This is a genomic window from Glutamicibacter sp. Je.9.36 (genome assembly GCF_051129975.1).
Taxonomy (GTDB): domain Bacteria; phylum Actinomycetota; class Actinomycetes; order Actinomycetales; family Micrococcaceae; genus Glutamicibacter.
In genome coordinates this window covers 111,330-168,580 of the sequence record NZ_JBCPSN010000005.1, presented here as the reverse complement: position 1 = coordinate 168,580, position 57,251 = coordinate 111,330, and the positions used below count along the sequence as shown (strand labels likewise).

The window sequence follows — 57,251 nt, the reverse complement described above, 5'->3', positions numbered from 1 at the left end:
GTCGTTACCACCGCCAAGACTGATGACGAAGGCCGTGCCTTGCTTAAGGCTCTGGGCTTCCCATTCAAGACCAACAACTAATCTCACTACGTTACAGGTCCGCTAAGGAAACCGTAACGAGGAAGGGCTGAAGCCCACATGTCTATGACAGATCCAGTCGCAGATATGCTGACTCGTCTGCGCAACGCCAACTCGGCTTACCACGACACTGTGTCGATGCCGTCGAGCAAGCTGAAAGTGCGCATTGCTAACATCCTCAAGGACCAGGGCTACATCGCCTCGTTCGAGGAAGTAGCAGCAGAAGTCGGCAAGACTCTGACTATCACTTTGAAGTACGGCCCATCGCGCGAGCGTTCGATCGCTGGCGTACGCCGTATCTCCAAGCCAGGTCTTCGCGTTTACGCAAAGTCCACCAACCTGCCTCACGTGCTCGGTGGTCTTGGTATCGCTATCCTGTCCACCTCCTCCGGTCTGCTTACTGACCGTCAGGCTGCAAAGAAGGGCGTGGGTGGGGAAGTCCTCGCCTACGTCTGGTAACGGGAAAGGGGAAACATACAATGTCACGTATTGGACGTCTTCCGATTTCCGTACCTGCCAACGTTGAGTTGAACGTCGACGGCCAGCTGGTCGCCGTCAAGGGTCCTAAGGGTGAACTTTCGATCACCGTTAAGGCTCCAATCACCGTTGCCAAGGACGAGAACACTGTTACCGTCAGCCGCCCGAACGACTCCCGCGAGGCTCGTTCGCTGCACGGTCTGACCCGTACCTTGATCAGCAACATGATCACTGGTGTAACCGATGGTTACGAGAAGAAGCTCGAAATCCACGGTACCGGTTACCGCGTACAGGCTAAGGGTGCCGAGCTGGAGCTTGCTCTGGGCTACTCGCACCCAGTGAAGGTTGCTGCCGTTGAAGGCATCACCTTCTCGGTCGAGGGCAACAACAAGATCACCGTTGCCGGTATCGACAAGCAGCACGTCGGTGAAGTTGCCGCTAACATCCGCAAGCTGCGCAAGACCGAGCCTTACAAGGGCAAGGGCATTCGCTACGCTGGCGAGATCATCCGCCGCAAGGTCGGAAAGGCTGGTAAGTAATCATGGCTATCGGAATCAAGGGCAAGAGCAAGTCCGCTCAGCGCGGTCGTCGTCATCAGCGTTTGCGCAAGCACATCGTTGGTACCTCCGTTCGTCCACGCCTGGTTGTCAACCGCTCGGCTCGTCACATCTTCGTACAGATCGTAGACGACTCGCAGGGTATCACCCTGGCCAGCGCATCGACCATGGAAGCAGATCTTCGCGCAAGCGATGCCGACAAGACCGCAAAGTCCAAGCGCATTGGTGAGCTCGTTGCAGAGCGCGCCAAGGCTGCTGGCATCGAAGCAGTTGTCTTCGACCGCGGTGGCAACAAGTACCACGGTCGCGTGGCTGCTGTTGCTGACGGCGCACGTGAAGGTGGGCTGGCACTGTGAGCGAAGCAACTAACAAGAAGGAAACTCAGGTGTCTGAAGCTACTGAAGCAGTCGAGACTGCATCGGCTCCCGCTACCGAGAACGCAGGATCCCGTCGCGGCGAAGGCCGCGGTCGTGGTGAAGGCCGTGGACGTGGCGAAGGCCGCGGTCGTGGTCGCGACCAGAAGGATAGCCGCAACGAAGACAAGGACAAGTTCCTTGAGCGCGTTGTAGCTATCAACCGCGTCTCCAAGGTCGTCAAGGGTGGTCGTCGCTTCAGCTTCACCGCACTTGTGGTCGTTGGCGACGGCAACGGTATGGTCGGCGTTGGCTACGGTAAGGCCAAGGAAGTTCCTGCTGCTATCGCAAAGGGCGTAGAAGAGGCCAAGAAGTCCTTCTTCCGCGTTCCACGCGTTGGCACCACCATTCCACACCTGGTCAAGGGTGAGGCCGCCGCTGGCGTTGTCTTGCTCCGTCCAGCAGCTCCTGGTACCGGTGTTATCGCCGGTGGCCCAGTGCGCGCCGTGTTGGAGTGCGCAGGCATCCACGACATCCTGTCGAAGTCGATGGGTTCGCAGAACCAGATCAACATCGTTCAGGGCACCATTGCTGCACTGAAGGCTCTGGAAGAGCCTGAAGCTGTTGCAGCTCGCCGCGGTCTTCCGCTGGACGAGGTTGCACCAGCAGCAATGCTGCGTCACATCCAGGCCCAGAAGGCAGGTGCTTAATCAATGGCTAAGAACATTGTTCCAAGCGATGCCAAGCTGGCAATCACCCAGGTCAAGTCCATCATTGGTGGAAACCAGAGCCAGCGCGACGTTGTTCGCTCGCTGGGTCTGAAGCGCATCGGTCACACCGTTGTTCGCACCGCCGATCCTGTGACTGTTGGCATGGTCAACAAGGTCCCACACCTGCTGAAGGTCGAGGAGGCGAAGTAGAGATGGCTGAAGAAAAAGCACTTAAGGTTCACCACCTGCGCCCAGCTGAGGGTGCCAAGACCGCTAAGACCCGTGTGGGTCGCGGTGAGGGCTCCAAGGGTAAGACCGCAGGTCGCGGTACCAAGGGTACCAAGGCTCGTTACCAGGTGAAGGCAGGCTTCGCAGGTGGTCAGCTTCCGCTGCACATGCGTCTGCCAAAGCTGCGCGGCTTCAAGAACCCATTCCGCGTCGAGTTCCAGGTTGTAAACCTGGACAAGATCTCGGAACTGTTCCCAGAAGGTGGCGAAGTCACCGTCGAGGCACTGGTTGCCAAGGGCGCCGTTCGCAAGAACCAGCCTGTCAAGGTGCTGGGCACCGGCGACATCACGGTTAAGGTTGACGTGAAGGTTAACGCCTTCTCGACTTCCGCTTCCGAGAAGATCGCTGCTGCTGGCGGCTCGGCAAACACCCTCTAATACAGGGTCAAGCCTTTGAATGGTCCCGGTTCGCGTTGAGCAATCAACGTGAACCGGGACTTTCTTTTTCTCTCGGCGAAACATTCTAAGATTTCTTATAATTGCTTGGCTGATTAGTCGGTTTAGGAACATTCCTGCAAACATTTGTGTGCATTTCGTGTGGCGCATTTGGCAGGATTGCCTAACAGACCGCTAGAATCGTTAGGTCTGGGAAGAATCTCTTCCTCAGGCTCAAGCACTTACTTCAGGAGGACGCTTGTTCAGCGCCATAGCCCGAGTTTTTCGGACGCCTGATCTGCGCAACAAGTTGCTGTTCACGCTTGGGATCATTGCGATCTATCGTGTCGGTGTATTCATTCCCGCTCCGGGCATTGATTACAGCAACGTTCAGCAGTGTCTGGCAATGGGTGAAACCACCGGTGGACTTTATTCATTCGTGAACCTGTTCAGCGGCGGCGCCCTGTTGCAGGTCTCGGTTTTCGCAATGGGAATCATGCCGTACATTACTGCGGCAATTATCGTCCAGTTGCTGCGTGTGGTGATCCCGCACTTCGAGGCCCTGCACAAGGAAGGCCAGGCCGGCCAGGCCAAGATGACGCAGTACACGCGTTACCTGACCATCGCCTTGGCACTGCTTCAGGGAACCACCTTGGTCACCCTGGCCCGTACCGGCAGCCTGTTCCCAAGCTGCACCCTTCCGCTGGTCCCGGATGACTCATTGATTGTCATCCTGCTGATGATCATCACCCTCACCGCAGGCACCGGCCTGATCATGTGGATGGGCGAGTTGATCACCGAGCGCGGCATCGGCAACGGCATGTCCATCCTGATCTTCATCTCCATCGCTTCGGGCTTCCCATCCTCGATGGGCGCCATCTTCCAGGCACAGGGCATCATGACCTTCATTGGCGTGCTGCTGGTGGGCTTGTTGATTGTAGCCCTGGTGGTCTTCGTCGAGCAGTCCCAGCGACGTGTTCCGGTGCAGTACGCCAAGCGCACCGTGGGACGCCGCACCGTGGGCGGCACCTCCACCTATATTCCTTTGAAGCTGAATATGGCGAACGTGATCCCAGTGATCTTCGCCAGCTCCATCCTGGCTTTGCCGCAGATGATCGTTCAGTTCAACCAGAACGATGACGGCACCTTGCCCCAGTGGGCGATGTGGCTGCAGGAGCATTCGGCAACTTCATCGCCGTGGTACATGCTGGTGTACACCCTGCTGATCATCGGCTTCACCTACTTCTATGTTGCGATTACCTTCAACCCTGAAGAGGTCGCCGACAACATGAAGAAGTACGGCGGATTCATTCCGGGCATTCGTGCTGGTCGTCCGACCGCCGATTACTTGCAGTACGTGATTTCCCGTATTACCTTCCCGGGCGCGTTGTACCTTGCGTTCGTTGCGTTGATCCCGCTGATTGCCTTCGTGCTGTTCAACGCTGACCAAAGCTTCCCATTTGGCGGTACATCGATCCTGATTATGGTTGGTGTGGGTTTGGAAACCGTCAAGCAAATCAATGCTCAAATGCAGCAACGGAACTATGAAGGGCTTCTGCGATGAGTCGACTGCTTATTATTGGACCACCCGGTGCCGGCAAAGGCACCCAGGCCGTAAAGATCTCCGAGCGCTTGGACATTGTTGCCATCTCGACCGGTGACATCTTCCGTGCCAACGTCAAGGGCGGCACCCCGCTGGGTCTCGAAGCCAGCAAGTACATTGACAACGGAGACTTTGTACCTGATTCGGTCACCAACAACATGGTTGAAGACCGCCTGAACCAGGACGACGTCGCCAAGGGCTTCCTGCTGGACGGCTACCCGCGCACCAGCGCGCAGGTGGACGCGCTGGATGCGATGCTGGCCAACAAGGGCATCGCCCTGGACGCAGTGCTGCAGCTGACCGCTGATGACGACGAGCTGGTAGCCCGTCTGCTGAAGCGTGCGCAGATCGAAGGCCGCGCCGATGACACCGAAGAGGTCATCCGCCACCGCCTGGGCCTGTACAACGACGAGACCCGCGTCGTTGTGGAGCGCTACGAGGAACGCGGCATCGTGCGCAAGGTCGACGGCCTGGGCGCTATCGACGAAGTCACCGAGCGTGTTCTTGCAGCGTTGAACGTCAACGCCTAGACACAAGCGTTACAACGCGCAGGGACCGTGCGGCAACAATGGATGTTGCAGCCCGGTCCCTGCGCACTTTTTGCATTGATGGACCTTGAGGTTGCCGGCACCGGCACACGGCAAGGACATCACACTTTGAGGCAGGGGAATCACATTGGCTTTAGGACAGCCGAAAATCGAGTACAAATCCAACTCCGAGATCCTGAAGATGCGCCAGGCCGGATTGGTGCTGGCTGAAGCGCTGGACGAAGCCGTTGCGATGGCTCGGCCCGGGGTGCGGACCGAAGAGATCAACCAGGCCTTTGGCAAGGTGCTCGAACGCCACAACGCGACCAGCAACTTCCTTGGCTACCATGGCTTCCCAGCGAACATCTGCGCTTCGGTCAATCACGAGGTAGTCCACGGCTTCCCGTCGGACTACGAGCTGAAGGACGGCGACGTGCTGAAGATCGATGGCGGCGCCATCATCGACGGCTGGCACTCCGACTCGGCACGCACCGTGCTGGTTGGCGAGAACATCGACCCAGCTGACCAGCGCCTGAGCGACATCACCGAGCAGGCCATGTGGGCCGGCATCGCCGCGGCGGCCAACGCACGCTTCATCGGCCAGATCGGCCAGGCCATCGATGACTTCGTCAGCAGCCAGCCAGGCGACGAGCTGGGCATCCTTGAAGACTACTGCGGCCATGGCATCGGCTCGCAGATGCACATGGCACCGGATGTGCTGAACTACAACTCCGGGCACCGCGGCCCACGCATCAAGCCGGGCATGTGCTTGGCCATCGAGCCAATGCTGGTTCGCGGTGGTATCGAAACTTCCGTGCTGGAAGACGACTGGACTGTTGTCACCAACGACAAGTCCAACGCCTCGCAGTGGGAGCACACCGTGGCATTCCATATGGGCGGCATCTGGGTATTGACCGCGCACGATGGGGGAGCGGCAGGGCTGGCCCCATTCGGCGTGACCCCATCGCCGATCCAGGGCTAGCACCAGCCGGCAAATCATCGGATCCAGTACGCCACATGGCTGTGGCGTGCTGGATCTAACATTTTAAATGTCAATGAACGATTGGCACTGTGTGGACTAATGCCGTATCGTTGTTTGTTGGTTCCTGATTTAATTGCGCCTAAAACCCTCGGGTTTTCGGTACAGGGATCAAGGACCAGAACCAATTACTTGTTGGTGGAAATTGCCAACAAAAAAAGTTAGCGGGGAAAATGGGCAAGAAGGAAGGCGTCATCCAGGTAGAGGGCACCGTCTCGGAAGCACTGCCGAACGCGATGTTCCGCGTGGAGCTGCCGAATGGACACGTAGTGCTCGCCACTATCTCGGGTAAGATGCGTCAGCACTACATTCGAATCCTCCCAGAGGACCGAGTGCAGGTTGAAATGAGCCCATACGACCTCAACCGAGGTCGCATCGTTTACCGCTACAAGTAAATCTGCAGAATCCAAGACTTTCCCAGCGTGCGAAGCACAATCTTGTGCTACGGCCGCTGAATGATGTTCTTGGGCAAAGCTTTTTACTGCTCCACATTTAACTGCAACCGCAAAAGGACAAAGCCTTGAAGGTTAACCCTAGCGTGAAGCCGATCTGCGACAAGTGCAAGGTGATCCGTCGTAACGGCGTGGTCATGGTGATCTGCGAGAACCCACGCCACAAGCAGCGTCAGGGCTAATTCCGTTTTTACGGGATTCCCACGCGTAGTCAATTAGGCAGTATCAGCTAGGACGAAAGTCCTGGTGTACCCCCGGATTCGGAGGCCGGGGCCGTGAGCAATCACGGAAGGTACTGCTCCAGACCTCCGTTCGTTGAAAGGTAGCCACTTGGCTCGTTTAGCAGGCGTGGACATTCCACGCGAGAAGCGCGTAATTATCGCGCTGACTTACATCTACGGCGTGGGCAAGACCCGTGCAGAAGAGACCATCGCAGCGACCGGCATCAGCCCGGACACTCGCGTCAAGGATCTCACCGATGACCAGCTCGTGCAGCTGCGCGACTTCGTCGAAGGCACCTACAAGGTTGAAGGTGACCTGCGCCGTGAGGTTCAGGCTGACATTCGCCGCAAGGTTGAGATCGGATCCTACGAAGGTATTCGTCACCGTAAGGGCCTGCCGGTCCGCGGTCAGCGCACCAAGACCAACGCACGTACCCGTAAGGGCCCGAAGCGTACCGTCGCAGGTAAGAAGAAGACTCGCTAAATCTTAGCGATCTAGTTCAAATACTTTTTTCGTAGGAGAAGAAATGCCCCCAAAGACTCGTGGAGCGGTACGTAAGCCGCGTCGCAAGGACAAAAAGAATATTGCGCAGGGACAGGCGCATATCAAGAGCACCTTCAACAACACCATCGTATCGATCACCGATCCGACTGGCGCTGTTATCTCGTGGGCTTCGGCCGGCGAGGTAGGCATGAAGGGTTCGCGCAAGTCGACCCCATACGCTGCCCAGATGGCTGCTGAGTCCGCTGCAAAGCGCGCTCAGGAGCACGGCATGCGCAAGGTTGACGTTTTCGTCAAGGGCCCAGGCTCGGGACGCGAAACCGCGATCCGTTCGCTGCAGGCTGCTGGCCTTGAGGTTGGATCCATCCAGGATGTTTCCCCAAGCGCTCACAACGGTTGCCGCCCATCGAAGCGTCGCCGCGTCTAATTGATTCGCTAGGCTTAGCCTAAGAAGTCACCGAAGCATTCCCTCGTGGGTGCTCCGGTGACTATCTTGGACTTATTAGCCTGCAAAAAGACGAACGGCCACCTCAGGCTACCGTCGTTTCCACCCCCGTGAGGCGTCATATAGCGGACGCTCGCTGAAAGGAAATGTAAGTGCTCATTACGCAGCGCCCAACCCTGACCGAAGAAGTAGTTGCCGAAAACCGCTCCCGGTTCGTTATCGAACCACTGGAGCCAGGCTTTGGCTACACCCTTGGTAACTCGCTCCGCCGTACCCTGCTCTCTTCGATTCCTGGTGCTTCTGTCACCAGTGTTCGAATTGACGGTGTACTGCACGAGTTCACCACCGTAGCCGGTGTCAAGGAAGATGTCACCGAACTGGTCTTGAACATCAAGAACCTGTCGGTATCTTCCGAGCACGACGAGCCAGTCGTTGCCTACCTGCGCAAGCAGGGCCCGGGCATCGTTACTGCAGCGGACATCACCCCTCCAGCAGGTGTGGAGTTCCACAACCCTGATCTGCATATCGCCACCCTCAACGCCAATGGCAAGTTCGACATGGAACTGACCATTGAGCGCGGCCGTGGCTATGTGTCTGCCGCTCAGAACAAGAACATTGATGGCGAGATCGGTCGAATCCCAGTTGATTCGATCTACTCCCCAGTGTTGAAGGTGACCTTCCGCGTGGAAGCAACCCGTGTCGAGCAGCGCACCGACTTCGATCGTTTGATCGTTGACGTGGAGACCAAGGAATCGATCACCCCGCGCGATGCAGTTGCATCCGCAGGTACCACCCTGGTTGAGCTGTTCGGTTTGTTCCGCGAACTGAACACTCAGGCTGAAGGTATCGAAATCGGTCCATCGCCAACCGATGCAGCTATGGCTGCTGACATGGCGCTGCCGATCGAGGATCTGGAACTCACCGTTCGTTCGTACAACTGCTTGAAGCGTGAGGGCATCCACTCTGTGGGTGAACTCGTAACCCGCTCCGAGGCCGACTTGATGGACATCCGCAACTTCGGTGCGAAGTCCATTGACGAAGTCAAGGCCAAGCTGGTTGAACTGGGTCTGGCCCTGAAGGATTCCCCTCCAGGCTTCGATCTGGCCGCTCGTAGCGCCATCGACGATGGCGACGAATACGACGAAGGTCTGTAAGACCCGCGTCTAGCGACACACTACTTCATCCGACTGAACGAAATATTCGTCCAGTACGGGTTATTCATCTAGGAGAACCACAATGCCTACCCCTACCAAGGGTCCGCGTCTCGGCGGCAGTGCAGCACATGAGCGATTGATTTTCGCTAACATGTCGGCACAGCTCTTCGAGAACAAGAAGATCACCACCACCCTGACCCGTGCCAAGCGTCTGCGTCCACACGCAGAGCGCCTGATCACCTTCGCTAAGCGCGGAGACCTGGCTTCGCGTCGCCGCGTCCAGGCCGTCATCGCTTCGCGTTCGCGCACCAACAAGTCGATCGTTCACGAACTGTTCGAGAACATCGCACCAGCAATGGCAAACCGCGAGGGTGGCTACACCCGCATCACCAAGATCGGTAACCGCAAGGGCGACAACGCTCCTATGGCTGTTATCGAGCTCGTGATGGAGCCAGTTTCGCCAAAGCAGGCTGTCGTCAAGGAAGCCACCAAGGCTGCCGAGAAGGCTGCTGAGACCGAAGAGGCCTAAGCCCCTTCGAGCTAATGCTCTCTCGCCTGCGAAGGCGAAAAAGATTCCCGTTGGATCCGCAAGGAACCAACGGGAATCTTTTTTATGCCTGTTTGCTTGAAGACGCGGGTGATCTTGCCCGTCAGGTGGAGGGCAGCAGCATCCGCATCTTGGAATTGCCTAGCTGAATGAATCCATGTCCGGGCAAGCCGTATTCAGGTATTCGGTAGCCTCGGAAGCTTCAGCCGTATCCAGTTCGGCGATCTTCTGCGAAATTTCCATCATGTTGCTGCTGTTGCCCTCAGCCATCAGGCCAGCCATTTTCTTGGTCTGCTCCGATGCCGCATTCAAGGAGGCGGCAAGCTTGTTGTCCTTCGTGTTCTCAGCGGCTTCGCCCAGGATGGAATCGAACTCGTTCATGATCTCGGCATAAGCCGATGTATCGCCAGCCAGGAGCTCTGCGCTGGAGTCCTCCGCCTTCTTCTGCAGTCCGCGTTCAGCTACCTGGTCGTTGATGTAAACGCAGGTTTCCTCGGTGGACAGTTTGCCTGCACTGCAACCAGTGAGCATGACAGATGCAAGGGTGAGCGCAGCGGCAGATGCCGCGAACTTTTTCGACATTGAGATCCTTAGACGATGATGATCCGATGGCCCAGCACGTGAGGCACCGATAAGTACCTGTTTATTCTATAATCAGGAGTTATTGCAGGCAGTGTATGACATGAGGGGATCGGCAAGCAGCGGGTTCCTAAGAAGCGGACGGATCAGGTTCAGAAGCGGAAGCTGGGCACGTTTCACGCACATAGTCGGTGTATTGATCTTGCAGTCCGCCCTCGGCTGCCTCAACGTCTGACGCGAGCGTTGGATCGTCAAAGGAGCGGTTGGCAATGAGGTCAATGAAGTCTTGGTAGTTTTCGATTTCGGACCGCAATGCAGTGCGCAAGTGCCTATTGCCAGTTTGCTCGGAGACTTCCCGGTAGATGCCGATGGCTGTTTCCATAGCCTCAATCGCAGGTTGTGAATTCTGCGCAAGAATTCCCATATATGCCAGGGCCCACTTTTCCTCGATGGAATGCTCTACGGCCAGTTCATTAATGAGGGCGCATGATTGCTTCGTGCTCAGCTGTCCCGAACTGCAACCGCTTAAGCAGAGCGGGACAGCAGCGGATATCGCGATAAAGCTAACTGCATTCCTGAACATGGCGAGTCCTTAGAGCGGTGCTGGTGAACCAGCCGCCTGCGCGGCAGGTCCGTGGAATGCACATAGGCTACTCCAGGCAGCAGCTCTCGTTTTGGCGCCTGTGGATAACGGCGTGAAGGCGGGCACTTGATTCGACGGTTGCGCGTCTGCTTACGCATAATTGAATACATGAGTACTCAGCCAGAAAGCATCGATCCAATGGGCACCACCGCATTGGGGGCCACTGCAGCACCAGCATGGATCCGCATGCGCATGGTGCTCGGATACGACGGTGCCGCCTATAGCGGTTGGGCTCGCCAGCCCAATGTCTTGGGCGTGCAACAGCTGGTTGAAGAGGCCCTGGAAATGATGATCCGGCGCCGCGCGCGCGTGGTTGTTGCCGGACGCACCGATGCAGGTGTGCATGCCCGCCACCAGGTGGTGCACTTCGATTTGACCGAGGAAGAATACGCGGGACTGCCACGCAAGGCGCCCTTGGCTCCCGGTCCTGCGCTCGTACGCCGCATCAACGGCATCCTTGGCCGTCAAGATGGTGCCGTTTGGGTGCATGAAGCCGAACGCGCACCAGAAGGCTTCGACGCCCGCTTCTCCGCGCTGGCCCGCCGCTACTCCTACCGGATTGCCGATGGGCAGCAGCGCTGGGATCCACTGACCCGGCACCTGACCACGTGGCACCGTGAAGAGCTGGATGTCGAGGCGATGAATCGCGAGGCGCAAAGCGTGCTGGGCCGCCACGACTTCTTGACCTACTGCAAGCCCCGTCCGCATGCCACGACCATTCGTACCCTGCAGGAGTTCACCTTCACCCGCGGAGCTGACGGCTTGGTGCTGGCCCATTTGAAGGCCGATGCCTTCTGCCACAACATGGTCCGTGCGCTAATCGGTGCCGCGATGATGGTGGGGGATGGGCGTGAGCAACCGGGGTTCCTGGCCCAGCGGCTGGAACTGATGGTCCGCGACTCCAAGACCAAGCTTTCGCACCCGCGGGCCCTGGTCCTCGAAGAGGTCTACTACCCAGAGGCCGAAGAACTGGCAGAACGAGCACTCCTGACCCGCGCACGGCGAACCGAAGCCGAGGTTGACGAAGCCTGCATGGAAAGCTGACTAGCCGATAATCCCCGGGATCTTAAGGGTGTTGTTGCTCACGACGTACATGCTTTTTTGGCCGGAAACACTTTAATCCGCTAAACTTTTATGAGTTGTGTATGTCCACGTTCGACACTACACGCCCAAGCGTGACGGCTTAGTTGCATAGTCGCTGGTCTGCTGGGTGTGCGAACAATATATGGACGGCCGGTTATCATCAGTCCTCACCTGGCGTACTGGTCTAAACACAAGAACAACACGACAGTGCCTGTCACTGGGGGATCTCACCGCCTTCAGCCAAGCGACTGTTTGACCAGAAACGAATCAACGTAAGGCAATTACTGTGCGTACGTACACCCCAAAGCCGGCTGACCAGACTCGTCAGTGGTTTGTCATTGACGCCACCGACGTAGTACTCGGCCGTCTCGCCGTCCAGGCCGCAACCCTGCTGCGCGGCAAGCACAAGCCAACCTATGCTGCACACATGGACATGGGCGACCATGTCATCATCATCAATGCAGACAAGGTTGCACTGACCGGTAAGAAGCTGCTGAACAAGCGCGCTTACCGCCACTCCGGTTTCCCAGGTGGCCTGAAGAGCATCAACTACGCAGACCTGCTGGAAAAGAACCCAGTACTGGCTGTCGAGAAGGCCATCAAGGGCATGCTGCCTAAGAACAAGCTTTCCGATGCCCAGCTGTCGAAGCTGAAGGTCTACCGCGGCGCCGAGCACCCACACGCTGCTCAGTCGCCAAAGGCACTGGAAATCACCCAGGTCGCTCAGTAGTCCTGGCCCCGAGAAGAAATACTTAATAGGAGATTATCGTGGCTCAGAACGCTGAAGAAACCACTGAATTCGAAGGCGAGACCCCTTCGACTTACACCACCGAGACCTCTGCTTCGGCTGTAGTTGCCGAAACCGAGCGCGCTCCGCTGACCGTTCCAGGTGCAGCAGTTGGCCGTCGCAAGCAGGCTATCGCCCGCGTTCGCCTGGTACCAGGCACCGGCAAGTGGACCGTTAACGGTCGCACCCTGGAGAACTTCTTCCCTAACAAGCTGCACCAGCAGGACGTCAACGAGCCTTTCAAGATCCTTGGTCTTGAGGGTGCTTACGACGTTATCGCTCGTATCAACGGTGGCGGCATTTCCGGCCAGGCCGGTGCACTGCGTTTGGGTATCGCTCGCTCGCTGAACGAGATCGATCGCGATGCAAACCGCGCAACCCTGAAGAAGGCTGGCTACTTGACTCGTGACGCACGCGTCATCGAGCGCAAGAAGGCTGGTCTGAAGAAGGCACGTAAGGCTTCGCAGTTCTCGAAGCGCTAAACCTTGCTTCAAGGTCTTTCCAAAGGCCCTGGCATCCTGCAAAGGACGCCGGGGCCTTTGGCCTTTTAACGCCGAAGACTGCAAGATCCCATTAATCTTTTCTCATCTCACTGCCAATGCGGGACTTTAAGCCGTATAAATCAATGCAGAGGGCATATGATTGAAGGCGATGGCAAGGTTATTTGGGACCGATGGGGTCCGAGGAAAAGCAAACGAACTGTTAACTCCCGAGCTCGCGCTGGAACTGGCGCAGGCGGCATCGGTGGTGCTGGGCTTGAGCCAGCCAGAGGACGGCTACAAGCCGGTCGCTGTGGTTGCCAAGGACCCGCGCATTAGTGGTGACTTCCTGTCTGCCGCAATTGAGGCCGGCCTGGCCGCCTCCGGCGTAGACGTCATGGATGCCGGCACGCTGCCGACTCCTGCGGCGGCATTCCTGGTAGGGGACCTGAACGCCGATTTCGGTGTCATGATCTCCGCCTCGCACAACGCGGCTCCGGATAACGGTATTAAGTTCTTGGCCCGTGGCGGCAAGAAGCTGGACGATGCGCTGGAAGATGCCATCGAAGCCTGCTTGAAGATGCCAAAGCCACGTCCAACCGGCGGTGAGGTAGGTCGAGTCTCGCGTTTCGCCGACGCTGAGGACCGCTACATCATGCACCTGCTGCAGGCACTGCCAAACCGGCTGGATGGCATGAAGGTAGTTCTGGACTGCGCCCACGGCGCTGCTTCGGGCTGCTCCCCAGAGGTGTTCAAGGCTGCCGGCGCAGAGATCGTCGTGATTGGCGCAGATCCAGACGGCATCAACATCAATGACGGCTATGGCTCCACCCACCTGGAGAAGCTGCAGGCCGCTGTGCTGGAGCACGGCGCGGACCTGGGCATCGCGCACGACGGCGACGCTGACCGCTGTCTTGCAGTAGACCATGAAGGCACCGTCGTCGACGGTGACCAGATCATGGCCGTGATGGCACTGGATATGAAGGACCGCGGCGAACTCAAAGACAACACCCTGGTTGCCACCGTGATGAGCAACCTCGGCCTGACCCTGGCCATGGAAGCAGCAGGCATCACTGTTAAGCAGACCGGCGTGGGTGACCGCTACGTGCTCGAAGGCATGCGCGAAGGCGATTACTCCTTGGGTGGCGAGCAATCCGGCCACGTGATCTTCTCCAAGCACGCCACCACCGGCGACGGCGTGCTGACCGGCCTGATGATTGCGGCCCGCGTGAAGGCTACGGGCAAGACCCTGAAAGAACTTGCTGCCGTGCTGACCGTCCTGCCACAGGTGCTGATCAACGTACGCGGCGTAGACAAGGCCAGCGTTCCAGAATGCGAACCGCTGCAGCGGGCAATTGCCGCTGCTGAGGCACGCTTGGGCACCACCGGCCGTGTGCTGCTGCGTCCATCGGGGACCGAGCCAGTAGTTCGCGTCATGGTCGAGGCAGCTACCCACGAGCAGGCCCTGGCCGAAGCCGAAGCCCTGGCAGGATCGGTCAAGGAGCATCTGGCCCTCTAGGCCCAGTAGCTTCCCAGCAACCAACACGTAAATATCAAGAAAACTCACACCCCCGCAGCGCGTTCCACGCCGGAACACGCTGCGGGGGTGTGGCATGCTAACTAATAGAAACTGATATCGGTTCGCGTTCTCGGAGAGAAGGACTTTCGTGACTTTACGCATCAGCGTGATCGGCACCGGCTACCTCGGTGCAACCCATGCCGCCTGCATGGCTGAACTGGGCTATGAAGTCATTGGACTGGATGTAGACAAAGCCAAGCTGGAAGCACTGGCCGCTGGCGTTCTGCCCTTCCACGAGCCAGGCCTGCCAGAACTGCTGCGCAAGCATGTGGCCTCCGGACGCCTGCGCTTCACCGACAGCTACGCAGAAGTCGCTGCCGGCGCGGATATCCACTTCATCACCGTGGGCACCCCGCAGCGCGCCGACTCGCAATCAGCAGACATGTCCTACGTAGACGGTGCCGTGGATTCGCTGCTGGAGCACATCACCGGCGAAGCTCTGATTGTCGGCAAGTCCACCGTGCCGGTAGGCACCGCACGCCGGCTGAGCGAGAAAATTGCCCAGGACGCCAAGAACGGAAGCAGCATCGCGCTGGCATGGAATCCGGAGTTCCTTCGCGAAGGCTTCGCCGTCCAGGACACCCTGCGCCCCGATCGCCTGGTCTACGGCCTGGAGCATGAACGCGGGCTGGAACTGCTGCGCAGAGTCTATGCACCGATCCTTTCCCTGGATACTCCGGAGATCGCCACGGACCTGGAGACTGCAGAACTGGTCAAGGTTGCAGCCAACGCCTTCCTGGCTACCAAGATTTCGTTCATCAACGCCTTTGCCGAGGTGACTGAAACCGTAGGCGGCGACATCAAGGTCCTTGCCGACGCCATTGGCCACGATAAGCGCATTGGACGCCGCTTCCTGAACGCTGGAGTGGGCTTCGGCGGCGGTTGCCTGCCCAAGGACATTCGAGCCCTCCAAGCACGCGTCAGCGAACTTGGCCTGAGCCAGACCATGGGCTTCTTGGCTGAAGTCGACCAGATCAATTTGCGCCGCCGTGACCGCGTGGTCTCGCTGGCCTCGCACATGCTGGGCAATGAGCTGGCAGGCAAGCATGTTTGCGTACTCGGCGTGACCTTCAAGCCGAACAGCGATGATGTGCGGGACTCGCCAGCACTGGATATCGCCGTCCGCCTGTACAACGAGGGCGCTGAAGTCTCGGTCTACGACCCAGAAGGCAACGCCAACGCTGCCGGCCGCTTCCCGCGCTTGAACTACGTTGATTCCTTCAAGGAAGCGGCGAAGGATGCGGACCTGACCTTGGTGCTGACCGAATGGAATGAATTCCGCGAACTGAATCCGTCGGATCTGGCGGACGTAGTGGCTAACAAGCAGCTGATTGACGGGCGCAACGTCCTGGACCGCCCTGAATGGCGGAATCAGGGCTGGACTGTTACCGGCCCGGGTGAGTACTTCGAGCTGGGCAACATGGCTCCGGCAACTACCTCGATTCCGGTACAGGCATCCTGAAGCTAGCTGCGGTACGCGACCGCAACTGCAAGAGAGAGCGAGCCTCATGGCATACACTGTGGTCACCGGCGGTGGTCGTGGGTTAGGAGCCGCGATTGCGGTGCGTCTAGCCACCGACCGCAACTTGATCATCGGCTACAGGCAGGATGAGGAATCGGCGCAGGCAGTGGCAGATAAAGTCCGTGAGCTCGGCGCTATTTGCCATGTCCTGCAGATCGACTGCGCCAATGAAGAATCAGTGGCAAGGTTCTTCGCCCGAGTGAAGGACATTGGTGAACTTGAAGGACTGGTAAACAACGCGGGATCAGCGACGGCCATCGGAAATCTGGCAGACAACGAGTTGACCGATATTGCCGCGGATCTGAACGTGAACCTTCTGGGCCCAATTGCCTGCATTAAATATGCGCTGCCCCTGCTCCAGTCACATGGCGGTGGTGCAATCGTGAACATTTCCTCGGTGGCGGCTGAATCCGGAAGCCCCTTCACGTACGTGCATTACGCTGCAGCCAAGGCCGGAGTAGAAGCCTTGACAGTGGGACTGTCCAAGGAACTGGCTAAGGACGGCATCCGAGTGAATGCGGTTAGCCCGGGAACGCTTTGGACTGAATTCCATAAGGATCCACAGCGCCCTGCGCAAATCGCCGAGACGATCCCGATGGGACGCGCAGGCAAGCCGACAGAAGTAGCCGGTGCGGTGGCTTGGCTATTGTCTAGCGAAGCCGCCTACACCACCGGCAGCGTTATCAAAGTTTCTGGCGGCCTCTAGAGGGACCCAGAGCCTAGAAGCCGAACTGCTTCATGACCTTGGGCAGGTTCTCGATCAGGCGCGAAGCATTGACAGTTCCCTCCGAAGCGGTCACCCGGCCCAGGTGGCCATGAATGTAAGCGGCACACGCGGTCAGTTCCATCATGCGGCGGTTAGGCACGGTTCGCAGGCCTTCGGTGCCCGTGAGCGAGCTGTCGGAGAGCATGTAGCCCAAGATGCCGGTCAGGACATCGCCGCTGCCTGCAGTGGCCAATTCTGGTGCCGAGTGGCTCACCATCAGGCTGTCGCCATTGGGGGCCACAATGTAGCTGGTTGGTCCCTTGAGCAGGACCACTGCGTTGTATGCCAGGGCGGCCCAACGGGTCCAGCGAATCGGGTCCTGGGAAATCTCATCGGGAGTGATCTTCACTCCAGCGCGGCTGAGCAGCATGCGCAGTTCCTTGGCATGGGGCGTCAGAACGCGAGGCTGCTCGCTTGGGCCGGCAGGAACGACTTCCAGTCCGGACGCGTCAATGACGGCCGGCTGCGGGCTGGCAAAGACATCAGCGATGGCGCCAGTCGGGGGAGTGCGTCCATCCAAGCCCGGGCCAATGGCCCAAGCTTTGATCTTGGCGCCCTTGCCGTGAATCTGGCGGCGGGAGGAAGAGAGCGCTTCCTTGATCTGCTCATCATCCAGTGGCACGGACTCCGGCACGGTGACGGCCATGAGCGGCTGAATGGATTCTGGCACATGGGTGCGAAGCAATCCGACGCCGCAGGCTACAGCGGCCTTGGCGGTCAGCTGAGCAGCTCCGGGATAAAGGTCTGAACCGGCAATGAGGCCCAGTACTCCACGCTGGTACTTGTGCCGCCCGGCATCCCGCCAAGAGCGGTGCTGGACCAGCAGCTCGCGAGTGGCCACCTCGTCCACAAGCTGCGTTCCAGCTTGGACGGAAGAAAAGTCGAATTCGAGATCTGCCACGGTAATGTCACCGGTAACCAGCGGTCCGTCTACAGACAGAAGACCGGATTTCATGGCACCGAAAGTTACCGTGCGTTCTGCGCGAAGAACAGAGTCTTGCGCAACGCCCGTTTCAGGATCCAGGCCTGATGGAATGTCGCAGGCCAACACCCGTGCGCCAGCAGGAAGCTTCGGCAAATCAGAGCCGGCACGGTATCCGAGGCCGTAGATGGCGTCAATAATGAGCGAGGCACTAGCTAATTCGAATTGACCGTCAGAGAGGTCCAGCACGGTACCGCCGGCAGCTTGATATGCTGCAGCACCTTCGGCATGGATCTGTTCGTGGCACTGCAGGGCCAGAGTGGAAATCTTCTGCAGTTGGAGCTCTGCCAGTGCATACAAGCCATCGCCACCGTTGTTGCCCGGGCCGATAAGCGCCACCACGAAAGCCGGATCGGCGCTGGAATTTTCGGTCAGCATGGCGACTGCCGTTGAAGCCAAATGGGCGGCCGCCTGCTTCATTAAGCTGGTCTCGCTCCGCTTGGAGTTCTCCTGGGCTTCAACCGCACGAATTTGCGCAACACTGTAGACAGGAATCATAAGACAAACAATACTCAAGGCACCTGTGCGATGCCCTATTTAATGAGATACGTGTCGTTATTCTTTCGTCGTGGCGTTGGTGCCTAGCGCTCGGCAACCACCATGGCGATAGCCATATCTCCATCGTGGGACATGGTCAGATGCCATGATTTGATGCCACGCAGCTCGCTGGCAGCGGCCACTGAACCGGTGTTGTGAACCTGGGGATCACCGGCTTCATCTTTGCGGATAGTGCAGTCCTGCCAGTTCATGCCCGCAGGAGCTCCCAGTGCCTTGGCGATGGCTTCCTTGGCCGCGAAGCGGGCCGCCAGGGATCGCAGGGGCAGGCCCCGCTCTTCTTCGGTGAAGAGCCGTTCACGCAAACGTGGAGTCTTCTCGAGCTGGCGGCCAAAACGCGGCACATCAACGATGTCCACTCCAATTCCTGCAATCATGCCTATCAGTTTATCCAGTGCTTGCAGGGCATAGAAATTGCGGGCATTCCCGGAATGGGAATGCCCGCAATTCTGGTGCTTGGTGGATTACTCCACGGTCACCGACTTGGCCAAGTTGCGTGGCTGGTCGACATCGAAGCCCTTGGCGGATGCCAGTTCGCAAGCGAAGATCTGCAGTGGCACAGTGGCCAGCAGAGGCATCAGCAGGGTTGGGGTTTCTGGCACGTAGAAGACCCACTCGGAGAAGTCCTTGACCGCAGCATCGCCATCTTCGGCAATAACCAGGGTCTTAGCGCCACGGGCGCGCACTTCCTGGATATTGGAGACAACCTTGGAGTGCAGCGAGTCGCGACCACGAGGGGAAGGAACTACGACGAACACTGGCTGGCCATCGTCGATCAGGGCGATAGGGCCGTGCTTCAGCTCGCCAGCGGCGAAGCCTTCAGCATGGATGTAGGCGATTTCCTTGAGCTTCAAGGCGCCTTCCATTGCTACCGGGTAGCCTACGTGGCGGCCCAGGAACAGCACGGAGTTGGCATCTGACATGTTGCGTGCCAGATCCTTGATCTCTTCCGCGCGGTCCAGGACGTCCTGGATCTTGGAAGGGATCTTGCCCAGGTCGGCAAGGATGTCCTTGATCTGGCCCTGGAACAGGTTGCCGCGCAGCTGCGCCAGGTACAGGCCCAGCAGGTAGGTTGCGGTGATCTGTGCCAGGAATGCCTTGGTGGAAGCCACAGCAATTTCCGGACCAGCGTGGGTGTACAGCACCGCATCCGACTCGCGTGGGATGGTCGATCCGTTGGTGTTGCAGATCGACATGGTCTTGGCGCCCTGCTCCTTGGCGTAACGCACAGCCATCAAGGTGTCCATGGTTTCGCCGGACTGGGAGATCGAAACGATCAGGGTCTTTTCGTCCACGATTGGCTCGCGGTAGCGGAACTCGTGGGAGAGCTCAACCTCTACCGGGATACGGCACCAGGACTCGATAGCGTACTTGGCCACGGAGCCGGCATATGCCGAGGTGCCGCAAGCAAGAACAACAATCTTGGAGATTTCGGCCAGTTCCTCTGGAGCGATACGCAGTTCGTCCAGGGTCAGTCGGCCATCAGCGTCCGAGCGGCCCAGCAGGGTGTCGGCAACAGCTGCAGGCTGGTCGAAGATTTCCTTCTCCATGAAGGATGGGAAACCACCCTTTTCAGCGCTGGCTGCATCCCAGTCAACGGTGAATTCCTTGCCTTCGGCCGGGTTGCCGTCGAAGTCGGTGATGGAATGGTTATCCGGGGTGATGGTTACGATCTGGTCCTGGCCCAGTTCTACGGCACGACGGGTGAAGTCGATGAAGCCGGAGACATCCGAACCCAGGAAGTTTTCGCCATCGCCCAGACCGAGAACCAGAGGGGAGTTGCGGCGAGCCGCAACGACAACACCTGGGTGGTCCTGGTGAACTGCCAAGAGGGTGAAAGCACCTTCGAGCTGCTGAACAGCAAGCTGCATGGCGCGGGTCAAATCGCCTTCGGCCTCGGAGCTGTAGAGCTTGCCCAGCAGAGCTGCGGCAACCTCGGTATCGGTATCCGAGAGGAATTCAACGCCCTCGGCTGCCAAGCCGGCCTTGATGCCGGCGAAGTTTTCAATAATTCCGTTGTGGATCATGGCAAGCTTGCCACCATCGGCCAGGTGTGGGTGAGCGTTCTGATCGCTCGGACCACCGTGGGTTGCCCAACGGGTATGCCCAATGCCGGTCATCGACTTAGGCAATGGGGACTCGGCAATTTCATTTTCCAGATTGACCAGCTTGCCGGCCTTCTTACGAGAATGAATGGCGCCATCGGCAACAACAGCGACACCAGCCGAGTCGTAGCCGCGGTATTCCAACCGACGCAAACCTTCAATTAGAACGTCGAGGGCGCCATGATCGGCGACCTGGCTCGAGGTTCCTGCATATCCAACAATTCCGCACATGGGAAAAATCCTACCGGTTCAATGCCCATCGATGGGAATAATCGTGTCGGAGCACTCAAAATTACCTATGTCTTAGATCACCAGTCGGCCGTTTTTTGACTAATCCAATTGCCTTGCCGATGTTGTTAATTGGGATGTGGAGCATATTCTTGGCAGAATTTACCCTCGTGGAACCACACGGAACACTTGAAACGCCTATCTCGCCTTTCGTTGAACTGGAGCGCGAGACATGGGCGCGCCTGTCCAATCAAATGGAACAGCCGCTGAACTACTCGGACATTGAGCGGCTACGCGGCCTCGGCGACCAGCTGGACTTGCAAGAGGTCCGGGACGTCTACCTGCCACTGAGCCGCCTGCTGTCGCTTTATGTCGAGGGTGCTGGCGCGACGCATCAGGCAACCACTACCTTCTTGGGCGAGCAGACCAGCCGCACGCCCTTTGTCATCGGCGTCGCCGGCTCGGTTGCCGTGGGAAAGTCCACAACTGCCCGTGTCCTGCAGGAAATGCTGCGCCGCTGGCCGCAGACTCCTGATGTCCAACTCATAACCACTGATGGCTTCTTGTACCCGAATGCCGAGCTTGAGCGCCGCGGGATCATGCACCGCAAAGGGTTCCCCGAATCCTATGACCGGCGGGCGCTGCTGCGCTTTGTCTCGGCGGTAAAGTCTGGTGCCCCAGAAGTAAGTGCTCCGGTCTACTCGCACCTGACCTACGACATCATCCCGGGGGAGCGCAATGTAATCCGCTCACCGCAGGTATTGATTGTCGAGGGACTGAACGTATTGCAGCCTGCTCGAACCCGTTCCGATGGAACCGTGGGCCTGGCCCTGAGCGACTTCTTCGACTTCTCCGTTTATGTGGATGCGCGTACCGCGGATATCGAAGAGTGGTACATCAAGCGGTTCATGCGTCTGCGCTCCGGTGCTTTCTCCGACCCTGCCAGCTACTTCCACCGCTATGCCCAGCTCACTGATGTCGAGGCACGGGAAACTGCTCACGGTATCTGGAAGCGCATTAACGAGCCGAACCTCAAGGAAAACGTCTTGCCTACGCGCGGGCGGGCGCAATTAGTACTGCGCAAGGCGGCGGATCACTCGGTGCGCAGGATGCTATTGAGGAAAATCTAGGCTTCTTCAGCTGATATTTAAGCAAACGATTTCTGTGAGTTTGCCGAACTATTGCAGATCGGAGCCCAAATTCGTAGTCGTGCTGTGATTTTCCTGTGTATGCTCTAACCATGCTAAAAGGTTTCCGCGATTTTATTATGAAGGGCAACGTTGTCGATCTGGCCGTTGCCGTTGTTATCGGCGCTGCCTTCGGCGCCGTTATCACTGCCCTTGTTGACAATGTGCTGATGCCATTGATCGCTGCGTTGGTTGGTTCGCCAAACTTCGACAGCTTCTTGGTACTGACCATTGAGGGCGTAGACATCAAGTTCGGTGTTTTCCTCACCGCACTTGTCAACTTCCTGTTGATCGCAGCTGCAGTCTACTTCGCACTGGTACTGCCAATGAACAAGCTCAATGAGCGATTGGCTGCGCGCCGCGCTGCCGGTGCAGAAGAGCCAGAGGAAGAAGTAGATCCACAGCTGGAACTGCTCGCCCAGATCCGTGACGAGCTGAAGACTCTGCGCTAAGCCCTGACAAACATCCGTCTCCAAGGGGCGGACCCAGCAACACAGTTGCTTGGGTCCGCCCCTTCCGACTTTAACTCGCACTATGTGCCGAACTGCGCACGGGTGAACAAGGCAAGCGGAACCGAAAAGTGCGAAGATGAATAGGTGAACTCTGAAGCGCTTGAAGAAAGCAACCTGACAAACAGCACCAGCGGTGCACAGGCTATCGGATTTGAACGTCGTGCAGTCATTGACTTGTCGGCCATCCGCAACAACGTCAAGCAGATTTCTGATGTTGTAGCCCCAGCTGCAGTTATGGCCGTCGTCAAAGCAGACGCCTACGGCCACGGAGCTATCCCCGTAGCCAAGGCCGCCTTGGAGGGCGGCGCCCGCTGGATCGGGTGTGCCCATGCCACGGAAGCTCTCGCCCTGCGTGAAGCGGGCATCGATGCTCCCATGATGGCCTGGCTGCACACCGAGGACACCCCATTCGAGGCCGCCATTGATGCCGGTCTTGATCTGGGAGTCTCAGGCTGGGAACTTGAATACGTTGCCGCCGCAGCACGTGCCGTGCAAACACCGGCACGTATCCACATCAAGGTGGACACAGGACTTGGCCGCAATGGTTCCACTATGGATGCCCTGCCTGATCTGTTGAACCGCGCCAGCGACTTCCAAGAAGAAGGACTGCTGCGCGTAGTTGGCATCTTCTCCCACCTCGCGGTCGCTGATGAGCCAGAGCGGCCCGAAACGGACGAGCAGCTGGAAATCTTCAACAAGGCCATAGAACTGGTAGAAGCAGCCGGCTTCGATCTTGAAGTGCGCCATATCGCCAATACGCCGGGTATCCTTTCGCGACCTGATTCACACCACGACATGGTGCGCTTGGGGTTGGGCCTGTATGGCCTGAGCCCCTTTGAAACCGACTCGCCAGAAAGTTTCGGCCTGCGTCCAGCCATGACAGTGAAGACCCGCGTGGCTAACGTCAAGAAGGTCCATCCGGGGCAGGGCGTCTCCTACGGCCTGAATTACAAAACTGAAGCGGAGACCTACCTCGGGCTGATCCCCATGGGCTATGCAGACGGTTTGCCGCGCATCGCAACCGGTGCGCCGGTAACAGTTAACGGACGCACCTACCCGGTACGCGGACGCATCGCCATGGACCAGTGCGTCATTGATCTGGGCGCGGACATCAAGCCTGAGGACTTCCTCGGCGCCGAGGCGATTATCTTCGGTAAGGGCGGGCAGTCGGTGAACACTTGGGCCTATGCGGCGAACACCATCAACTACGAAGTGGTAACCCGCATTTCTCCGCGCGTGCCCCGCTACTACATCGAAGGCAGCTGGGGTGAAGCCGGTGAGTAACCCGGTGCGGGAATTCTCCTGCCAACTAGATGACCTCACTGTTACCGAAGCGCTGGGGGAAGCTCTTGGTACCCAGCTCAAAGCCGGAGACTTGGTGATTCTTACCGGGGCCTTGGGCGCTGGTAAGACGACCCTGACTCAGTCACTGGGCGTGGGACTGAATGTACGCGAGGGAATCATCTCGCCTACATTCGTTTTGGCCCGCCAGCACCCGGCGCTAGGCGATGGCCCCGGACTGATCCACGTGGATGCCTACCGCTTGAAGGGCCACGACGACGTGGACACCTTGGATCTCGAATCAACGCTGGCTGATTCAGTCACCGTTGTGGAGTGGGGGCTGGGCAAGGTGGAACATCTCACGGACTCGCGTCTGGAAATCCAACTGGACCGCGAAGCCTTGGCCGCACCGAGTGCCAACCCGTGGGAAGAATCGGAGGAAGAGCTGGACGAGCCGCGGTTGTTCAGCCTGAAGGGGATCGGCCCGCGCTGGGACGAGGACACCTTTGCCCAGTTGAAAGACACTTTGCTGTCTGCAGTAACTGCGCAGCACACGGAAGAGAAGCATGCCTAACTACTTAGCTATCGACACCTCCGCCAACGCATCCGTGGCACTGGTTGACAAAGCCACCGGTTCAGTTGTCGACCAGCGGGTTTCATCCAAGGGGAATGACCAGACCGAAACCCTGTCGGCATACGTCAAGGAACTCTTGGACGCTCATGGACAGAAAGGTCAAGACCTTGCTGGCATTATCGTTGGCGTAGGGCCGGGCCCGTTCACCGGCCTGCGCGTTGGCTTGGTTGCAGCACGTACCTTCGGCTTCGTATGGCAGGTACCCGTGCATGGTGTGATGTCCTTGCATGCGCTCGCCGAACAGGCGCTGGATGCAGGCGAGGCTCCGGCACAGTTCATTGTGGCTTCCGATGCGCGCCGCAAAGAAGTGTACTGGGCTCGCTACGACCAGGACGGAGCCATGGTTGATGGCCCGCACGTTTCAGCTGCTTCAGCCCTTCCTGCATTGCCGGTCTACGGCATTGGCGCCGGAATCTATGCCGAGCAACTGGAAGAAGCCGGGGCCAAGCCCATGCCTGAGTCCTTTGAATGGATTGCAAACGCTGGCTACCTCGTCCGCCGAGGCATAAGCGATCTGGCTGCGGGCAAGGATCTGTCTGACACTTCGCCGCAGTACCTGCGTGAATCCGATGCACAGGTTCCGGCGTTCATGAAGCAGGCTAATTGATGAACGAGGCGAACCAGGTCATCCTGCGTCCCATGGCTGCCGAGGATCTGCTGGCCGTCCACGAGCTGGAACAGCAGCTGTTTCCCGAGGATGCATGGCCACTGGCTGGTTTCGAATCCGAGCTAGCGCAGCGCGACACCCGCACCTACTGGGTCTATGAAGACGCTGGTCGAGTTGTCGGCTATGCCGGCCTGTGCGTGGTTTTGCCGATTGCCGATGTGCAGACCATCGCCATGCACCCTGATTACCAAGGTCGAGGCCTGGGACGCAAGCTATTGTCCCTGCTGATCAAGACGGCTGGTGAGAAAAATGCACTGGATGTGATGCTCGAAGTCCGCTTTGATAACCCCACTGCTATTGGCCTGTATGAATCCATCGGATTCACTACCATCCACCGCCGCAAGGGGTACTACAAAGGCGGGGTTGATGCACTAATTATGAGACTCCCGCTGGATGCACAGCAAGGACAAGAGGAAGAACGCAACGCATGAGCATCACCGAACCCGTAGTACTAGGCATTGAGTCCTCCTGCGATGAAACCGGCGTGGGCATCGTACGCGGCAACAAGCTTCTGGCTAACGCTGTCTCCAGCTCCATGGATGAGCATGTACGCTTTGGTGGCGTGATTCCCGAGATCGCTGCGCGAGCTCATTTGGAAGCCTTCGTGCCTACCCTGCAGTCCGCCTTGGATACCGCGGAGCTGACTCTTGAGGACATTGATGCCATCGCCGTGACCAGCGGTCCCGGCCTGGCCGGCGCCCTCATGGTTGGCGTATCAGCGGCCAAAGCCTTGGCCCTGGCTACCGGCAAACCGCTGTACGGGATCAACCACTTGGTTGCTCACGTAGGTGTTGGCGTTCTCGAAGGAACCGTATTGCCGCCTACTTTCGGAGCACTGCTGGTCTCAGGCGGGCATACCGAAATCTTGAAGGTCACTTCGCTGACTAACGACGTGCAGCTGTTGGGCTCCACGATTGATGATGCAGCCGGTGAAGCCTATGACAAGACTGCTCGTTTGCTGGGTCTTGGGTATCCAGGCGGTCCGGCTATCGACAAGGCGGCCAGGGATGGAGACCGAAAGGCATTCCGGTTCCCTCGCGGCTTGTCGCTGCCGAAGTTCGTGGGCAGTACCGAGAATCCTGGCAAGCACCGCAACAACTTCTCGTTCTCAGGACTGAAGACTGCTGTAGCCCGTTGCGTCGAGCACTTCGAGGCCAACGGCGGAGAGATCCCAGTTGCTGACATTGCCGCTTCATTCCAGGAAGCTGTCGTAGACGTGATTACGTCCAAGGCTGTGCGCGCAATGCAGGAACAAGGTCTGAAGACCTTGCTGCTAGGCGGGGGAGTTGCAGCTAATACCCGCTTGCGCGAACTGCTGGCGGCTCGTTGCACTTCGGCAGGAATCGAGCTTATGGTTCCACCGTTCAGCCTCTGCACGGATAACGGTGGCATGGTTGCTGCGCTTGGTGCCCAGTTGGTCGCAGATGGCGTGGCCCCATCGGGGTTGGACTTCGCTACGGATTCTTCGCAGCCCGTCACACGGATTACCTTGCGGTAATCGCATAAGTTCCTAACGCTGGGTATGTAATCGGTTTCCCAGCAGGGCCGGAGACTTCGCGCAATCCTGATACACGCGCAATGAGAACTATGCCAATTCCGGAATCACCAGCATCCTTGCGATCTTCGGTTCCATTGGATTGCTGCGCGTCGAGTATTCAGCGCGCAGCAAGCCATGTTGACTATGGCAGCGGAAGCGGCTCGTCGAGCGGCTGCGTCTTAGTGCCCATATCGATTCCCAAATCCTTGGCAAATACCGTGCGGGTTCCGGTGTAGACCCCGTCTTTGTTCTCATCCAGCTCGAAGACGCGAGCGCCACGAAGCTCGTGGTTCTCGGTGCCGCCCAAACCATAAGTGCCGAAACCGGTACCCGGCGCGTAACCCAGCTCGATACCGTAGTAGTTGCCCTTGAAGGTGTTGATGTGGTCGTGGCCGCAGTACACGCCACGAACATCTCCACGTTCCTGCAGAGCAGTGAACATGCCGGAGTTGAATGCACCGGTGTAGATTCCCTCGTTCTTGACTCCCTCGATGGAGTGCTTCTTGACCGCCTTCTGATGATCGGCATCATTCGAGGTGAACTGGGCTCCGAACCACATGTGGTGGTGCTCCCACAGCGGGATATGGAAGAACATCAAGGACTGGACCTTGCCGTAGCGTGCTTCTGTTGCCTTAGAGGCTTCGCGATACCAAGCGATTTGCTCCGGGCGGATCCAGTCGTAGGACATGAGGCCTTCGAAGTCCTGGCCGCCAAGGGTATCTGGCGCGTAGCGATTCGAATCAAGCAGCCAGATGCCGAAGGCAGGCTTGGCGTTCTTGGATGACGCGATCAGCAGCTGCGAATTCGATTCTCCCTGGATCTTGTCATTTTTCGCGTTGGCGTTGAATTCGTAGCCCCGAATGAAATCGAGAATCCTGGCATCGGTCATATTCGTGCCGTGCGGCATCGAATCCTCGTCATGGTTGCCAAAGGTCAGAGCCCAAGGGATACCACGGGATTCCATTGGCTGGACTACATTGTTGATGGCTTGCTTGACCTCGGTGGTGGTCTTTGCCGAACCATTGATGACATCACCGTTGATAAGCGCGAACCCAGGCTTTTCGGTATCCAAGACCTTGTCCATCAGCTCCAGCGTGCGGCGATCGGTGCGCGGCCCATCCTGCGTGTCATTGAACTGGACGATCTTGAACTTGCCGTCGGCAGCGAACTTGAGCTTCGGGGAGGCTGCCGGGGACTTCTTGGCCGGTGCTGCAGCCGCCGCAGTGCTGCTGGCAGCGAAAAGACCGGTAATCGCGGCAGCGGTGCTGCCAATCAGTACTCCACGACGGGGGACAGAAGAAGAATTGCTCACAGGAATGCCTTTCGAATTAATAGATAGCCAGCTAGTTAGCCAGTCGGCTGATAACTCCTAGAGCGTAGGGATGCCTAGTGACCGGATAGTGAACATTGGCAGTCCGTATTTGTCCCTGTGCATAAATAAAACGATCGAACTAGCGCTTCGAATATGTTCCTTTCAGAGCGTGTGTCAGGTCACAAGATTCCCCGCAGCAAACATCAAACGTCTAATGTTTAAACGTGATCACCAACGCCTCTGATTCAGTGCTTCCGCCGACCGCCAATGCGCCAGGCAAATCCCCGTGGCTGGCTGGTGCGCTAGCCATCGCCGCCGTAATCCTCGTGGGCCTGAACCTGCGCATGGGCATTGCCTCGGCATCTCCGCTCTTCCATGACCTGCAGGAGATGATGGGGTACGGCACGTTCATCGCTTCGCTGCTGCCGACGATCCCAGTTTTGTGCTTTGCCGTGGCTGGCGCGGCAACGAGCTTGGTGATCCGCAGGACCGGACTGGAACTGGGCATCGCCCTGTCCTTGCTGCTGCTCACCGCTGGGCTGGCCTTGCGCATTGTCGATTCAACTTGGGCTTTGCTGGCCGGCACCGTGGTAGGCATGTGCGGCTTGGCCATCTGCAATGTGGCCATGCCCTCATTTATTCAAGAGCACCACGGGAACCGCGCCGCGTCGATGACCGCGGCCTACACGACCACCATGTCCATCGGCGCGACGCTGGCCTCCGCAATCAGCGTCCCGCTGGCGGTGAAGGCGGGTTCGCCGACGACGGCATTGGCTTTGTGGGCGATTCCCGCCGGCCTGGCTTTGCTGGTATTTGTGCCGTTGTCCATCTCCGGGAAGCGTTCCGCTGTTCAGAAGGGCACGCATGTTTCTCCATGGCCGCTACTGGCCACGCGCAAGGGCTTGCTGTTCACCACTGTTTTCGGCATCCAGTCGCTGCTGGTCTATACCGTGGTCAGCTGGTTGCCGCATATCCTCATTTCGCGCGGGCTGGAGCCAGTTGATGCCGGCTTGATGCTGGGCATCGTGCAGGGAGTCAGTATCCCGGCAGTCATGATCATGCTCTGGATGGCTTCGAAGCCGGCCCTGCTGCGCAGTGCCTTCGTGCTGACTACCAGCTGCTCGGTACTCGGTTTTATCGCTCTGCTGCTCTTGCCGGTAGAACTGTCCTTGATCAGCTCGGTCTTAATTGGCCTGGGCTTCGGGGTGTTCCCGCTGGTGATGCTCATGCTCAGCCGCAGTGGCGGCAGCGCAGAAGAAACGACAGCAATGTCCACGGTGGCCCAATCTGTCGGCTACCTGATTGCAGCAATTGGACCCTTCGCCCTGGGGCTCATGCAGGGCGCATTGGGATCTTGGACGGTTGGCTTGGTGATCATCCTCGCCTTCGCTGTGGTGCAGCTTCTGTTCTGCTACAAGCTGGGCGGCCTGCGTACCGAAGCCGATTCGCATCCGTTGATCGAAGTGGACGGCTCGGCTGAAGCGGAGCGGCCATGAGCAAGACCCCATTGCGTCCGCCCTTGTCCGAAGAGGTTGTGGCGAAGCTGCAGAGCGCCGTAGCGCACGGCCGCTGGAAGGTGGGGGACCGCATTCCGGCTGAACCCGAGCTGATGGCGGAAATGGGCGTCTCCCGCGGGACCTTGCGCGAAGCCATCAAGGCGCTGGCCAGCACGGGGATCTTCGAGGTCCGCCGTGGAGATGGCACCTACGTGCGCGCGACCAGCGAGATCAGCGGCACCGCCCAACGGGTGTACCGCGACCACTCCGACCAGGACGTGCTCCAGGTGCGATTCGCCCTGGATACCCAGTCGGCCCGGCTCGCTGCCAAAGCCGCTGATGCAAAAGTAGTCGAACAGCTGCGCGCTTTGCTGGGCCAGCGAAGCGAAGCATGGGGAAACCGGGATTATCCTGCGTGGGCGAAAGCCGACTGGAAATTCCATCTGGAAGTGGCGCGGGCTTCCGGTGTTCCGCTGATGCATGAGATCTATGAGAGCTTCGGGGATGTTTTCCACGGAACCAAGATGGTCCAGAGGCTTTCCGACGGATTCGATGGCTGCCTGCACGAGGGCCACGAATCACTGGTAGACGCAATCGAAGCAGGCGATCCCGAAGCAGCAGCTCGAACTGTTATCAAGAATCTTGATTACTGCATGAGCTGGATGCCTTAATTCCTGACTTCAAGGGCTCTGCCCGGACTAAACAGCCTTCATGCGCCGGACGTTTTCCTGCACCACTGCCTTGAAATCCCCGCCCGAAGCCGCAAAGGTATTGCGCTGCAACTGGTATTCCGCCCCGCGTTCGATCAAACGGATGATGCCCTGCAGTTCCTCGGCGCATCCCAGCTGCTCGGCAATCGGTGCCAGGCGCTTGACCTCTGAGCGCAGGTGGTCGGTCACCAGCATCTCGTCGCCTTGGGCGTTGAGGATGATGATGGCATCCAGCCCGTAGCGGGCGGCGCGCCACTTGTTCTCCACTCGGAACCAGGCCGGCATGACAGGAATCTTGTAGCCGGCTTCGATTGATAGCGACATGTCGTGCACCAGGCACTGGGTCAGTGCGGTAAAGGCGGCAATGTCATCCAGAGAGCTCACGCCATCGCAGATGCGCATTTCCACGGTGCCCAAACGAGGTACCGGACGCACATCCCAGCGGATCTCGGAGACATCATCAATAACCCCGGTGTGCAGCATGTCTGTAACGTGGGATTCGTATTCGGACCATGAATCGAAGTGGAAGGGGATCCCGGCAGCTGGCAGCTGCTGGAACATCAGCGAACGCTGCGAAGCGTAGCCGGTGTCTTCCCCGCCCCAGTAGGGGGAGGAGGCGCTGAGTGCTTGGAAATGCGGCTGGTAGTTGATCAAACCGTCAGTGATTGGAAGCGCTTTTTCGCGATCGTCCAAGCCCACGTGCACGTGCACGCCGTAGATCACCATCTGGCGGCCCCACCACTGGGTGCGGTCAATCAGCTTGGCATAGCGGTCCTTGTCCGTCACCGGCTGCAAGGTCGGCGCGGCAAAAGGATGGGAGCCCGCGGAATACAGGTCCACGCCGTGGTTTCCGGCGACCTCGTTGAGCATGCGCACGTTGGTGCGCAGTTCCTCAGCCGCGTCTGCCACGTTGGTATGGACACCGGTGACCACCTCCACGGTATTCATCAACAATTCCGGCTTCACTGTCGGATGCTCATCTTCGCGGTCAAGACCGGCCTCATCCTTGAGCTGGTCAAGGATACTCTCGGCAACCGAGCACAAGTCCGCACTTTCGCGATTGACCAAGGCGATTTCCCATTCGACACCGATAGTGGATTGGGAAGAGTGGGCGAACTCGATTTTCTGCACGGCGCTCCTATTGATGACGTCTCGGACGGAATGCTCCGGAGCCGAACAAAGTGGATGGAGCGTCCACCGATTCCTCGATGTTTCTCCATACTCATTGTATGTATTGCGCCGCTCCTGCCGGGACAATGCTCCGGTGGGACCTGCGTCACCCCAGACTAGTGCGGGATGACCTCGAAAGCTACGCGTTTGTCGCCGAGGCGAGCCAGGATCAGCGTTGCCTTGTTCTTGGCGCTCTTGGGGGAGCCTGCCAGCAAAATGCGGCGCAATTCTTCGGGCGTGACGTCGACTCCGCGCTTCTTGATATCCAATGTGCCGATGCCGTTGGATTTCACCCAGCTGCGCAGCTTCTTCACGTTGTAGTCATGCACTGCCATGACTTTGTATCCGCGGGCAAACGGCGTGGAAATCTGCTGGTTATGGGTGAAGTAGGCGATGTGCTCATCGAGCAGGTGGCCGCCAGTGCGCTCCAGCAAGGTCGAGATCAGGTGGGAACGGATCACTGCGCCATCTGGTTCGTAGATGTGCGCTTCCAATTCGCCTACCGGGGCTGGCTGATCATTTGCCGCGGCAGCTGCACTGGCCAACTCGTGGGCGCCGTCCTTGTCGATGACCAGCGCGGCACGGGCGATGTCCTTGCGCTTGAGCTTGCCGAACCAGAGGCAGGCCTCGATGACCGAGCCGTGGTCCGAAATCCAGACAGCCTCGGCGTTCGCCGGAATCGCTTCATGGGGCAGGCCCGGACCAAGTTTCACTCCGACGTCCAGCCCGGAGTCCACCAGCTTCTCCACGAAAGACAGGGGCGGGGAAAACGCCTCGGGGTCAAAGAGTCGGCGGGTGCTTCCCTTCACGTCGGTACGCCGGGCTGGATCCAGCCAGACGCCGTCAACCCCGGTCAGATCGGTGTCCTCGGCGCTGCCGTGGATCACAGTGGCATTGTCGAAGGGCATCAGGTTCAGTGTTGTGGCTGCCGCGGTGGTTTCATCCATCTCTACTGCGGTGACCTGCACGCCAGCGCTGGCCAGCGCAATGGAGTCGGTGCCGATGCCACATCCGAGGTCGGCGACGTGGGTGGAACCGGCATTGGTGTAGCGGCGGGCATGCAGCCCGGCGATGGTCAGGCGCGTGGCCTGCTCCAGTCCGGCCGGGGTCAAGATCAACGAGTCTGCAAAGGGGCCGAATTTCACCCTCGCCCGGAAACGCAGCTCGGCCTGCGCCATGACGGCGCGAACCACCTGGGCGTCGTGGCCTTCCTTGCGCAGCTTCTCATTCAGCGACCAAGCAGCATCCTTGGTGGCCACCATGGACGGGTCGATGGTGGAAAGCAGCTTCCAGCCGTCTTCCGAAAGCAGGGCGGCGAATTGTTCATTGAGCGTGGAGTCATTTGAAGCCTGGGCCATGATCCAAGACTATCGTTGATGCGTCTTGGAACAGACTGGCCCTCTCGGTGTGCCCAGCCCGCAGGGCCAGTGATCTATGTGACAAAAACGCGTCACATTCAGAATTCACAGAATTGCCAAGCGGGCTTCGCCAAGCTCCGGGATCCGGCCGCCCAGCAGTTGCGGCAAGAGCAGTTCGAAGCCGGGAGGTGTGAAGCCCTGAAACCAAAAGACTAAGTATCACTATCTCATGGGCATTGATTTGGTTAGAGAGAGTAATGCTTGTTGCTAATTGGACCATCTGGCTAACGAGTAGCCCTATCGCTGTTTTACAGTTCTCCGCCACTAGGAAACGGTTCGCTGGACCAACTCGCCCCGCTTGCTGCAAGCGGCTGCATGTCCTCAGCAAGACCTGAAGTGATCCACGTCGCATTCCCCTGTGGAACTGGTGTTGTATGGCACCTGTGATGAAACCTATGCAGCGAACGACAGTGACGTCGACAACCGGTCCAAAGGCCGTGGATCCCGCACCCCTGGTGCAGAACCAGCTTAAGCGCGGCATGAGCAGCCGCCACCTGCAGATGATCGCCATTGGCGGTTCCATCGGCACCGGGCTGTTCGTGGCCTCCGGCGGCACTATTGCCCAGGCGGGTCCCGGCGGCGCGCTGCTGGCCTACGCCGCGGTGGGTCTCATGGTGTACCTGCTCATGCAGTCCCTGGGCGAGATGACCGCGAAGATCCCGGTGGCCGGATCCTTCCAGACCTTCGCTACCCGCTTCGTTTCCCCCTCCTTCGGCTTCGCCATCGGTTGGAACTACTGGTTCAACTGGGCCATCACTGTCGCGGCGGAACTGGTGGCCGCTGGCATCGTGATGAGCTTCTGGTTGCCTGATGTCCCCGGTTGGGTCTGGGCCGGCTCTTTCCTGGTGGCCTTGACCGCCTTGAATGCTTTGTCCGCCAAGGCCTTCGGCGAAGGCGAGTTCTGGCTGGCCATGATCAAGGTGGTCACCGTCATCGCCTTCCTGGCCGCCGGCGTGCTGATGATCTTCGGGGTGCTCGGCGCGCACACCGATCCGCTGGCCAACTGGCGCGAAGGCAGGGATGTCTTCCATGGCGGCTGGCTGTCCATCGTCTCGGTCTTCATGATTGCCGGATTCTCCTTCCAGGGCACCGAGCTGGTGGGTGTCGCCGCAGGCGAAGCCAAGGATCCGCGCCGCGAAGTGCCCAAGGCCATCCGTCGGGTGTTCTGGCGCATCATGCTCTTCTACATCGGTGCCATCTTCATCATCGGCTGCCTGATTCCGTTTACCGACCCGAGCCTGCTGGCCAGCGGCGAAGCCGACGTGGCTTCCTCGCCCTTCACCCTGGTCTTCGAGCGGGCCGGCATCGCTTTTGCCGCTGCTGCCATGAACGCGGTCATTCTCACCGCCATCCTCTCGGCTGGCAACTCGGGGCTCTACGCCTCAACCCGCATGCTCTACTCCATGGCCCACGATGGCAAGGCTCCGAAGATCTTCGGGCGCACCAACTCCCGCGGCGTGCCGATCATGGCTCTGCTGGCCACCGCTGCGGTAGGCCTCTTCGGGTTCCTCACCGCCCTGGTGGGCCAGGGTGCGGCCTATACCTGGCTGCTGAATGTCTCGGGGCTGTGCGGGTTCATCGTCTGGGTGGGTATTGCCGTATCCCACTACCGCTTCCGCCGCGGTTATCTCGCCCAGGGCTACAGCGTGAAGGACCTGCCCTACTTGGCCCCGCTCTTCCCGCTAGGACCCATCGTGGCCTTCCTGATGCTGATTGCCGTGATCGTCGGTCAGAACTACCAAGCGGTGCTGGCCGGCCACGGGCTGGAAGTGCTCTCGGCCTATATCGGGCTGCCGCTGTTCCTCGGACTGTGGCTGGTGCACCGCATGGTGACCAAGTCCAAGATGGTCAAGCTCACCGAGATGGATCTGGACGCTCCGGAGGATATCGAAGAGTCCGCGGCTGTGCGCTCTGCGCGAACCGGTGTGAAGAAGTAGGGCAATGATTAGCACTCGCCTTGACCGAGTGCTAAAGCTCGTCCTAAAGTCATGTGTGGGTGTCACGATGGAAGTTGCATCTGCAGCTTGCAGCGTTACACACCGCCTGACTGGATACCACCAACTGGCACCGCGACGACGGTTGGTCCAATGCCATAGGGCGCACCCCTACAACCATTGGTTCATACACGAAAAGGAGAGACCATGTCTGTCTCCATCAAGCCGCTCGAAGACCGCATTGTCATCAAGCAGGTCGAAGCCGTAACCACCACCGCTTCGGGCCTGGTCATCCCAGACTCCGCTAAGGAAAAGCCACAGGAAGGCGCCGTAGTCGCCGTAGGCCCAGGCCGCATCGATGACAACGGCAACCGCATTCCCCTGGACGTTGCAGAAGGCGACGTAGTCCTGTACTCCAAGTACGGCGGAACCGAGGTCAAGGTCGGCAACGAAGAGTACCTGGTGCTCTCGGCTCGCGACGTACTGGCAGTCGTCGTAAAGTAACGCCAACCTCTCTAAAGTTTCAGGAGAAAATGCATGGCTAAGCAGCTAGCATTCAACGAGGAAGCGCGACGCGCCCTCGAAGCGGGCATTGATAAGCTCGCAAACACGGTGAAGGTCACCCTCGGCCCACTCGGCCGCAATGTGGTGCTTGCCAAGACCTGGGGCGCCCCGACCATCACCAATGACGGTGTCACCATTGCGCGTGAGATCGATCTGGAAGATCCATACGAGAACCTTGGCGCGCAGCTGGCCAAGGAAGTAGCCACCAAGACCAATGACGTAGCAGGCGACGGCACCACCACCGCCACCGTGCTCGCTCAGGCCCTGGTCAAGGAAGGCCTGAAGAACGTCGCCGCAGGCGCCGCTCCGGGCGATGTCCGCAAGGGCATTGAACTGGCTGTGGAGATCGTCTCGGACGCATTGGCCGCTAACGCCGTTGCCGTAGAGGACAAGGTTGCTAACGTAGCCGCGATCTCCGCGCAGTCGGATGAAATCGGCGAATTGCTGGCCAAGGCCTTCAAGACCGTGGGCACCGATGGCGTGATCACCATCGAGGAGTCCTCGACTACCGCTACCGAGCTGGTCCTGACCGAAGGCATGCAGTTCGACAAGGGCTACCTCTCGCCACAGTTCATCACCGACCAGGAGCGCCAGGAAGTTGTCCTGGAAGACGCACTGATCCTGATCAACCCAGCCAAGATCTCCACCGTGGCAGAATTCCTGCCACTGCTGGAAAAGGTCCTGGAAGCGAAGAAGCCGCTGCTGATCATCGCCGAGGATGTCGAGGGCGAAGCCCTTTCCACCCTGGTGGTCAACAAGCTGCGCGGCCTGCTGAACGTGGTAGCCGTCAAGGCTCCAGGCTTCGGCGACCGCCGCAAGGCAATGATGCAGGATCTGGCTATCCTCACCGGTGCCCAGGTTGTCTCCCCGGAACTGGGCCTGTCCCTGGACCAGGTTGGCACCGAGGTACTCGGCTCGGCACGCCGCGTGACCATCACCAAGGATTCCACCACCATCGTTGATGGCGCTGGCACCGAGGAAGATGTCGCAGAGCGCGTAGCCCAGCTGAAGGCTGAGCTGAACCGCACCGATTCGGAGTGGGACCGCGAGAAGCTGTCCGAGCGCCTGGCCAAGCTGTCCGGCGGCATCGGCGTGATCAAGGTGGGCGCTTCCACCGAGGTCGAGCTGAAGGAACGCAAGCACCGCATCGAGGATGCTGTGTCCTCCACCCGTGCTGCCCTGGAAGAGGGCATCGTTGCCGGCGGCGGTACCGCCCTGGTCGACGCGCTGGCTTCGCTGGATACCGATGCCCGCATCGCAGCCACCGAAGGCGACGTAGCAGCAGGCGTTGCGATTGTCCGCCGCGCGCTGGTGCAGCCGCTCTTCTGGATCGCTACCAACGCCGGCTTCGACGGTGCGGTAGTTGCTTCCAAGGTGGCAGAGTCCCCAGCCAACGAAGGCTTCAACGCCAAGACCGGTGTCTACGAGAACTTGCTGCACGCAGGCGTCATCGACCCAGTCAAGGTAACCCGCTCGGCACTGCGCAACGCAGCATCGATCGCGGCCTTGGTTCTGACCACCGAGACCTTGGTGGCAGAGAAGGCTGAAGAAGCTGAAGAGGCGCACGGCCACTAGGGTTTAGCCCGTCACCGAAGCATTGCTTCGTGAGCGAAAGCCGCCGTTGGATCCAGGATTTATCTCCTGGATCCAGCGGCGGCTTTTTGTTCTCAGAAAACGATCCACCCGGGGTGACCCAGCTCATTGACACGATAAATGAGTGCGCTCATAATTGAACTCAGTCAAAGATTGATGCCCATTTCATATCCGTACAGGAGATCTTCCATGCACGCGTTCGTTCTCGAAAACTACAAGGGTGCCCTGGTGCAGGCCGAGGTCGCTGAACCTGAGTTGGGGGAGCGGGAGGTGCTTATCGAGATTGCGGCCGCTGGCGTCAACCAGCTTGACGAGAAGATCCGCGCAGGCGAATTCAAGGCAATCCTGCCCTACAAGATGCCGCTGGTTCTCGGCCACGACGTCGCAGGGACCGTGATCGGGCTCGGCTCAGGAGTCCGCGGCTTTACGGTAGGGGACCAGATTTTTGCCCGCCCTCGAGATCATCGGATCGGAGCTTTCGCCCAGCGCATTGCCGTGAATGAAATGGATATTGCGAAGGCGCCTGTCTCCATCGACCTGGTGCAAGCGGCCTCGCTGCCCCTGGTTGCACTGACTGCGTGGCAGGCACTAGTTGAGCGGGGAAATCTGCAGCCGGGGCAGCGAGTACTCATCCACGCTGGCGCTGGCGGCGTCGGAACCATCGCCATCCAGCTGGCCAAGCACCTGGGCGCTTACGTCGCGACAACAGCCTCGGCGACGAACGCCGAATTCTTGCAGGAGCTCGGAGCCGATGAAGTCATCGACTACAAGACCGAGGATTTCCAGGTAAGTATCTCGGGCTATGACCTGGTGCTTGACAGCCTGGGCGGCGAAACGCTTGCCAAGTCGCTGGGAGTCCTGCGCCCTGGAGGGAAGGTCATCGGCATCTCGGGTCCGCCGACTCCGGCATTCGCCAAGGAAGCAGGGCTGAATCCGGTGATGGGCTTGGCGGTCCGCGCGCTAAGCCGGTCAGTTCTCAAGAAGGCCAAGAAGCTGGGTGTCGGGTACGAGTTCCTCTTCATGAAGCCCAGCGGCCAGCAGCTGCGAGGCATTGCCGAACTGGTGGACTCTGGGGTCCTGACGCCCGTGGTGGGCCAGGTCTTCGGTTTTGCGCAAACTGCAGAGGCCCTTGAATCGATGGAGGCTGGTGGCCGGCGCGGCAAGACCGTCATCTCCATGCAGCAGAAGTAAAGCGAGCGCGTTCGCCTGGGCGGTGGGCGCGCTTTGCTCGTCAGTGGGGGAGGATTGCAGCAATCTGAGCGCGGATGCCCCGGGCGACTTCAGCTGTGGCCAGTGCCGGGTCCGCAGCAGTAGCCATCGCCAGGAACTGGATGGAAGTGATGGCCCGCGCAATCCTGGCTGCCTCCGGCGCCTCCAGATTCCTATGCGTGCCCAGGAGCTCGGCAATCGCCTGTTCGGTCAACGCCGCTATGCGCAGGGCTTCGGCATGATGCGGTTCCGCCGAATCGCCAAAAACCATTTCGCGCAGATAAAAGCGCCCGTTGTCGACATGCTTCCGATTGCAGTCGATGATCGGTACCAAAAGGGCCATGGTTGCCTCCAGCGCGGTCTTTGCTGATTTGGAGGCCTCGATGCCTTGCTCCAAGGAGCGTTCGTAGCGGTGGTTCTGCACCATGAGCAGCAGCTCGGATTTGGACTTGGCGTAGAGGAAAAGGGTTCCGGTTCCGATATCCGCCGCGTCGGCGATCTGCTGCGTGGTGACCTCATCGACACCGTGTGCCGCGAAGAGTTCGCTGGCCGCGGAGATGATCCGTTCAAGCTTCGCCTGCTTGTTGCGTTCGCGTCGTCCTGGCATAGGAGTTGAAGACGTCACCCGGGAGCCCCTCGGCTAGAACTGATCAGAGTTATTCATGAGTCTAATCAAGAAAGCTGTTGTTTCAGAATGCGCGGATTGACTTCGCTCACCTGGCCAAGCAACAATTTGCCGCCGTGCCGACGATGGCTGGGCGGCAAACCGCCGTGGAACTTTGCGCCAGTTCTCGAATTTCGACAGCTAATCCTGAGCAGGTCAGGCCAATACGGTCAATCTATATACGCTGCTTTACAGCGGCAGCAGCGTCAACTCGCACGGTGTGGCCATGGCGAATTGATAAGATGGTTGGTTGTCTGACGTGAATCAAGTAGAAAACGCCGAGGACAATTACCTGTCCCCGAAGAAAGCGCAGCCAGTGAGCCATACCTTGGATCAGTCTCGGACAAGCACCCAGCGTGCCGGTTTCCGAGTTGATTTGCAGGGACTTCGCGCCCTCGCAGTCCTGCTGGTGATGTGCTATCACATCTGGTTCTCCCGGGTCTCCGGCGGTGTGGACATCTTCTTGATGCTCTCCGCCTTCTTCCTCACTTCTTCCACCGCACGGCGCATCGCCCGCGGGCAGCGCCCGCCTCTGCTCGACGGCTGGCTGCATCGATTCTCGCGCCTGATACCGCAAGCGGCGGTAGTCATCATTGGCGTGGTCATCGCGGCATGGATCATCCTGCCTAGTACGCGCTGGCTGGAGCTGATCGACCAGTCCAATGCCGCGCTGTTCTACTGGCAGAACTGGTACCTCTCGGATCACCAGGTGGACTACTACGCCTTCAACACTGCCGCCGCCTCGCCGCTGCAGCACTTCTGGTCCCTGTCTGTCCAGGGACAGATCTTCATCATCTGGCCGCTGGTTCTTGCCGGCAGCGCACTGCTCTGGAAGAAGTTCTTCTCCCGGCACAGCTTCGCCGCCGTAGCAGGCGGCGCCTTCGGAGCCATCTTCCTCGGCTCGCTCGCGTATTCCATTCACATCACCGCCACCAACCAGCAGGTGGCCTACTTCCACACGGGCGCGCGCCTATGGGAATTCGCCCTCGGCTCGCTGCTCGCCTTGGCATTGCCGTGGCTCTCCAGCCTGCCCGAGAAGATCCGCCGCATCGGAGGCTGGGCCGGCCTGGCCACCGTCATAGGCAGTGGCGCCGTACTGGATGTGCAGGGGCAGTTCCCGGGCTTCATGGCTTTGGTGCCCACGGTCGCCGCCGCCTTGGTGATCTCGGCTCCGGCACCGCGCAGCTGGGCCAACTCGTCGGGCCTGCTTTCCTTGCCCCCGCTGGTAAAGCTGGGCGACCTGTCCTACGGCATGTACCTGTGGCACTGGCCGTTGCTGGTCTTCTACCTTGAGGTCTCCGGGAACGAGAAGGCTTCCTTCGCTGCCGGCAGTGTCTTGATTCTTGCCTCGATCCTCGCTTCGTGGGCCACCACCAAGTTCGTCGAGAAACCGGCCATCGCCTGGCAAGCCAGTGCCAGCTTCTCGCGCCTGATTCCGCAAACCGGGTTCAAGCTCATTGCCCAGTTTGCCGTGGTCGCTGTGGGGCTTGGCGTAGCCAGCCTTCCGGTGATGGCCTGGGAGAACAACGTCGAGCACCGCAGGGCCATGGCCGCGGCGCAGACCGCCACCGACAACCCCGGGGCCAACGCCGAAGATGACTGGGATCCGTCACCTGCGGCTTTGACCCTGCCGCTGGCGACCGAACTGGATAGCGAATGGCAGACTCCCGGCGATGTCTGCGAAGGGGCGAACGCTCCAGATGACGAGCGCATCCACTTCTGCGAGCAGGGCGGCACTTTCGACGGGGGAGCGCCGGACCTGGTACTGCTGGGCGATTCGCACATGCAGCACTGGTCCGCGGCGGCTTCGGCAATGATCGAGGAAGCTGGCGGCAGCTGGATCCTGGTGTACGAACCGGGTTGCCGCTACGGCTCCGATGCTGACCGCGTGGAAGAAGCCTGCTCCGGTTTCCAGGACGCGGCGCAGGAATACGTAGCGGATCTGGCTCCGCAGATGGTGCTGACCACGGCCAGCAAGACCGTAGCGGACCCTGATGACATGCTTCGCAGCCCGGGGGAGCAGGAGATCCTGGTGGACAACTACGCCGAGATGATCCAGCCGCTGCTCGATGCCGGAAGCCGGGTCATCGCGATGCGCGATACCCCGCGCTATACCTACTCCATTCCGGAATGCGTGGATTCGAACAAGGGACTTCCTGCCAACTGCGATGGTTCGGCCGGCTACGCATTGAACAGCGTGAATCCAGTGGAGCAATTCCTGGATTCCAATGATTATGGCGACCAGGTTGTTTCCCTGGACATGACGGGGTTGCTCTGCCCCGAGGGGGTCTGCAAAGCTGTCATTGGCAACGTCTTGACGTACCTGGATGATTCGCACCTGTCCAAGACCTTCGTGCTCAGTGCCAAGCGCCAGTTCGCTTCTTCTTTCAAGGAAGCAACAAACTGGGAATAAGTCACCCCTGATGCGGGATGGGGCATGAGGTTGAACACAGTGCGCCACGAAGGAATAACCGGAACGCCAAAAGAGCTCTACCATTTAATCAACCTCCGCTGTCGCCCCGAAAGGTTCCCCCGTGACTGAGTTCAACCCCTTTGCCTTTGAAGGACTCACCTACGACGACGTTCTGCTGTTGCCTGGCCCGACGGATGTGATTCCTTCGGAGGCGGACACCACCACCCGCTTCACCAAGCGCATCAACATCCAGGTGCCCATCAGCTCCGCTGCAATGGACACGGTGACCGAAGCACCCATGGCAATCGCGCTGGCACGCCAGGGCGGTATCGGCGTGATCCACCGCAACCTTTCCATTGAGTCCCAGGCCAAGCAGGTTGACCAGGTTAAGCGCAGCGAGTCGGGCATGATCACCGACCCAGTCACTGTGCACCCGGGTGCCACCTTGGCTGAATGGGATGAGCTGTGCGCTCAGTACCGCGTCTCCGGTCTGCCAGTGGTAGATGAGAACCGCAAGCTGTTGGGCATCATCACCAACCGCGACACCCGCTTTGTTCCTCGCGAACGCTACATGACCACCAAGGTCTACGAAGTGATGACCGGCATGCCGCTGGTGACCGCTCATGACGGTGTAGCTCCAGAGAAGGTAATCGAGCTCCTGTCCAAGAACCGCATCGAGAAGCTTCCACTCATCGATAACGACGGCAAGCTCACCGGCTTGATCACCGTCAAGGACTTCGACAAGGCCGAGCAGTATCCTCTGGCGACCAAGGACGACGAAGGCCGTCTGCGTGTTGCAGCTGCTGTTGGATTCTTCGGCGAAGGCTACGAGCGTGCCATGACCCTGATCGACGCCGGCGTTGACGCACTGGTTGTCGACACCGCCAATGGCCACTCGCAGGGCGTGCTGGAGATGATTGCACGCCTGAAGAAGGATCCAGCGGCTGCGCACGTGGACATCATCGGCGGCCAGGCAGCCACCTATGACGGTGCCAAGGCACTGATCGATGCTGGCGCTGACGCCATCAAGGTCGGCGTTGGCCCGGGCTCCATCTGCACCACCCGCATCGTTGCCGGCGTGGGCGTTCCCCAGGTTACCGCTATCTACGAAGCAGCCAAGGCAGCTATTCCAGCTGGCGTTCCATTGATCGCTGACGGCGGCCTGCAGCACTCGGGCGATATCGGCAAGGCCCTGGTGGCCGGCGCCGACTCGGTCATGCTCGGCTCCCTGCTGGCAGGTACCGCTGAGTCCCCAGGCGATCTGGTCTTCATGGGCGGCAAGCAGTTCAAGGCCTACCGCGGCATGGGCTCGCTGGGCGCAATGGAAACCCGTGGCAAGAACACCTCGTACTCCAAGGACCGCTACTTCCAGGCTGACGCGCCATCGAACGAGAAGCTGATCCCTGAAGGCATCGAAGGCCAGGTCCCTTACCGCGGCCCGCTGTCGGCTGTCACCCACCAGCTCGTGGGCGGCCTGCGCCAGACCATGTTCTACGTGGGCGGACGCACCGTTCCCGAGCTGAAGGCACGCGGCAAGTTCGTCCGCATCACCGCAGCAGGCCTGAAGGAATCGCACCCGCACGACATCATGATGACCGTTGAGGCACCGAACTACCGTTCGCGCTAAGGCTCATTGAAAAGATCCTGGCGGAATCCACGCTCCAGAGCGGATTCCGCCAGGATCTTTTGCATGCCGGGAGCCAAAGGGGAACAAAGCCGCAGCCAATGCATCCATGCGGGGCTGTGGCGCAGGGGGCGTTATCAGCCCTCGGCGGATGCCCATTCTTCACGAGTTGCCACGTACTCGAATTCACCGTCCTGGGTTACCACCGTGACCGAGCGCAGGTCCTTGTCCCGTTCGCCGATTCGAAGCATCGTATTGCTGCCTACATATGCCAAATCGGAGTGGGCGTCGACTTCCCAAGCATATGGTTCAAGAGTAATGAGCAATTCACCGTATTCCGGGGCTTCGAAGGGAAGCATGTGCCCGTGCGGATCAGTTGGGTACCACTTCAGGAAGTCCTTGGGCTCGTCGATGTCCATGACAACGTCCTCCCAGCCCTTGTTGATGTCGTCCATCCATTGCTGCATCTTTTCGTTGGCCCACTCTTGCAGTTCTTCATCCGAGTAATCCTTGCTTGCTTTCGGGGCCGGCTTTTCTGCCGGTGCTGGCAGTTCTGCTGGTTCCGGCTTTTCAGGAGCGAAAGCGGCTGCAGGCTCAGAAGGCAGCGGCTCCTCCGATCCGGATGAAGTGCAAGCTGCCAGTGGCACTACTGCGATGGCAATCAGGGGCAAGCAAGTTAGAAGTTTGCGCACGGGTGGCTTTCTCGAGAAGGGCGGCATGGTGATGCACCCGAGTCTATGGGAGCGCAGCGACGAATACTCGGCAAAGACGAGCGTTGACGCCTTTTCGTTATTCACCGGATCTTTACTGGGGACTTGTCCAGAAGCACAGTGCGCAAGGCTACCTGCACACACGGCCCCACGTAGAATGAAAACTAGGCAATACCTCTCGGTGCGCGGGAACCACCCGCTAGTGAGTGACCGTCAACGAAGGGCATCAATTTGGGCCAGCCAGCCAACCTGAAGAAGCAAACCCGACAGCGTATGGAACGCACGGGGGAGAGCTACACCACCGCGCGCAAGAACATCTTGGCCGGCAAGCCTGAAAGCCCTCGGGCCGCTCGCGCTGCCGCCGCACGCGACTACGCCAAGGAAGCACGCGAAAAGGCCAAGGCGCAGGAGCAGAAAGGCAAGAACGCTCCGGCTGCTTCGCCAGCTGACGAACTGCCTGAGTACCCAGCGCCAAAAGATGTCATCCAGTACGATGCTGCGCTCTGGCACCGAGTCCTAGTCCAAGCTGGCGTCACCAACAAGCACACCGGCGAACCGCTGAGCCAGGCATTGCTCGCTGGCCTTGCCGGCGGTATCGGCTTCATGGCTTTTACCCATGAAGGCGGCGAAGGGACTGCAGTAACCTTGGTGACCCGCCACAACCCGGAACCCTATACACAGAACCTGCTGGCTCGTTGCGGTGCTACGGTGACCGAACGTACCACCGGCTCAGCCGAACGCGCTGTCGAATACATGGACGCTGCCCTGGACGCAGGCCGCACCGTGGTGGTTCGCGTGGCAATCAGCGCGCTGCCATGGATTGACGGCAACACGGTTGATGATGCCGAGACCCTGGATCTCGTCGTCGTTGGCGAGCACAAGAAAGACCTGATGGTAGATGACGGTTCAGGTGCGCTGAACCTCATTAGCCCCAAGGAACTGGCCATCGCCCGTGCGATGCGCAAGAAGGAAAAGCACTGGCAGGCATGGATCCCGTCCTCGCGCTCGCCGAAGGCCGAGACCCTGGCCGCCAATGCTGTCGAGGCGATTGGGGAAACCACCGCTCGCCTGCTGGGCACCAGCGAGCTTTCCGGGGTTCCAGTGCACTTTGCCAAGAACTTCGGCATTACCGGCATGCGCACCTTGGCCACGCGACTGCGCGATAACGAGTCCAAGACCGGTTGGTCCCAGATCTTCGCAAGCCAGCAAACACTGGCCAACGGCTTGGACCAGCTCGCAGGTTTCTTCTCCGACACGCGTTTCAGCGGCGAAGGGGCGCTGCGCGGCCTGTACGCGGACTTCCTTTCGGAAGCGGCGGAACTTCCAGGCTTGGCGGCGCTGGCAGCTCACGTAGATGCTTACCAGCAGCTCTCCACCCAGTGGGATGCGTTCGCGGACCTGATTGATCCAGAGACCGAGTTCGCCAAGCGTGCTGAGCACTTCGCCGTATTGGCTGACGCGATTGAGCTCATTGCCGATTCTGAAGAGCAAACCGCCACCTCCTTGGCCGTGACCGCCAAGAAGCTTGCATCCAAGGCAGCCAGGTAAACCTGGCTCAACATAGGCCCTGCCATCCGGTGATCTTACTCACCGGCCGGCAGGGCGTTGTTGTCCCGGTGTGCCACTTGCGGCCCCATGCACCAGAGCCAGCGCAGAAACATCGCCTAAAGCCAATGCGCTATCAAAAGCGGGATTATCCGGGAATCTTGATAACCTAGTTAGGTGAGTAACGAGATTGAGATCGGCCGCGGCAAGCGGGCAACTAAGGCATATTCCCTGGACGACGTAGCGATCGTACCGAATCGCCGTACCCGTGATCCGAAGGACGTATCGGTGTCCTGGCAGATCGACGCCTTCCAGTTCGACACCCCTATCCTGGGCGCACCAATGGATTCGGTGACCTCCCCGTCTACTGCAATCGCCTTGGGCAAGCTCGGCGGCCTGGGCGTGCTGAACCTCGAAGGCCTGTGGACCCGCTACGAGGACCCGGAAGCAGTGCTGGCTGAAATTGCCAGCCTGAAGTCCGAGGCGGCAACCCGCAACGACCCGAAGACCACCGCAAAGCTGCAGGAACTGTACTCGGCTCCCATCCAGCCTGAGCTGATCACCTCGCGCATCTCCGAGATCCGCGACTCCGGCGTTGTCGTTGCAGGCTCGTTGACCCCGCAGCGCACCCAGGAGCACTACAAGACCGTTGTCGCTGCCGGCGTGGACATCTTCGTCATCCGCGGCACCACCGTTTCGGCCGAGCACGTCTCGAAGACCACCGAACCGCTGAACCTCAAGCAGTTCATCTACGAACTCGATGTCCCAGTGATCGTGGGCGGCGCAGCCGGATACACCCCGGCCATGCACCTGATGCGCACCGGTGCAGCCGGCGTGCTCGTTGGCTTCGGTGGCGGCGCATCCTCCACCACCCGCCGCACCCTGGGCATCCACGCGCCGATGGCTACCGCCATTGCCGACGTTGCAGCCGCACGCCGCGACTACATCGAAGAGTCCGGCGGACGCTATGTCCACGTCATCGCCGATGGCGGCATGGGGAACTCCGGCGACATCGTCAAGGCCATCGCCATGGGCGCCGACGCAGTGATGCTCGGTACCGCACTGGCCCGCGCCGATGAAGCACCAGGCGCCGGCTACCACTGGGGCATGGAAGCAGTTCACGAGGCCAGCCCACGTGGCGACCGCGCCAAGGTCGGCACTGTCGGCTCGCTGGAGAAGGTCCTGCACGGCCCATCGCACGAGACCAACGGCACCTCGAACCTGGTTGGCGCACTGCGCCGCTCGATGGCCACCACCGGCTACTCGACCCTCAAGGAATTCCAGCGCGTCGACGTCGTGCTGTCCCCGTACGAATCCGATCGCTTCTAGCTGATCCTGATCTGGCCCTGCTCTTCTTTCGAAGGGTGGGGCCAGTGTCGTTTAACCGCTTGGTCTCAACGAATGAATAAGCAAGTTGGTTCCACCAGCGGAAAATAAGGCAACAGGGCTAATCTCACGCCATCGCATTTCGAGTTCTACGCCAAATAGAAGTACCGTTAGAGTGTGCTTAAAACCGCTCTGAAGCCCAAATGGATCGGCGCCCTCTTTGCCGCGCTAGCTCTCGCCACCGGATTCGTTCTCTTGTCCGGATGGCAGTTCGGCGCCTCCGAAACCGAGCCGCCGGTCAAGATCGACAAGACCGAGAAGCCGGTCGCGCTGATCGAGCATCAGGAAGTCGGCAAGGAACTGCTGGGCATCAAGGCGGACCAGATCGTCACCATGGAGGGCGAATTCGTCCCCGGCACCGATCAGCTGATTGCGCCTCGGCTGAATGGCGATCAGCGCGGTGTCTGGGTCATCACCCAATTCAAGGTCGAGGGTGCGACCCAGGACGCCGGTATTGCGGTGGTACGCGGCTGGCAGCCTGAAGCAACCAAGCCAGCTCCGGCACCTGAAGGTGAACTGGAGATCACCGGGCGCCTGCTGCCTAGCGAAGGCCCGGAATTCCGCGAGGACCTGCGCAGCTCAACGCTGCCAACTCTCGCCTCGGCACAGCTGGCGAACATCTGGGATTCGGTCCTCTTTGAAGGATTCGTCACGGCCCACGAAATCACCACGGCCAAGGGCGAAACCGTAGCGCAGCCGGGCCTGGATATCGTCGACGTCGGTCCGCAGCCCCAGGAAGCGCAGATCAACTGGCTGAACGTTTTCTACGGCCTGGAATGGGTCCTCTTCGCAGGGTTCGCCATCTTCCTCTGGTACCGCATGGTGCGCGATGATTACCAGCGGGATCTTGACGAGATTGCTGAGCTCGCTGCCGAAACACATATCAAGGGCGGCAACGCCACCCAAGCTGGAAACAGCAACGAATAGCATTTCACGCACACCGCACTTCTTACCGAAATCGGAAGGAATCACTAACGATGTCCAGCACCACCCCGGCACCGAAGCCCCGGAAATTCGGCGGCACCCCTAAGCAGATCCGTGCAGCCGCAACCTTCTACAAGGTCTTCGCCTACATCACCGGCGTGATGCTGCTGCTGCTCGTGCTGGAAATGATTTTCAAGTACTTCTGGTCCCTGGAACTCTTCGTGGGTGGCACCTTGGTAGATGGCACCTCCAACGCCGTCGGCATGTACAACCGCGCCGAGGTGGCCGGGGGACTGAACCTCTCGCTGGGCATCCTGATCGCCCACGGCTGGCTATACGTGGTGTACCTCTTTGCCGACTTCCGCCTGTGGACCTTGATGCGCTGGCCATTCATGCGCTTCATTACGATCGCGCTCGGCGGCGTCGTTCCGTTCCTTTCCTTCTGGACCGAAGCCAAGGTGCACGCAGAAGTAGACCGCGAGCTGGCCGCGCATCCAAAGGCCGCCAAGCGCTACTGACACGTGGCCGCCTTCATTGCCAAAGGGCAGATCCGTTCATCGAAAATGAACAGATCTGCCCTTTGCCTTTGCCAAAAATCCACTAGGTGACGCTGATGACATCACCTTGGCTGTTTCGCGCGCAGTGAACCGCGTAGACTGTAACGGTGACTACTGCTCCCCTCAATCCAGAACATAAGCCGGTTCTGGTCGTCGACTACGGGGCCCAATACGCGCAGCTTATCGCTCGCCGCGTACGTGAGGCCCGTGTGTACTCGGAGATCGTTCCGCACACCCTGTCCACCGAAGCCATCCTGGCCAAGAACCCTGCAGCGATCATCCTCTCCGGTGGTCCTTCCAGCGTTTATGCCGATGGCGCCCCTTCCGTCGGGGCTGACCTGTTTGAAGCCGGCGTGCCGGTCTTGGGCATCTGCTACGGCTTCCAGGCCATGGCTAACGCCTTGGGCGGTACCGTGGCCGAAACCGGCCTGCGCGAGTACGGCCGCACCGCAACCAACTTTGAGGGCGATGCCCGCTCCATCCTGGCAGGCGCCGCTCAGGCCCCTACCGTCTGGATGAGCCACGGCGACTCCGTCTCCAAGGCCCCAGAAGGCTTCGAAGTGCTGGCCACCACCGCTGGTGCTCCGGTTGCCGCTTTCGCAAATGAAGCAAAGCGCCTGTACGGCGTGCAGTGGCACCCAGAGGTGAAGCACTGCGAGTTCGGCCAGGATGTCCTGGAGAACTTCCTGTACAACGGTGCTGGCCTGAAGGGCGACTGGACCGCTGACAACATTGCTGACGAGCAGATCGAGCGCATCCGCGCCCAGGTCGGCACCGGCAAGGCCATCTGCGGCCTGTCCGGCGGCGTGGACTCCGCTGTTGCAGCTGCCCTGGTGCAGCGCGCCATCGGCGACCAGCTCACCTGCGTGTTCGTCAACCACGGCCTGCTGCGCGAAGGCGAAGCCGAGCAGGTTGAGAAGGACTTCGTAGCTTCCACCGGCGCCAAGCTGTACATTGCCGACGAGCGCGAGCGCTTCCTGACTGCTTTGGACGGTGTCACCGACCCGGAGACCAAGCGCAAGATCATTGGCCGCGAATTCATTCGCGCCTTCGAAGCAGCAGAAGCGGCGATCATCGCCGAGGCCGCTTCCGAGGGCGAGCCAGTGAAGTTCCTGGTCCAGGGCACCTTGTACCCGGACATCGTCGAATCCGGCGGTGGCGAAGGCACCTCGAACATCAAGAGCCACCACAACGTGGGCGGCTTGCCAGAGGACCTGGACTTCGAGCTGGTGGAACCACTGCGCACCCTGTTCAAGGACGAGGTCCGTGCAGTGGGCCGCGAGCTCGGCTTGCCTGAGGAAATCGTTGGCCGCCAGCCATTCCCTGGCCCAGGCCTGGGTATCCGCATCATCGGTGCCGTCAACGAAGAGCGCCTGTCCATCCTGCGCAAGGCTGACGCGATCGCTCGCGCCGAGCTGACTGCTGCAGGACTGGATGACGAAGTTTGGCAGATGCCAGTAGTGCTGCTCGCTGAGGTACGCTCGGTAGGCGTACAGGGCGATCACCGCACCTACGGCCACCCAATCGTGCTGCGTCCGGTTTCCTCCGAGGATGCCATGACCGCCGACTGGTCGCACCTGCCATACGATCTGCTCTCGAAGATCTCCAACCGCATCACCAACGAGGTAGATGGGGTGAACCGCGTGGTGCTGGACGTTACGTCCAAGCCACCTGGAACCATCGAGTGGGAGTAAATCCCCAAGACTGCTAATTCACTGCGCTTTGGCGGGTGAATGGGAAGCGGATCCGGTACGCCGGTTCCGCTTCCCGCAGTTAAAACGTGTTTCGCGCACCGGTTCTGCACGGTGCGTGCACTACGTTAGAAAGAGGCGTATCTGCACCTGTGGTGCGCCCGAATGTGGTCGGTTCAGTGAAGGGAATGACTGTCGTGACTAGTGGACAGAATGCTGCCGCCGAGCGTGTAGCTGCCTGGGTGAAATCCCTGGGACAGAGTGCCGGGGCGGATACCACCCTGCGATTTGCTCCGTCGACCTCCAATAGCATCGACATAACCCATGCCAATCCATCGGGATTGGCCCAGTTCCTTGCCGGACGGCGTACCCGCCTGTCCACGCTGCTGCACGATGCGGACCAGTACGCCACCGCGCGCCGCACTGCCCGTGCGCTCTCGGCCAAGATCAATGAACTGTGGGAAGAACGCGGCATCGACGTCGGCTACCTGGCCGCCGGTGTCGCCAACTGGCGTGCGGTCCACGATGGCAAGAGCGAGCCTGTCTCGGCTCCCATCATGCTCGGCCGCATCACCCTGACCAAGCACGTTGATGCTGACGACTACGACCTGCAACTGGTCGGCCGCGCCACCGTATCCCCGGCCTTCGTGCGCCAATTCGAAGCCGACCACAACGCCAAGGTCGATGTCGCCGCGGTGGACGCCGAAGCGTACTCCATCGCCCGTTTCGACCCGGTCCGCGGAATGGATGCCCTGCGCCACCAGATGTCCGATGTTCCCGGCGTAGTGGTGGGCCACCGCCTGCTGCTCTCCACCTTCTCCGAGCTGATGGACCCAGCTGACCCGGCCAAGCTCAATGGGTCCCACCCGGTCATCGAGGCGCTAATTCGTCACGACTCCGCGGAAAAGCAGGCTGGGCACAGCCAAAGCAGCAAGACCTCCGAAGCGCTGGCCAACCTGGTCGCTTCCAAGCCGGGCGCTGCCAAAACCGAGGGCTCAAAGCCTGAAGAAGCCAAGGACGAGTCTGCCGCTGAAAAGAAGCAGGACGAAGAGCAGCCTGAAGCGCAGGCCGCCGATGCCAAGGGCCATGAAGCTGCCGGCTCCCGCCTGAGCCGCGTGAAGAACATTCTCAAGGAAACCGCGCGCTCGCGTAAGCAGAGCCTTGCTTCCGAAGAATCTTCTGCCCGCAAGGTCCACACCGGAACCACCACCATTGCCAAGTCTTCTGATGACCGTGATCCGGAAGATGAACTGTTCTTGCTGGACGCGGATGAGTCCCAGTCCAAGATGCTTGACTACATCGCTGCCGGTGAATCGGTGGCCATCAACGCCGCTGCCGGTACCGGTGCTACCCAGACCGCGCTGAACGCAGCCGCGCTGCTGGCCGCCCAGGGCAAGCGCGTACTGGTGGTTGCGGAACAGCGTTCTGCCGCCGAAGAATTCGTGACCCGCTTCAACGAGCACCTGGATGCAGGCAGCATGCTGCTGGAACCCAACGAGGATCCAGAAGCGCTGCGCGCGATGATGACCAAGGCAATTCTGCGCAACGAACGCGCTGCCGAGCCGCAGCTGGGCTCCATGTTCAAGCGCCTGCGCGAATCCCGCCACGCACTGCACGAGCATGTGAAGTCGCTGCACTCGGTGCGCAGCCGTTGGGGTTGCTCGCCATACCAGGCAATGCAGGAACTGGCACGGCTCTCCGCACTGGAACCAGCGCCATCCACCACCGTGCGCCTGAAGCGTTCGGTGCTGGACTCCATGGGCCAGCGCGGACATGTTGCCGCGCAGCTCAAGCGCGCAGCACAGCTTGGCGCTTTCTCCAAGATGCACACCACCAGCCCATGGCATGGTGCACCGCTGCGCAACACCGAAGCCACCGAAAAGGCCTTGAACCTGGCCAGCGGGCTGGGCCGCGACCTGCCCATCCTGCATGAGCACATGCTGCAGATCGCCGAGCGTTCGCAGATCCGCCTGGAAGAAAGCTACGACAAGTGGGGAGACCAGCTGCAGTTGCTGGTCGCCGTCCGCGGATCGCTGGACAAGTTCGAGGCCGACATCTTCGAGGGCGACATCGATGATTTGATCGCCGCTACCGCAACCAGCGCATGGCGCCGCGAGCACGGCGTGGAGATGGGCTCCATTGTCCGTTCCCGGCTGCGCAAGATTGCCAAGGAATACGTCCGCCCGGGCATGCACGTAGCTGACCTGCAGTCCGCTTTGCAGGCGGTGGCGGTCCAGCGCGATGCCTGGCGAGCCATTGCCACCAGCCAGCGCAACCCGCAGGTCCCAGGCGGCCTGCTGGATGTTGAAGCCGGATACCACGACGCCGGTGCCCGCATCGACAAGCTGGCCGAAATGATGCCGTCCTCCCTGGGCTCGCGCCTGCGCGAAATGCCCATCAAGGAGCTGCTCTCGGTGATTGCAGCGCTGGTCGAGCGCCGCGAGGACCTGGGCGAGCTGCCCGAGCGCACGTTGATCTCCGAGCAGCTGGCCGAAGCCGGGCTGGGCGACCTGCTTGACGACTTCGCCGAACGCGAGATCGACGCCGACCAGGTAGACAGCGAATTGGAGCTTGCCTGGTGGCAGTCCGTGCTGGATGCCATGATCTCCGGTGACGACTTCCTGGCCATGAATGATGGCTCCAAGCTGGAGAAGATCGAGGCTGACTACCGTCTGGCTGACGGCGCGCACATCGCTGCCGGCCCGCAGCGCATCCGCTGGGCGCTGACTCGCAACTGGAAGGCAGCGCTGGCTGACCACCGAGCCGGTTCCCGCGCGCTGCGCGAGATGCTCAAGGGCGGAACCCCGAGCATTGCCGGGCTGCTGGATCTTGGAGCACCGCTGGCCAATTCTCTAACCCCGGTCATCGTCTCGGCTCCGCTGCTGCTGGGCAGCGCCCTGCCGGAGGACACGAAGTTCGATGCGGTCATCCTGCTGGAAGCCAACTACCTCACCCTGCGTGAAGTCCTGGATGCGATCCGCCGCTCCGGCCAGGTCATTGCCATTGGCGATGAAATGCTGGGCGGTCCGAAGCGCTTCGAGGTCTCCGTAGACCCGACCGCACGAGTTCGCGAGCAGAGCGTGGACCGTTCCGCGCTGGAAGCCCTGAACAAGGTCCTGGTGACCGGTTCGCTGTCCACCGTGTACCGCGGCATCGACGAAGGCCTGGTGGAACAGCTGTCCGCCACCTACTACGATTCGGCGCTCTCGCGCCTGCCAATGGCGGTGAACCTCACCGGCGACTCCTCGCTGCTGCGCGGCGAATACGTGCCAGATGCCACCGGCTCGCTGTCCAGCAGCGAAGACGGCGTGCAGACCACCGCAGCAGAAGTAGCGCGCGTGGTGGATCTGGTCTTCGCCCACTTCAAGAACCACGGGGGCGAATCGCTGGCAGTCATTGCCTCGAACCGCAGCCATGCCTCGGCCATCGCCGAAGCGATCCGTGTCCAGCTGCCAAACCACAAGTACGCGATGGAGCACCTGCGCTCCAAGCGCGAACCATTCGTGGTGACCACCATGGACCGGCTGATCGGCCTGCGCCGGGACTCGGTCATCTTCGCCTGGGGCTACGGACGTACTCCGCACGGCAAGACCCTGCACGAATTCGGTGCACTGTCCCGCGAGGGCGGCGAACAGCTGTTCGTCGCCGCCATGACCCGATCGCGGACCCGCATGACCTTGGTGTCCAGCCTGTTGCCCGAAGACGTGGACCTGAACCGCGTCTACCGTGGTGCCCGACAGTTCTTCGAACTGTTCGGACGCGTGCAGGCAGGGGATTCCGGAGTCAGCTCGATGCGCAATCCGCGCTTCGATCCATTGGTCTCCGATCTGGCCCGCCGCCTGCGCGAAAGCGGTGCCATCGTTTCCGAGGACTACCGCGGTGTGCTGGACCTGTCGGCTCACGCCTACGACTCTGCGCACAGCGGCATCCGCCCATTGGCTGTGGTCTACGACGGCACCGAGCACTATGCCGGACTGACCGTGCGTGAACGCAGCCGACTGCGCCCGGAATTCTTCGAGAAGCACGGCTGGCGCTATGTTCCGCTGTGGACCATTGACGTCTTCACCGATCCGGGTGCTGTCACCGATCGCCTGGCCCATGCACTGGGGTTGAAAAAGCCTGCGGCCCCAGCCCAGGCTTCGACCCGTACCGGTGTGGCCGCCGCTCGGCCGGTGTCTGCCCGTGAAGTCACCACCGAAGCGGAAACGCCGAAGGAAAAGTCCAATCTGCTCAAGTCCGCCAAGGCACGACTGGAACCAAAGGCCGAGACCAAGCAGGAAGCGCCAGCTGCTGAAAGCGGTGCCAAAGCTGAAGCTGCCCAAGCACCTGCAAAGGACAGCGCGGATAAGCCACTGACTCCAGCCCCTGTCCCGGCTACCAGCAAGAACGAGGATCCGGAGCCAAAGAAGTAATGACTTCTGAGCAAGAACCAACGCGCGGCCACCGCAAGCGGCCGCGCGTTGTCGCACCCCCGCAGCATCTGACTGCTCGCGTTGAACTCACCGGCAGCTACGCGCCAGTGCCGCATTCAGACTCCGTGAACCGGGCACTAGCCGGCCACCAGCCCGCCGAGACTTCTGCTGCGGCGACGGTGTCCCGCGCCAAGCAGCCGGCCGCCGATCCGCTGTCCGAGTTGCTGGCCAAAGACCAGGACCCGAGAAATTGGGGCGACGCCAAGGAAGACCTGGCTGAAATGATGAAGCGCGAGAAGCCGCCGCACTGGGGCTGATTTCCTAATTCACCAAGACGGCTGAAACCTTGCCGCGCGATACTGCCCCGGCCAGATCATCCGAGAGGCTGCTGGCCGCCGCGACCACCACAATTCCTTCACCGGTCGGAGCCGCGCCGCTGAGCATGCCGAATTCGGAGCTGCTGGCATTATCCGGAACCCAGAGCACCGGCACCGCCTTGGCGATGGTCTGCGAGCTGATGTCCTTTTCAAAGCCATCTCCGGTGGTCAATACGATATCCACCAGTTGCCCTGGATGGAGCAGCGTCACGGTGGCAGGATCGCTCAAGCGCAAGGGAACGGCTACGGTGCCTTCCGGCGAACCGGTCAAAAGTTGTGGCCCCACCAAGGAATAGTTGCGCAGCACCGTTCCGGCAGTCAGTGCCACGGCTGCCCGTTGCCCCGAGATGGCATCGATGCTTTCAAAGACTTCGGCATCTTCCGGGGCAAGCCGCACCGTTTGCACCGTCAGCTGGTTGGCGGATATGCGGGACCCGGCAGGAATGTCGCTCAGCGCCACCACGACCTCACGCTGCGCTAATTGCCCGGAGGAAAACACATTGAGCACGCCGGCCAAGGCCAGCAGCGCGCAGGCGATGGCCAAAGGCTTCCGGTAGCGGCGCAACAACTCATTGCGGTTGCGCACGGGACGGAACTTCGGCTTGGGAATCACCGGGGGCCGGGAGGCGGCATGCGGTCTGGAGAAGAAGCTCATAACCCCATGCAACCTTCAGGTCCAGCGGCCCACTGCGAGCTGCCCGCGAGCTGTGGGTAAATCAGATGATCTGATGCACCTGCTGCGGAGTGAACACCAAGTCCACGGGCTGGTCATGCTCATCGATTTGGAAGGAACCGGCCGGAACATACTCGTGCTCATAAACCACGGCCGCCACACGGACCGGCGCATCGTCGATCAAGGGCAGGAAGCGATCGTAGTAGCCACCGCCTTGGCCTAAACGCAGCCCATTCGAATCGATGGACAGCGCAGGCATGATCAGCGTATTGATCTCGTCAAAGAGCTCTGTGCCCATCCGCGTGCCCACCGGCTCCATCACCGGGGCCAAGGTACTTGGCTGGAATTCCATGCCGGGGGAGTACTCAACCCACGACAGCCCATACTCCGGTTCGCACACCGGCAGGTAGACTTCAATGCCTTCCTTGGCCAAAGCATCCAAGAGCGCCTCGGTGGACGGTTCATCCGGACCCGAGCAATAGGCCGCGACCTTCTGGACGACTCCGGTGCTCTGGCTCAGATAGCCAATCACCGTGTGAGCCAGATCCAGGCCGAATTGCTCACGCTTGCTCGGATCAAGTGCCCTGCGCCAAGTGCGCACAGCGGCACGCGCGGCCTTCTTGCCGGCGCCAGAATTCAGATCAGCGGTGGGATTCATGCCTACAGCTTACGTGCAAGAAACGAAACGCTGCCTGCTAGCGCTGTTGCCAGCTGCAAGCATGACGAAGTAATACGATGTGCACATGTTCTTCTCTCGTCGAGCAAAGCACTTGGTTCCGGATCTGACCTCGGAACGGCTGTTGTTGCGCCAGCTGACTGCCAGTGACGAAGCCGAGTGGATCAATCTGCGCTACGCCAATTCCACATGGCTCAAGCCATGGGATCCCACCAGTCCCTTGGGCCCGCCAGAAGCCATGACTTTTCGCGAGATGCTCAGGGCCAAGGATGAATCAGCAGTTGACGGCAGCGGATTCACCTGGGCCTTGGCTCTGCCCCAGCTGCACAAGGGGCGCCCGCCACTGATCGGCCAGGTTTCCGTGGCGTCGGTGCAATATGGTGCCGCGCGCACAGCGTCCATCGGCTACTGGCTGGATCGCAACCATGCCGGCTTTGGCCTGATGCCCGAAGCCTGCGCCTTGGTCATAGACCATTGCTTCGAGCAGCTGCAGCTGCACCGCCTGGAAATCAACATCCGTCCGGAGAACGCGGCCAGCCTGCGGGTGGTGGACAAGCTCGGGTTCCGCGATGAAGGGCTGCGCAAAGGCTATCTGCACATCGATGGGCAGTGGCGGGATCACCGCACCTTTGCGTTGACCCGTGAAGAGGTGGAAACGACGCTGCTCGAACGCATCTACGAATACTGAGGCGGATTTCGTGCTATTTCGTTCAATCGAGCTCTGATATGAGAGAACTGCATTGAAAACATGCAGACACGCCAAGGGATGTGCATGAGCGCGCACCCAAGGTTGCATAGTGTTGATTCGAAGGAACCATATTTAGTTCCACGAGGATTTGACCGACCCAATCGGTGATGGAGGACCCACATGGCTGGCACGTCACAGAGCGCTTCGCAGGAAAGTGCTGCGACCAAACTCAAGATTCGTGTGCGCTATGGCCGGTTGTCCGTCGCGCTCGTCGGTGCCTTGGCTGTCCTCGCGACCGTCTTCGGTCTCATCCTGGCTCCTTTCACTGCTCTGACCTTCGGCACCGTAGGCCTGTTCGTGCTGATTGCTGTAGCATCCTTCGCCACCCTGCGCGGGCTGGCTGTCCGCGACCGCAACCGCAAGCTGCTCGAGCACCTCGAAGCCACCCGGCAGCAGGCGCTGCGGACTCCCGCTTTTGACGACGCGGCTAACCAGGTCATCTCGCGCAAGCATGAGGATGACGAGGTCTTCGACGCTCGCCCGGGTTCGTCCCGCCGCGCTCCAGCGATTACCGCTGAAGAGCTGCGCGCCGAAGCGCTGCGAGTGGCCCACGGCTATGGCGGCGTAAAGCAGCCAGGTACTTGGGAACCAACGCACGTGCCCAAGCCAACGTACGTGGAAGCCAGCGAGCGCATCGCCAAGACCGCGGAGCTGGCAGCTGAACAGGGTGCCAAACGGACCCACAAGGCAGCACTGCCGGTGGAAGAACCGCTGCGTCCGAGCAAACAGATCAGCCTGAAGGCATCGGAAGATGCAAAGCGCCTGGCCACCGAAGTTTCGGCCGAAGAGCGCGCAGCGGTCGCTTCGGTAGTTGCCAAGCGTACCGAGAGCGCACCAGCTGCCAAGGAAACCGTTGCAGCGCCATCTGCCGCACCGGAAGCCGCACCCGTGGCTGGCGCAGGTACCAAGCCTCGCCTGAACCTGGACGCGGTCATGCAGCGCCGCCGCGCATAAGCATTCCAAGCACAAAGACTTGTGGCCCGGACCTCGCG

General features: G+C 59.9%; 57 protein-coding genes and 1 pseudogene (1 of these 58 only partly in view). 46 read left to right on the top strand and 12 right to left on the bottom strand.

The genetic code is table 11. The features are described from left to right. The 16 genes and pseudogenes from rplE to rplQ form a co-directional block, all read left to right on the top strand. Window positions 1-81: the final stretch of a 50S ribosomal protein L5 gene (gene rplE / locus AAZQ98_RS13560; RefSeq protein WP_038992189.1), read on the top strand. The gene continues 489 nt to the left of window position 1, outside the view; only the last 81 of its 570 coding nucleotides appear in the window; its start codon lies beyond the left edge, outside the window; the stop codon is at window positions 79-81. Window positions 82-138: 57 nt separating this feature from the next. After that, window positions 139-537, top strand: a complete 399-nt coding sequence (gene rpsH, locus AAZQ98_RS13555; RefSeq protein ID WP_285673471.1) for a 30S ribosomal protein S8 — start codon at window positions 139-141, stop codon at window positions 535-537. Window positions 538-557: 20 nt separating this feature from the next. Further along, window positions 558-1,094, top strand: a complete 537-nt coding sequence (gene rplF, locus AAZQ98_RS13550) for a 50S ribosomal protein L6 (protein WP_105657655.1) — start codon at window positions 558-560, stop codon at window positions 1,092-1,094. A 2-nt stretch (window positions 1,095-1,096) separates the two neighbouring features. Next, entirely contained in the window at window positions 1,097-1,468 is a 372-nt protein-coding gene (gene rplR / locus AAZQ98_RS13545; protein ID WP_105657654.1) for a 50S ribosomal protein L18, read from the top strand. Window positions 1,469-1,497: 29 nt separating this feature from the next. Further along, window positions 1,498-2,175: a 30S ribosomal protein S5 gene (rpsE, locus tag AAZQ98_RS13540; protein WP_181148849.1), complete on the top strand. Its 678-nt coding sequence runs from the start codon at window positions 1,498-1,500 to the stop codon at window positions 2,173-2,175. A 3-nt stretch (window positions 2,176-2,178) separates the two neighbouring features. Further along, window positions 2,179-2,385, top strand: a complete 207-nt coding sequence (gene rpmD / locus AAZQ98_RS13535; RefSeq protein ID WP_073705901.1) for a 50S ribosomal protein L30 — start codon at window positions 2,179-2,181, stop codon at window positions 2,383-2,385. Between the two features lie 2 nt (window positions 2,386-2,387). Then, window positions 2,388-2,840, top strand: coding sequence for a 50S ribosomal protein L15 (gene rplO / locus AAZQ98_RS13530; protein ID WP_105657652.1), 453 nt, complete (start codon window positions 2,388-2,390; stop codon window positions 2,838-2,840). Window positions 2,841-3,096: 256 nt separating this feature from the next. Next, entirely contained in the window at window positions 3,097-4,401 is a 1,305-nt protein-coding gene (gene secY, locus AAZQ98_RS13525) for a preprotein translocase subunit SecY (protein WP_434692962.1), read from the top strand. Further along, window positions 4,398-4,970, top strand: a complete 573-nt coding sequence (locus AAZQ98_RS13520; RefSeq protein WP_105657650.1) for an adenylate kinase — start codon at window positions 4,398-4,400, stop codon at window positions 4,968-4,970. Before secY ends, AAZQ98_RS13520 begins: the two co-directional genes overlap by 4 nt. Before the next feature lie 145 nt (window positions 4,971-5,115). Continuing rightward, window positions 5,116-5,949: a type I methionyl aminopeptidase gene (map, locus tag AAZQ98_RS13515; RefSeq protein ID WP_434692959.1), complete on the top strand. Its 834-nt coding sequence runs from the start codon at window positions 5,116-5,118 to the stop codon at window positions 5,947-5,949. Between the two features lie 230 nt (window positions 5,950-6,179). Beyond that, window positions 6,180-6,401, top strand: coding sequence for a translation initiation factor IF-1 (infA, locus tag AAZQ98_RS13510; RefSeq protein WP_013349662.1), 222 nt, complete (start codon window positions 6,180-6,182; stop codon window positions 6,399-6,401). A gap of 125 nt (window positions 6,402-6,526) precedes the next feature. Beyond that, entirely contained in the window at window positions 6,527-6,640 is a 114-nt protein-coding gene (gene rpmJ / locus AAZQ98_RS13505) for a 50S ribosomal protein L36 (protein WP_013349661.1), read from the top strand. 148 nt (window positions 6,641-6,788) lie between these two features. Continuing rightward, complete coding sequence (gene rpsM / locus AAZQ98_RS13500) at window positions 6,789-7,163, top strand: 30S ribosomal protein S13 (protein ID WP_105657648.1); 375 nt, start codon at window positions 6,789-6,791, stop codon at window positions 7,161-7,163. A gap of 43 nt (window positions 7,164-7,206) precedes the next feature. Then, entirely contained in the window at window positions 7,207-7,608 is a 402-nt protein-coding gene (gene rpsK / locus AAZQ98_RS13495) for a 30S ribosomal protein S11 (protein WP_038992179.1), read from the top strand. 170 nt (window positions 7,609-7,778) lie between these two features. Then, window positions 7,779-8,780, top strand: coding sequence for a DNA-directed RNA polymerase subunit alpha (locus AAZQ98_RS13490; protein ID WP_105657647.1), 1,002 nt, complete (start codon window positions 7,779-7,781; stop codon window positions 8,778-8,780). Window positions 8,781-8,862: 82 nt separating this feature from the next. Next, window positions 8,863-9,303 (top strand): annotated as a pseudogene (gene rplQ / locus AAZQ98_RS13485) (50S ribosomal protein L17); the annotation flags it as partial. Window positions 9,304-9,468: 165 nt separating this feature from the next. Here the strand turns inward: rplQ and AAZQ98_RS13480 are convergent. After that, window positions 9,469-9,909 carry a hypothetical protein gene (locus AAZQ98_RS13480; RefSeq protein WP_434692953.1) on the bottom strand — a complete coding sequence of 147 codons (441 nt, stop codon included), beginning with the start codon at window positions 9,907-9,909 and terminating at the stop codon, window positions 9,469-9,471. A gap of 127 nt (window positions 9,910-10,036) precedes the next feature. Next, window positions 10,037-10,489, bottom strand: coding sequence for a hypothetical protein (locus tag AAZQ98_RS13475; RefSeq protein WP_332727198.1), 453 nt, complete (start codon window positions 10,487-10,489; stop codon window positions 10,037-10,039). Between the two features lie 168 nt (window positions 10,490-10,657). Between AAZQ98_RS13475 and truA the strand changes: the two genes are divergently transcribed. The 6 genes from truA (at window position 10,658) to AAZQ98_RS13445 (ending at window position 16,705) form a co-directional block, all read left to right on the top strand. After that, the gene (gene truA / locus AAZQ98_RS13470) at window positions 10,658-11,593 is read left to right on the top strand and encodes a tRNA pseudouridine(38-40) synthase TruA (RefSeq protein WP_434692951.1); all 936 of its coding nucleotides are present in this window, start codon (window positions 10,658-10,660) and stop codon (window positions 11,591-11,593) included. 325 nt (window positions 11,594-11,918) lie between these two features. Beyond that, window positions 11,919-12,362: a 50S ribosomal protein L13 gene (rplM, locus tag AAZQ98_RS13465; RefSeq protein WP_105657642.1), complete on the top strand. Its 444-nt coding sequence runs from the start codon at window positions 11,919-11,921 to the stop codon at window positions 12,360-12,362. Window positions 12,363-12,400: 38 nt separating this feature from the next. Then, window positions 12,401-12,901: a 30S ribosomal protein S9 gene (gene rpsI / locus AAZQ98_RS13460; protein ID WP_060702200.1), complete on the top strand. Its 501-nt coding sequence runs from the start codon at window positions 12,401-12,403 to the stop codon at window positions 12,899-12,901. A 169-nt stretch (window positions 12,902-13,070) separates the two neighbouring features. Further along, window positions 13,071-14,417, top strand: a complete 1,347-nt coding sequence (gene glmM / locus AAZQ98_RS13455) for a phosphoglucosamine mutase (RefSeq protein WP_434692949.1) — start codon at window positions 13,071-13,073, stop codon at window positions 14,415-14,417. Window positions 14,418-14,565: 148 nt separating this feature from the next. Next, entirely contained in the window at window positions 14,566-15,939 is a 1,374-nt protein-coding gene (locus AAZQ98_RS13450) for a UDP-glucose dehydrogenase family protein (RefSeq protein WP_434692948.1), read from the top strand. Between the two features lie 46 nt (window positions 15,940-15,985). Further along, window positions 15,986-16,705, top strand: a complete 720-nt coding sequence (locus tag AAZQ98_RS13445) for an SDR family NAD(P)-dependent oxidoreductase (protein ID WP_434692945.1) — start codon at window positions 15,986-15,988, stop codon at window positions 16,703-16,705. A 13-nt stretch (window positions 16,706-16,718) separates the two neighbouring features. Here AAZQ98_RS13445 and AAZQ98_RS13440 read toward each other — a convergent pair whose 3' ends face one another. From AAZQ98_RS13440 to glmS, 3 genes are all read right to left on the bottom strand, one after another. Continuing rightward, window positions 16,719-18,245: an NAD(P)H-hydrate dehydratase gene (locus AAZQ98_RS13440; protein WP_434692942.1), complete on the bottom strand. Its 1,527-nt coding sequence runs from the start codon at window positions 18,243-18,245 to the stop codon at window positions 16,719-16,721. Between the two features lie 83 nt (window positions 18,246-18,328). Beyond that, window positions 18,329-18,679 carry a holo-ACP synthase gene (locus AAZQ98_RS13435; protein WP_105657637.1) on the bottom strand — a complete coding sequence of 117 codons (351 nt, stop codon included), beginning with the start codon at window positions 18,677-18,679 and terminating at the stop codon, window positions 18,329-18,331. Between the two features lie 87 nt (window positions 18,680-18,766). Beyond that, complete coding sequence (glmS, locus tag AAZQ98_RS13430; RefSeq protein ID WP_332487181.1) at window positions 18,767-20,638, bottom strand: glutamine--fructose-6-phosphate transaminase (isomerizing); 1,872 nt, start codon at window positions 20,636-20,638, stop codon at window positions 18,767-18,769. Window positions 20,639-20,805: 167 nt separating this feature from the next. Here glmS and coaA point away from each other — a divergent pair, with 167 nt between their 5' ends. From coaA to tsaD, 7 genes are all read left to right on the top strand, one after another. Further along, window positions 20,806-21,765 carry a type I pantothenate kinase gene (coaA, locus tag AAZQ98_RS13425; RefSeq protein ID WP_434693193.1) on the top strand — a complete coding sequence of 320 codons (960 nt, stop codon included), beginning with the start codon at window positions 20,806-20,808 and terminating at the stop codon, window positions 21,763-21,765. Window positions 21,766-21,875: 110 nt separating this feature from the next. Further along, window positions 21,876-22,274, top strand: a complete 399-nt coding sequence (mscL, locus tag AAZQ98_RS13420) for a large conductance mechanosensitive channel protein MscL (protein ID WP_434692938.1) — start codon at window positions 21,876-21,878, stop codon at window positions 22,272-22,274. Window positions 22,275-22,418: 144 nt separating this feature from the next. Then, window positions 22,419-23,618, top strand: coding sequence for an alanine racemase (alr, locus tag AAZQ98_RS13415; protein WP_133833636.1), 1,200 nt, complete (start codon window positions 22,419-22,421; stop codon window positions 23,616-23,618). Then, window positions 23,611-24,189, top strand: a complete 579-nt coding sequence (gene tsaE / locus AAZQ98_RS13410) for a tRNA (adenosine(37)-N6)-threonylcarbamoyltransferase complex ATPase subunit type 1 TsaE (protein ID WP_133833637.1) — start codon at window positions 23,611-23,613, stop codon at window positions 24,187-24,189. The genes alr and tsaE overlap by 8 nt, the downstream gene beginning before the upstream one ends. After that, on the top strand, window positions 24,182-24,856 hold the full coding sequence (tsaB, locus tag AAZQ98_RS13405) for a tRNA (adenosine(37)-N6)-threonylcarbamoyltransferase complex dimerization subunit type 1 TsaB (protein ID WP_434692935.1): 675 nt from the start codon (window positions 24,182-24,184) through the stop codon (window positions 24,854-24,856). Before tsaE ends, tsaB begins: the two co-directional genes overlap by 8 nt. Beyond that, on the top strand, window positions 24,856-25,347 hold the full coding sequence (gene rimI / locus AAZQ98_RS13400; RefSeq protein ID WP_434692932.1) for a ribosomal protein S18-alanine N-acetyltransferase: 492 nt from the start codon (window positions 24,856-24,858) through the stop codon (window positions 25,345-25,347). The genes tsaB and rimI overlap by 1 nt, the downstream gene beginning before the upstream one ends. Beyond that, a complete protein-coding gene (tsaD, locus tag AAZQ98_RS13395; RefSeq protein ID WP_400342077.1) occupies window positions 25,344-26,414 on the top strand; it encodes a tRNA (adenosine(37)-N6)-threonylcarbamoyltransferase complex transferase subunit TsaD in 1,071 nt (356 codons plus the stop codon). The genes rimI and tsaD overlap by 4 nt, the downstream gene beginning before the upstream one ends. Before the next feature lie 181 nt (window positions 26,415-26,595). Here tsaD and AAZQ98_RS13390 read toward each other — a convergent pair whose 3' ends face one another. Next, entirely contained in the window at window positions 26,596-27,765 is a 1,170-nt protein-coding gene (locus AAZQ98_RS13390) for a metallophosphoesterase family protein (RefSeq protein ID WP_400342078.1), read from the bottom strand. 224 nt (window positions 27,766-27,989) lie between these two features. Here AAZQ98_RS13390 and AAZQ98_RS13385 point away from each other — a divergent pair, with 224 nt between their 5' ends. Then, complete coding sequence (locus AAZQ98_RS13385) at window positions 27,990-29,261, top strand: MFS transporter (RefSeq protein WP_434692928.1); 1,272 nt, start codon at window positions 27,990-27,992, stop codon at window positions 29,259-29,261. Then, window positions 29,258-29,932 (top strand): FadR/GntR family transcriptional regulator, encoded by a 675-nt coding sequence (locus AAZQ98_RS13380; RefSeq protein WP_400342082.1) that lies wholly within the window; start codon window positions 29,258-29,260, stop codon window positions 29,930-29,932. Before AAZQ98_RS13385 ends, AAZQ98_RS13380 begins: the two co-directional genes overlap by 4 nt. A 27-nt stretch (window positions 29,933-29,959) precedes the next feature. On the opposite strand, the gene AAZQ98_RS13375 is transcribed toward AAZQ98_RS13380, so the two are convergent. Further along, window positions 29,960-31,102 carry a glutamate--cysteine ligase gene (locus tag AAZQ98_RS13375; protein ID WP_332731262.1) on the bottom strand — a complete coding sequence of 381 codons (1,143 nt, stop codon included), beginning with the start codon at window positions 31,100-31,102 and terminating at the stop codon, window positions 29,960-29,962. Between the two features lie 155 nt (window positions 31,103-31,257). Beyond that, on the bottom strand, window positions 31,258-32,499 hold the full coding sequence (locus AAZQ98_RS13370; RefSeq protein ID WP_400288475.1) for a class I SAM-dependent methyltransferase: 1,242 nt from the start codon (window positions 32,497-32,499) through the stop codon (window positions 31,258-31,260). 455 nt (window positions 32,500-32,954) lie between these two features. Between AAZQ98_RS13370 and AAZQ98_RS13365 the strand changes: the two genes are divergently transcribed. The 4 genes from AAZQ98_RS13365 (at window position 32,955) to AAZQ98_RS13350 (ending at window position 37,841) form a co-directional block, all read left to right on the top strand. Further along, on the top strand, window positions 32,955-34,496 hold the full coding sequence (locus AAZQ98_RS13365; protein WP_434692925.1) for an amino acid permease: 1,542 nt from the start codon (window positions 32,955-32,957) through the stop codon (window positions 34,494-34,496). Between the two features lie 204 nt (window positions 34,497-34,700). Then, window positions 34,701-34,997, top strand: coding sequence for a co-chaperone GroES (groES, locus tag AAZQ98_RS13360; protein ID WP_133833647.1), 297 nt, complete (start codon window positions 34,701-34,703; stop codon window positions 34,995-34,997). A 33-nt stretch (window positions 34,998-35,030) separates the two neighbouring features. Continuing rightward, window positions 35,031-36,632: a chaperonin GroEL gene (gene groL, locus AAZQ98_RS13355; protein ID WP_105657612.1), complete on the top strand. Its 1,602-nt coding sequence runs from the start codon at window positions 35,031-35,033 to the stop codon at window positions 36,630-36,632. A gap of 207 nt (window positions 36,633-36,839) precedes the next feature. Next, the gene (locus AAZQ98_RS13350; RefSeq protein ID WP_400342085.1) at window positions 36,840-37,841 is read left to right on the top strand and encodes an NADP-dependent oxidoreductase; all 1,002 of its coding nucleotides are present in this window, start codon (window positions 36,840-36,842) and stop codon (window positions 37,839-37,841) included. A gap of 40 nt (window positions 37,842-37,881) precedes the next feature. Here the strand turns inward: AAZQ98_RS13350 and AAZQ98_RS13345 are convergent, their stop codons facing one another. After that, on the bottom strand, window positions 37,882-38,484 hold the full coding sequence (locus tag AAZQ98_RS13345) for a TetR/AcrR family transcriptional regulator (RefSeq protein WP_388022667.1): 603 nt from the start codon (window positions 38,482-38,484) through the stop codon (window positions 37,882-37,884). A gap of 298 nt (window positions 38,485-38,782) precedes the next feature. Here AAZQ98_RS13345 and AAZQ98_RS13340 point away from each other — a divergent pair, with 298 nt between their 5' ends. Continuing rightward, window positions 38,783-40,936 (top strand): acyltransferase family protein, encoded by a 2,154-nt coding sequence (locus tag AAZQ98_RS13340; RefSeq protein WP_434692919.1) that lies wholly within the window; start codon window positions 38,783-38,785, stop codon window positions 40,934-40,936. 121 nt (window positions 40,937-41,057) lie between these two features. Continuing rightward, window positions 41,058-42,563: an IMP dehydrogenase gene (gene guaB, locus AAZQ98_RS13335; protein WP_105657608.1), complete on the top strand. Its 1,506-nt coding sequence runs from the start codon at window positions 41,058-41,060 to the stop codon at window positions 42,561-42,563. 134 nt (window positions 42,564-42,697) lie between these two features. Here guaB and AAZQ98_RS13330 read toward each other — a convergent pair whose 3' ends face one another. Then, window positions 42,698-43,252 (bottom strand): hypothetical protein, encoded by a 555-nt coding sequence (locus AAZQ98_RS13330; protein ID WP_400342088.1) that lies wholly within the window; start codon window positions 43,250-43,252, stop codon window positions 42,698-42,700. Between the two features lie 249 nt (window positions 43,253-43,501). On the opposite strand from AAZQ98_RS13330, the gene AAZQ98_RS13325 reads away from it, so the two are divergent. From AAZQ98_RS13325 to AAZQ98_RS13295, 7 genes are all read left to right on the top strand, one after another. Continuing rightward, entirely contained in the window at window positions 43,502-44,818 is a 1,317-nt protein-coding gene (locus tag AAZQ98_RS13325) for a BtrH N-terminal domain-containing protein (protein WP_434692915.1), read from the top strand. Between the two features lie 174 nt (window positions 44,819-44,992). Next, entirely contained in the window at window positions 44,993-46,144 is a 1,152-nt protein-coding gene (locus tag AAZQ98_RS13320; protein ID WP_332502805.1) for a GuaB3 family IMP dehydrogenase-related protein, read from the top strand. Between the two features lie 174 nt (window positions 46,145-46,318). After that, on the top strand, window positions 46,319-47,128 hold the full coding sequence (locus AAZQ98_RS13315) for an SURF1 family cytochrome oxidase biogenesis protein (RefSeq protein ID WP_332594892.1): 810 nt from the start codon (window positions 46,319-46,321) through the stop codon (window positions 47,126-47,128). Window positions 47,129-47,178: 50 nt separating this feature from the next. Next, entirely contained in the window at window positions 47,179-47,643 is a 465-nt protein-coding gene (locus AAZQ98_RS13310) for a DUF3817 domain-containing protein (protein ID WP_105657600.1), read from the top strand. A gap of 146 nt (window positions 47,644-47,789) precedes the next feature. Continuing rightward, window positions 47,790-49,376, top strand: coding sequence for a glutamine-hydrolyzing GMP synthase (gene guaA, locus AAZQ98_RS13305; RefSeq protein WP_332489167.1), 1,587 nt, complete (start codon window positions 47,790-47,792; stop codon window positions 49,374-49,376). A 185-nt stretch (window positions 49,377-49,561) separates the two neighbouring features. Beyond that, on the top strand, window positions 49,562-53,785 hold the full coding sequence (locus AAZQ98_RS13300) for a DUF4011 domain-containing protein (protein WP_434692913.1): 4,224 nt from the start codon (window positions 49,562-49,564) through the stop codon (window positions 53,783-53,785). Beyond that, window positions 53,785-54,102 carry a hypothetical protein gene (locus AAZQ98_RS13295; RefSeq protein WP_434692912.1) on the top strand — a complete coding sequence of 106 codons (318 nt, stop codon included), beginning with the start codon at window positions 53,785-53,787 and terminating at the stop codon, window positions 54,100-54,102. The genes AAZQ98_RS13300 and AAZQ98_RS13295 overlap by 1 nt, the downstream gene beginning before the upstream one ends. A 4-nt stretch (window positions 54,103-54,106) precedes the next feature. Here AAZQ98_RS13295 and AAZQ98_RS13290 read toward each other — a convergent pair whose 3' ends face one another. Together AAZQ98_RS13290 and AAZQ98_RS13285 are read right to left on the bottom strand one after the other, a co-directional pair. Then, window positions 54,107-54,817: an RcpC/CpaB family pilus assembly protein gene (locus tag AAZQ98_RS13290; protein ID WP_434692910.1), complete on the bottom strand. Its 711-nt coding sequence runs from the start codon at window positions 54,815-54,817 to the stop codon at window positions 54,107-54,109. A gap of 61 nt (window positions 54,818-54,878) precedes the next feature. Next, the gene (locus AAZQ98_RS13285) at window positions 54,879-55,493 is read right to left on the bottom strand and encodes a 5-formyltetrahydrofolate cyclo-ligase (RefSeq protein WP_434692907.1); all 615 of its coding nucleotides are present in this window, start codon (window positions 55,491-55,493) and stop codon (window positions 54,879-54,881) included. 85 nt (window positions 55,494-55,578) lie between these two features. Between AAZQ98_RS13285 and AAZQ98_RS13280 the strand changes: the two genes are divergently transcribed. Together AAZQ98_RS13280 and AAZQ98_RS13275 are read left to right on the top strand one after the other, a co-directional pair. Beyond that, a complete protein-coding gene (locus AAZQ98_RS13280; protein WP_434692904.1) occupies window positions 55,579-56,199 on the top strand; it encodes a GNAT family N-acetyltransferase in 621 nt (206 codons plus the stop codon). A gap of 180 nt (window positions 56,200-56,379) precedes the next feature. Continuing rightward, window positions 56,380-57,213, top strand: a complete 834-nt coding sequence (locus tag AAZQ98_RS13275) for a hypothetical protein (RefSeq protein ID WP_434692901.1) — start codon at window positions 56,380-56,382, stop codon at window positions 57,211-57,213. The last annotated feature ends 38 nt before the right edge of the window (window positions 57,214-57,251 follow it).

Bases quoted from the DNA above. Each gene is read 5' to 3' on its own strand.
- rpsH (WP_285673471.1), top strand. From the start codon at position 139: ATGTCTATGACAGATCCAGTCGCAGATATGCTGACTCGTCTGCGCAAC.
- rplF (WP_105657655.1), top strand. From the start codon at position 558: ATGTCACGTATTGGACGTCTTCCGATTTCCGTACCTGCCAACGTTGAG.
- rplR (WP_105657654.1), top strand. From the start codon at position 1,097: ATGGCTATCGGAATCAAGGGCAAGAGCAAGTCCGCTCAGCGCGGTCGT.
- rpmD (WP_073705901.1), top strand. From the start codon at position 2,179: ATGGCTAAGAACATTGTTCCAAGCGATGCCAAGCTGGCAATCACCCAG.
- rplO (WP_105657652.1), top strand. From the start codon at position 2,388: ATGGCTGAAGAAAAAGCACTTAAGGTTCACCACCTGCGCCCAGCTGAG.
- AAZQ98_RS13520 (WP_105657650.1), top strand. From the start codon at position 4,398: ATGAGTCGACTGCTTATTATTGGACCACCCGGTGCCGGCAAAGGCACC.
- infA (WP_013349662.1), top strand. From the start codon at position 6,180: ATGGGCAAGAAGGAAGGCGTCATCCAGGTAGAGGGCACCGTCTCGGAA.
- rpsK (WP_038992179.1), top strand. From the start codon at position 7,207: ATGCCCCCAAAGACTCGTGGAGCGGTACGTAAGCCGCGTCGCAAGGAC.
- AAZQ98_RS13480 (WP_434692953.1), bottom strand. From the start codon at position 9,909: ATGTCGAAAAAGTTCGCGGCATCTGCCGCTGCGCTCACCCTTGCATCT.
- AAZQ98_RS13475 (WP_332727198.1), bottom strand. From the start codon at position 10,489: ATGTTCAGGAATGCAGTTAGCTTTATCGCGATATCCGCTGCTGTCCCG.
- truA (WP_434692951.1), top strand. From the start codon at position 10,658: ATGAGTACTCAGCCAGAAAGCATCGATCCAATGGGCACCACCGCATTG.
- glmM (WP_434692949.1), top strand. From the start codon at position 13,071: ATGGCAAGGTTATTTGGGACCGATGGGGTCCGAGGAAAAGCAAACGAA.
- AAZQ98_RS13445 (WP_434692945.1), top strand. From the start codon at position 15,986: ATGGCATACACTGTGGTCACCGGCGGTGGTCGTGGGTTAGGAGCCGCG.
- AAZQ98_RS13440 (WP_434692942.1), bottom strand. From the start codon at position 18,245: ATGATTCCTGTCTACAGTGTTGCGCAAATTCGTGCGGTTGAAGCCCAG.
- AAZQ98_RS13435 (WP_105657637.1), bottom strand. From the start codon at position 18,679: ATGATTGCAGGAATTGGAGTGGACATCGTTGATGTGCCGCGTTTTGGC.
- glmS (WP_332487181.1), bottom strand. From the start codon at position 20,638: ATGTGCGGAATTGTTGGATATGCAGGAACCTCGAGCCAGGTCGCCGAT.
- mscL (WP_434692938.1), top strand. From the start codon at position 21,876: ATGCTAAAAGGTTTCCGCGATTTTATTATGAAGGGCAACGTTGTCGAT.
- tsaB (WP_434692935.1), top strand. From the start codon at position 24,182: ATGCCTAACTACTTAGCTATCGACACCTCCGCCAACGCATCCGTGGCA.
- rimI (WP_434692932.1), top strand. From the start codon at position 24,856: ATGAACGAGGCGAACCAGGTCATCCTGCGTCCCATGGCTGCCGAGGAT.
- tsaD (WP_400342077.1), top strand. From the start codon at position 25,344: ATGAGCATCACCGAACCCGTAGTACTAGGCATTGAGTCCTCCTGCGAT.
- AAZQ98_RS13380 (WP_400342082.1), top strand. From the start codon at position 29,258: ATGAGCAAGACCCCATTGCGTCCGCCCTTGTCCGAAGAGGTTGTGGCG.
- AAZQ98_RS13370 (WP_400288475.1), bottom strand. From the start codon at position 32,499: ATGGCCCAGGCTTCAAATGACTCCACGCTCAATGAACAATTCGCCGCC.
- AAZQ98_RS13365 (WP_434692925.1), top strand. From the start codon at position 32,955: ATGCAGCGAACGACAGTGACGTCGACAACCGGTCCAAAGGCCGTGGAT.
- groES (WP_133833647.1), top strand. From the start codon at position 34,701: ATGTCTGTCTCCATCAAGCCGCTCGAAGACCGCATTGTCATCAAGCAG.
- groL (WP_105657612.1), top strand. From the start codon at position 35,031: ATGGCTAAGCAGCTAGCATTCAACGAGGAAGCGCGACGCGCCCTCGAA.
- AAZQ98_RS13350 (WP_400342085.1), top strand. From the start codon at position 36,840: ATGCACGCGTTCGTTCTCGAAAACTACAAGGGTGCCCTGGTGCAGGCC.
- AAZQ98_RS13310 (WP_105657600.1), top strand. From the start codon at position 47,179: ATGTCCAGCACCACCCCGGCACCGAAGCCCCGGAAATTCGGCGGCACC.
- AAZQ98_RS13300 (WP_434692913.1), top strand. From the start codon at position 49,562: ATGACTGTCGTGACTAGTGGACAGAATGCTGCCGCCGAGCGTGTAGCT.
- AAZQ98_RS13295 (WP_434692912.1), top strand. From the start codon at position 53,785: ATGACTTCTGAGCAAGAACCAACGCGCGGCCACCGCAAGCGGCCGCGC.
- AAZQ98_RS13290 (WP_434692910.1), bottom strand. From the start codon at position 54,817: ATGAGCTTCTTCTCCAGACCGCATGCCGCCTCCCGGCCCCCGGTGATT.
- AAZQ98_RS13285 (WP_434692907.1), bottom strand. From the start codon at position 55,493: ATGAATCCCACCGCTGATCTGAATTCTGGCGCCGGCAAGAAGGCCGCG.
- AAZQ98_RS13280 (WP_434692904.1), top strand. From the start codon at position 55,579: ATGTTCTTCTCTCGTCGAGCAAAGCACTTGGTTCCGGATCTGACCTCG.
- AAZQ98_RS13275 (WP_434692901.1), top strand. From the start codon at position 56,380: ATGGCTGGCACGTCACAGAGCGCTTCGCAGGAAAGTGCTGCGACCAAA.